We start from the raw sequence: 57,671 nt of genomic DNA, 5'->3' as shown, positions 1-57,671 counted from the left end.
ATGACATCGCTTTCCCGTAAAGACTGGCTGTTGCTGGTTCTCCTGACCCTGTGCTGGGGCATCAACTGGCCCATCATGAAAATCGGTGTACAGTTTTTCCCGCCTATCGCCTTCCGTTCACTCTGCATGCTGGGCTCGATTCCGATCTTATGGCTGGCGGTACGCTCGCAAGGCATTTCCCTGAAAATACCGCGCGGCGACCTGGGAACCATTTTCAAGCTGACCATCCCTAATGTAGTCATGTGGAATGTCTGCATCATCGTCGGCGTCAAAATGCTGTCGTCCGGTCGTGCCGCCATCCTCGGCTATACGATGCCGATCTGGGCGGTGCTGTGCGGCCTGATCTTTTTCCGCGACAACATCACCCGTGCCGGCTGGTGCGGCATCGCACTGGCACTGAGCGGCGCGTTATTATTACTTTCCAGTGAATTTGTGAATATCGCCGGACAACCTTTGGGCAGCATACTGGCGCTGATCGCCGCTGCATCCTGGGGTTTTGGCACCGTATTGATGAAGCGTACGCGACTGGGGATTGCGTCCATCGCGCTGACCTTCTGGATGATTTTGCTGGGGGCGCTGTGTCTGGCCGTGATTTCCGCCTTGCTCGAATACGATGCATGGCGCATGCCCGATCTGCGCGAATTGCTGGCGATTGCGTATAACGCAGTGCTGGTATTCGGCTTTGGACAAGTGGTCTGGTTTTCTCTGGCGCGCAGCTTGCCGCCGATAGCATCCAGCCTGTCAGTCATGCTGATCCCGGTACTCGGCGTATTTTCCGGCATGTGGGTATTGCAGGAAACACCGCACTGGCAGGATTATGCCGCCATGTTGCTGATACTCTCCGCCATGAGCACGGTACTATTGAAACCACGCAGCAAAGTCATCACATAAGTAAGCACCAGATATTGCACACCAAACGCTATTCACGGAGGAATGAAATGACCAAATTATTCAAATGGATCTCGATTGCACTGCTGGCCTCGACCCTGAGCGCCTGCGGCTATAACGACTTCCAGAGCAAGGACGAATCCGTCAAGGCGGCCTGGGGTGAAGTTGTCAATCAATACCAACGCCGTGCCGACCTGATTCCCAACCTGGTGAATACCGTCAAAGGCTACGCGACACATGAACGCGAAACCTTTGAAGCCGTCACCAAGGCACGTGCTGCCGCAACCAGCTTCCAGATTACACCGGAAGTCCTGAACAATCCGGAAGCCTTCAGCAAATTCCAGCAGGTACAGGGAGAGCTGTCGTCCGCGCTGTCACGTCTGATGGCTGTATCGGAAAACTATCCGCAACTGAAAGCCGATACTGCCTTCCGTGACTTGCAATCGCAATTGGAAGGCACCGAAAACCGCATCACCGTGGCACGTCAGCGCTACATCGTCGCAGTACAGGATTACAACATCCTGGCGCGTAGCTTCCCGACCAATATCACAGCCAAAGTATTCGGCTATCCGGTCAAGCCGTCATTCACCGTAGAGAATGAAAAAGCGATCTCTGCACCGCCGGCTGTGAATTTCGACAAGAAGTAAGACCTGACCGTCCATGAAAATCCTGCGCACTCTGCTGGCCTGTACGCTCGCATTCTTTTGCGTACTGGCCGGTGCCCAGAACCTGGTACCGGTACCACCGCTCAAGGAGCGCGTGACCGACCTGGCCGGCATGCTGAATGCCCAACAGCGCTCGACGCTGGAAAATGTATTGGCCGAGTATGAAACGCGTACCGGCAACCAGATCGCTATCCTGCTGTTGAAAAGCACTGAGCCGGAAGGCATAGAGCAGTACAGCATACGCGTCGCCGACGCCTGGAAGCTGGGACGCAAAGGCGTGGATGACGGCGTGCTCTTGCTGGTCGCCAAAGATAACTCAGCGGCTTCCGGCCGCCTGCGCATAGAAACCGGGCGCGGCGTACAAGGCGTGCTGACTGATGCGCAATCGAAGCGCGTCTTGCAGGATGTGATTGCACCGCACTTCCGTCAGGGGGATTTTTACGGCGGTCTGGCATCCGGCGTTTCCGTCATTACCAGCCTGCTGGATAAGGAAGCCTTTCCCGAACCAGCAAAACGCGGCCAGCAAGCAGCGCAGGATGAGGCCTTCACCTGGGGACCGTTCATCTTCTTTGCGATCCTGATCATCATCATGATGATGCGCAGCCGCGGCGGTCGCGGCCCCGGCGCACATAGCAGCAACGGCGACTGGGGCAACTCGGCTGGTGTGATCCTCGGCACCGCCATCGGCAATGAGCTGGGTCGTCGCTCCGGTGGCGGCTTCGGTGGCTTTGGCGGAGGTGGAGGCGGTGGTTTCGGCGGCGGTGGCGGCTTCTCTGGTGGTGGTGGCGGTTTTGATGGCGGCGGCGCCTCGGGGAATTGGTAATGAATAAATTTACACGCGCACTGCGGCACCTGTGCACGACGCGTTACAGCGGCAAAAAAGCCTTTCCATGCGCGACGCTGACAGCGATCCAGAAAGCCATTACCGCAGGTGAAGCCGTACATCGTGCCGAAATACGCCTGATCGTCGAACCTGCACTGGAACTCTCTGCCATCGTCGCAGGCATCAGTTCCAGGCAACGCGCTCATGAATTGTTTTCGCATTACCGCATCTGGGATACCGAAGAAAATTCAGGCATCCTGATTTACATCGAGCTGGCCGATCATCAGGTGGAGATCGTGGCGGACCGCGGCATTTCACGCGTGATCCCGCAACATCACTGGCATGCAGTCTGCAAAACGATGACCAGCGGTTTCGCTAAAGGCGAATATCATGACAGCGTTATCGCCGGAATAGAGCAACTGAACGCCGCCTTGCAAGAGTACTTCCCGGAAAACGGCACTCAGCCGAATCAGTTGTCGAACAAACCCATACTGCTTTGATTTTTTCGCAGGCATAAAAAAACCGACCGCTTGTAAGCGGTCGGTTTTTTATTGCATCAGTACTCTATCAATAACCTGCTGCTACACCATCGCCGCGTGGGTCAGTCGCACCGTAGCGTACTTTGGTAGCAGGATCGATCCAGATCGCACCGGCATGTCCCATGGTGTCGGTATAGTCTTCCACCACATTGATAGGATGACCGCGTTTCTTCAGTTCATCGCTCACGGCCAGTGGCGTACGGCCTTCTATCTTCAGGTCATTCGACGCAGCACCCCAGGTACGGCCATGCAGCCAGCGCGGGCCGTTGATCGCATCTTGCGGTGTCATACCGAAGTCAACAATACGTGTGACGATCGCTGCCTGTGTTTGTGGCTGGCCTTCACCGCCCATCGTGCCGTACACCAGCAATGGCTTGCCATCCTTCAACAACATTGCAGGATTGAGGGTATGGAACGTACGCTTGCCTGGTTGCAGGTGATTGATGTTTTGCTTATCCAGCGAGAAGAAGCTGCCACGGTTTTGCAACAACACACCGGTGCCTTCAGGCACGATGCCCGAACCAAAGTCGTGATACACACTTTGGATCAGCGACACTGCATTGCCATCCTTGTCGACTACGCCGAGCCAGATCGTATCGCCCTTAGGATCGAGTGGCTTGACTGCAGTCGCAGCTGTATTCATCTGTATACGTTTGGCCTGGTCGATGCCGTGCTGTTTGGACAGAAGGAAATCGACAGGAATTTTTACGAATTCAGGATCGGACAAATATCGATCACGATCAGCAAACGCTTCCTTGGTCGCTTCGATGATCAGGTGATAGTAATCGGCGCTACCTTCACCGAGCTTCTTGACATCAAAGTTATTCAGGACGTTCAGGATTTCCAGCGATGCCATGCCTTGTGTATTCGGCGGCAGGTTATAGGCCATTGTGTCGCGGTACGGCACTTTCAACGGTGTGACCCAGTTCGCCTTGTGGTTAGCGAAGTCCTTCAGCGTCAGCAAGCCATCATTGCGCTGCAGTTCATCCACGATCTTTTTGGCGATAGGACCTTGGTAAAAGGCTTTCGCACCGTCCTTCGCAATCATACGCAAGGTAGCTGCCAGCTCCGGCTGCTTGAGCACTTCGCCGACCTGATACACACTGCCATCCGCTTTCAGATAGGTTTTCTTGAAACCGGTGAAGCGTTGCAGGTTGCGGAATTCCTGGTCAGCAGGATTGACGTTGATCTGCGCCCACTTGGTCAGCGACGGCGTGACTGCAAAGCCATCTTGCGCATAGCCGATGGCGCTATCCATCAGTTGCGACCAGTTCAGTTTGCTACCCATGCTTTGCTTGCCGTAACGGTAAGCCTCATCCCAACCCGAGATCACGCCAGGGACGGTATTCGCCGCCAGGTAACCACGCGCCGGAATCTTGCTCAGGCCTTTTTGTTTATAGAAATCGATGGTGGCTTTTTCACCAGCGCGACCGCTTGCATTCAATGCGCGCATTTCGCCGGTCTTTGCGTTATGTATCAGCCAGAAGTTATCACCGCCTATGGTGGTCATCTGCGGATAGACCACAGCCAGTGTCGCAGCGGCGGCAATCGCCGCATCGATGGCATTACCGCCATCGCGCAGCACCTTGAGGCCTGCTTGTGTCGCCAGGTAATTGGACGTGGTGACCATGCCCTGGGTAGTGGCAGGATTCACGCAACGTGAAGGTGTGTCGCAATACTTGCCAGTGATATCGAATGCACCTGCACTGGCAGTAGCCAGCCCCAGCATGATGGCACCGGCCAGGCGTGCAGAACGGAACGGCAATCGGATTTTGCTCATAGTGTCTTCTCCTTAGCATAGGCTTTTACAGCCAGAAATTATATTTTTATTATCAAAACAAAATCTGGCACATTTGTGACATGTCAGATTTGATTCAGACGATATCATCAAAATATAAAAATTGGGTAGGGATTTTTGACAACTGTTAAATATTTTCTGATGATTGCCGAGCGGCAATTATCCGAGAGTGAAGCGCTGCTGAAGACAACGCTGTTCCTGCGACAGAAAAATAAAAAGGGCACCTGATGAGGTGCCCTTGATTGACCACTGTAGTGATCGTAGTGGCGATGCGTATCAACCGTTTTCGTAGATCCACTGCAGCAAAGCGTCATGCGCCGCCTGTCCGTTCGCCGCATTCGGATGGTTGATGATGCATACCACTGCATAGCGTTTGCCGGATGCCGCCAGCACATAGCCAGCGATCGCACGCACATCGTTCAGTGTACCGGTCTTGATATGTGCACGCCCCGCCACGGTCTGCTTGGTCAGGCGTCTGCGCATGGTGCCGTCATAGCCGACCAGCGGTAGTGACGACATGAATTCAGGCATGGTCGGCGACTGGAAGGTGCTGACCAGCATGCGCCCCATCACACCGACAGGAATACGCTCGGTACGCGACAAACCCGAACCGTTTTCGATCACAACTTGCGAGGTATCCAGGCCCTTGTTCGCCAGCCAGGTCTTGACCACACGCGCACCGCGCTCCGGCGATGCCGGTACTTTCAATACGTCAGCCGCTACCGTCAACAACAGTTGGCGCGCCATCACGTTATTGCTGTACTTGTTAATGTCGCGTATCACTTCCGGCAAGCTGGTGGACTGCCACTCGGTAACAAGACGCGCCGTCGGTGTTAACTGTCCATTATTTACCGCACCGTTGAACACACCACCGACATCAGCCCACAGCTGACGGAACACCACGCCGAAATATTCGCTGTGGCTCATCAGGTAAGGATGCAAATACCAGGTCTTTTCGCCACAGCTGGCAGAGTAGCTGCCAGCAAAATTTGTACTGACCCGGCCCATGGTCGGCATCAGCTTGCCCTGCCAGTCGGCACAGGGGCCGTTCGTCAGCGCAGGCACCATCACCGGATAAGTTGCCACCGGCGGATCGACGCTGATATCGACCTGGTTGCGCGCCGGATTCGGCAGGAAGTGGAAAGCGAATACTTTGTAATTCAGCAGCAGCGCATCCGGCCCGGCGTTATATGGCTTCAACGGATCGCCATCGAACTGCGCCGCGTCATACGGCATGTCTTCAAATATGCTGCGATCCAGAATCAGATTGCCGCGTATCTCGCGGATACCAGCTGCGCGTATCTTGCGCAGGAATTGCCAAAAGTTTTCTGTCACCAGCTTGGGGTCGCCGCTGCCCTTGATGATCAGGTCGCCGTCCAGCACATCGCCGTTCAGCGTGCCTGTCATATACGCCTGCGTCTTCCAGTTGAAAGTCGGCCCCAGCAATTCGAGCGCGGCATCGCTGGTCACCAGCTTCATGGTCGAGGCCGGATTAAAACCTGTCGTTTCGTTCACTGCGATCCACGGTGCCTGTCCGGATACTTCCTGCACGTAAGTACCCACTGCGCTTTGTGGTATCGCACTACGTTTGAGCGCATCACTCACGACAGGTGGCAGACCCTGTGCGGCATACGCGGCAAACGGAGCGACTAAGGAAAAAATCAGGCTGAGGGCAAGCGGCAGACGTGGTGGAATTCGCATAGTGTGAAGTGTGATGTGAGACCGTGATTATTACATGCCAGACGGATACCTACACACACAGTTCCGCTTGCAGGAAGCACTCCCAAACTTGTCGCACAAACATCAACTGTTGTGCAAAAGCGTCGAATCCGATGACGTCCATTCATCCCGTAGTTTGAATGCGGCCATGCTGCATGCAGCAGATGAAATCGGCATTACAATAATAAAATTCCCAAATGCAACACGAGGCCGACATGGATATCACGCCAGCTGTTACCCGCACAGTGCACGCACATGTCACACAAACCCAATGTCTGATCGCAGCTGCAGCGATCACCATACACAAAGCAGTCTGCTAGTGCCCGACCTTCTTTCCCATCCCCTGTTCGCTGCCTGGCTAGGCATAGGCGCGATCGCTTTAAGCCTGGTGCTGATTCTGTTGCTGGCTTACCTGCGCTACACGCTCAGGCGGCGCACGCAAGCGGAGCGTTCTTTCCTCGCGGTCTGGCGTCCTTTATTACTCAGTTCACTGCAATCGTCGGTGGCGACGGTATTGCCTATGGTCGCGCGGCATGAGCGCGTCTATTTCCTGAAGTTGTGGAATCAGCTGATGCGCAGCGCCAGCAGCAATGAAGCAGCAGAGAACCTGATCGCCATTGCCTACTCGGTCGGTGCTGATCGCTACTCGCGTCGCTTCCTGACGCGCGGCAAACGCGTCGAATGCCTGCTCGCCACATTGACGCTCGGACATCTGCGCGATCATGCATCGTGGGATGCGCTAGTACTGCAAACCATGGCCGCCGACAACGCGACCGCCATCCATGCCTTCCAGGCGCTGGTACAAATCGATGCTGCGGCGGCTGCGCAACAATTGACGCCGCTGATGCTGGCACGCAATGACTGGGCGATCACACATATCGCCGGCATACTGCAACCGGCACACGCGGCCTTTATGTTGCCTTTGCTGGAAGCAGCGGAGGAAATACGCGCCGCACATCTGGTACGCGCCCTGCGCCTGATCGAAGCACTGCAATTACCGCTATCCCACACCGCCATCCTGAAACTGCTGGATCAGGACAATGACACCGACATCATCATCGCCGCGCTGCGCATCGCCAGCGATGCCAGCCTGCTGCCGCATATACGCCCGCATCTGCAACATCCTGACTGGCGCGTGCGCGGACAGGCCGCCAAAGTCATAGGACGCATAGGTGAGCATCCGGACGTGAATCGTTTGATTCCACTACTGGCCGACGCCGAGTGGTGGGTGCGTTATCGCGCGGCACAATCGCTGGTCGGCATCCCCTTCCTCAGCATGACCGAAATCGAATTATTGAGAAACAACCTGTCGGATCGCTTTGCACGCGACATGCTGAGCCAGGCCATCGCAGAAAGACAAACCTTATGAGCCTGTCCGCACTGACTTATGGCATCGCATGGGCCATCTTCGCCTACGTCATCATCTACCATCTCGGCTACTTCCTCCTGCATATCCTGGCAGTAGTGCGCATGCACGATGCCGAACAAAGCAAGATACTGACCGACCTGCCCTATCTGCATTCAGAACTGGAACCACCGATCAGCGTCCTGCTACCGATACACGAGTACACCGCCAACATCCTGCAAGCGACGCAAGCCTTGTTACACCTCGACTACAGCAAGTTTGAAGTCATCGTCATTAACGACAGCGCACAAGATAGCAGCCTGCAAGCTCTGATTACCGCATACGACCTGCATCCATTCCCGGAAGCCTATCGTGTGCAATTAAAAACACAGGCGGTGAAATGCATCTATCGCTCCAGCCGCTATCCACACTTGCGTGTGATCGACAAGGAATACGGCGGGACTGCAGACGCCTTGAATGCCGGCATCAATGCTTCACGCTATCCATTGTTTTGCAGCATGGGTGTTGATACGCAAGTACGACGCGACAGCCTGCAATATCTGGCGACGCCCTTCCTCAATGATCATCGCGTGATTGCCAGCGTTGCCGCAGCACGCGCAGCATCACCAGAGACCGGTTTGCCGAAGCGCTGGTCCGCACTGTTGAAGATGGTTGATCAATTGCGTATCCAGCTGTATGCATCATTAGGATGGTCTATGCTAAATAGCATGCTAATCGCACCTGCCGGCATGATGTTGCTGCGCAAGGAAGCGGTGATTGCGGCCGGTGCGTTTAGCCGGGGCGCTCATATCGCAGGGATGGAATTGATTACACGCATGCACAGAGTCATGCGACAAAAGCAGCAGGCCTATCGCATACGTTTTATTGCCGACCCGATTTGCTGGCAACAGATGCCGGATAGTTTCTCTGCGTTGAAAACTGATTGCATGCGTAGCCAACAGGGTGTGGCAGACAGCCTGAGTCAGAATATGGGCTTGCTGTTTGGCAGAAACAGCGGCAGCGCAGGACGTCTCGCATTTCCATTTTTGCTGCTGTTTGAATTAGTCGGACCGCTAATGGAATGCCTGGCTTATATTTTTCTGCTGGCGGGTCTGGCCAGCGGAGTCATATCATGGCCGGCATGTTTTGCCTTCCTGTCCGTTATGATCGCGCTGGGCATCTTGCTATCGGCGTCCGGCTTGCTACTGGAAGAAAGGGCTTTTCACTTGTATCCAAAAACCAGCGATATCTGCACCTTGATACTGGTCGCCATCGTCAGCAACGTTGGTTACCGCCAGCTCAACAGCGTGTGGCGCAGCATCGCGCTCATCACCTGGTACGCAAACCGGAAACCAGGCGAGCTGCCTGAATACATCGCCCCCAAACGTATTAATTAATCTGACTGATCAGATCAGGGAGCCGTGTGTATCCACCTGCAAACGCCGGTCGTCTTTCAGCATGACTTCCAATGCATCGGCAGTGATAGGCCGGCTGAAGAAGTAACCCTGGATCTGATCGCAGCCGTGCTGTTGCAAATACGCCAGTTGCTCTTCGGTTTCCACGCCTTCCGCAATCACTGTCAGACGCAAGCTGTGGGCCAGTGAGATGATCGAGGCCACAATCGCAGCGTCATCCGGATCTGTCGTAATATCGTTGACGAAGGAGCGATCAATCTTCAGCACATCAATAGGGAAACGCTTGAGATAGGACAGGCTGGAGTAACCGGTACCAAAGTCATCAATCGATAGTTGTACGCCCAGCGCCTTCAATTCGCGCAAGATACCGATCGCATGATCAACGTCAGCCATAACCAGGCTTTCGGTCAATTCGATTTCCAGGCATTGCGGCGGCAACTGCGTTTCGGCCAGCGCCTGTGCGATCGATTCCAGCAAATCCTGCTGCGCAAACTGACGTGCCGACAAATTAACCGACATACGCAAGGAACCTAATCCATGCTCTTGCCAGACCTTATTCTGGCGACATGCTTCACGTATCACCCAGGCACCGATAGGCACGATCAAACCAGTCTCTTCCGCCAGACCAATAAAGCGCATCGGCGGGATCATGCCCAGTTCCGGATGCTGCCAGCGTATCAGCGCTTCGACGCCGACAATTTTCCCGTTATGTAAATCAAGTTGTGGCTGGTAATGCAGAATGAATTCGCCGCGCTCCAATGCATTGCGTAAATCGCCTTCCAGACGCAAGCGCTCCAGGGCGCGCTCGTTCATGGCCGAGGTATAGAACTGGAAATTGTTACGCCCGGTTTCCTTGGCGCGATACATCGCGATGTCGGCATGCTTGATCAGCTCTTCCGGTGTTACGCCATCGTTCGGATAAACCGCGACGCCTATACTGCCGCTGATAAAGAACTCATGTCCTTCGATCGTCAGCGGCTGCGCAATACCATCCATGATGCGTTGCACGATACCGGTCGACAAACCGGCATCCGCGCGCTCCGGCAGGATCAGTACGAATTCATCACCACCCATGCGTGACACCGTATCGGTATCGCGCACCGCACCTTGCAGACGTTCGGCAATCGCTTTCAGCAAAATATCACCGGCCTGATGGCCTAGTGTGTCATTGACGAACTTGAAGCGATCCAGATCAACGAAGGCAATCCAGATCGGATGATTGTAGCGATGCGCGTAGGAGATGGCCTGGCTCAGGCGGTCACGCAACAGGCTGCGATTGGCGAGCCCCGTCAGTGCATCGCGATTGGTCTGGAACTCCAGCTCCGATTCATAACGCTTGGTCGCAGTAATATCGTACAAGGCAACCACAAAGTGACTGACTACACCGGTATCGTCCTTGACCGGGGCAATGTATAAATCGCTCCAGAACAAGGCACCATCCTTGCGGTAATTGCGCAGCACCGCATGTCCTTCGCGCTTCTCCAGTGCAATCGAACGCAGCTCCTCGATCCCGGGCTGCTCCCAGTCACGGCCCCACAGGAAACCGATATTCCGGCCGAGTGCTTCTTCCGGCGAATAACCGGTAATTCGTGTAAAAGCCGGATTGACGTATTCAAGCGGGTAATCCGGTGCCGATGCGCGTGCAATGATGATGGCGTTCGCGCTGGCTTCAATCGCCCGTTCGCGCAATTGCAATTCATGTTCCGCATGCTTGCGTGCTGCAATATCAGCGATCAGGTCATCATTCACGGTGCGTAACTGCGCAGTCCGGTCATCCACCAGCAATTGGATACGACGCGACCTGTCAACGATCAGTTGCAGGTATATCGCCGACACCACACTCAACAACAAGCCGACCAGGAACGCCCATAAGGCGCTGCTACTGTTTTTCAGGAAAAGAATGGGGGGTGTGGATACCACCATGCTCCAGGTTTTACCGGCTACATCAAAGGCATGCTGATAGGCTTCCGGCTGGTCGTAAAACAACCAGGCAGGCAAACCAAATGTCCCGTGACGCGGAGTCGGTTCCACGCCCTTGCCAAACACCAGACTCACCTCAGTGTGCTCGGCGCTGGCATAGACGCTGACGTCTACCGCCATATCTATATGCGAAGTCAGCAGCAAATCATCGGTATCCAGTGCGCGCGCGATCAGGTCAGTACTGCGAAACACCGCCGCCGTATCACCGATCACAGCCGCGCGACGCGACGCGATATCCGACAACGCCGCACCTTGCTTATAGACCGGCATCAGAACGATGAAGCCGCGCTGCGTTGAGCGCTCCTGTATCAGGTGCAGCAGACCGGTAGCCGATGGCTGTCCGGTCTCCACCGCACGCTGCATCGCCGCTGTCTGGAAGTGATAGGAGTCGGCATCGAACCCGAGAGCAGCTTCATTACCTGCCATCGGCACGATGTAATCGACCACACGGTAACGTGCGCGCTCGGGTGCCAGTACGCGCTTGCCATCCATCATTTCGCTAATCATGAAATCCGGGATGTACTTGCGCATCTCCGCTTCATAAGCGGCACGATCCTGATGCGACAGGTAGCGATGGTAGGCAAAGGCCTGGATGTAGGGATTGCGTGCCAGCAAAGGCTGGACAAAGGTTTTGAATTCTTCGCGGCCAACGGTGCCAAAGGTCTTGAACAACTGATTGATATCAGTCAGCACGCGCATGGAACTATCCAGTCCATCCTGCACCGCTGCTACCCGCACCTTTGCTTGCTGCTGGAAATCGATATCTACCTTGTCATGCTCCAGACGACGCACCGAAGCAAACAACAACGCACTAATCAACAGACCGATGGCAAGCGTCAACAACGCGGAAAAAGACACAGAAAAAGCTGCGCGATGACGCATCAATAAAAATTCCCTATGCAGTATTTGTTAAAGCCAGTATCAAGATCAACAATCAACTGATACTGAAAAATGTGTTCATTCATAAAAAAACGCGCTGCATAGCGCGCTTTTTATCTTTGTGGCGCTTGTTAACCCAACCACTTTGCAATGGACAACAACAAGACCAGCAACATCCACAACAGCAATGCACGCCATACCAGGCCCACAGTACTTTGCAGTGCGCGGCTGGAGGCCTCTTCACCCACCGGTGCTTCGGTTTCGATATTGATCGAATCCACCATCGCCGCATCAGCCGGGATCACTTCTGCCACGGTTTCTACCGGTGCACCCAGGCGTATGCCCATCGCGCCGCCGCCTGCGGACAAGATGATGCCGATGGCTTCGTCCTGCCAGCGACCGGCAAAATTACGCCATGCGTAAATCGCATCCTCGAAGTTGCCAACTACGGCAAAGGCTGCTGCTGTCAGACGAGCCGGAATCCAGTCTATCCAGTAAAACGCTTTCGATGCGAAACGACCGAACTCCTCGCGTTCAGCCATCTTCGGCTCGTTCCAGATGCGCGCCAGGTACTCTGCAACGCGATACATCACGGCACCGACCGGGCCCAGCGGGGTCAAAATCCAGAAGAACACACCGAACACATTGCGGTGCGTGGTCACCAGTGCGGTCTCGACCGCAATACGTGAGATTTCGCTGACATCCATACCAGCGGTGTCGCGCTTGGTCCATTCAGCCAGCAGCGAACGGGCGGTTGCTTCATCGCCATTGTTAAGCGCCAGCTGGATAGAAGTGAAGTAATGGCTGTAATGACGGAAACCCAGTGTCAGATAAACTACACCTACATTCACGATCAATGCCGCCAGCGGACCGAGTTTGACACTGATCCAATATAACAACGCCACCGGTATGCAGAACGCACCTATCATCAAAGCCCAGGCAAGACGTCCATGATGTGCCTGACCAGCGTTAAACGACCCTTCCAGCTTGGCAGCCAGTGCTCGCGCCCCGGCGTAGACCGGATTATCGGCCCGCAACGGTTTTAATTGCTCGATCAATAGCGCAAAGAAGATGGAGAAAAATGTCATTAAAGCGCCTTAATAGTCAGTCAACCCATACGATAACGCAGCAATTCGCGAGAATCAAATAAAGCGAAACATAATAATCCGCGTTACAGTCAAAGTCGGTAATGGCCGAGCGTAAACGACTTACGCTCGGAGGAAATGAAATAGATTGCGTAACATGCCGGCGGTAGCGCCCCAGATGAAGAAGCGCTCATACGGCATCACATAAAAGGTGCGATTCCCGGTCACGAATTCTGCGGTACGACGCTGATGGTGCATGCCATCCATCAGGAACGCCAGCGGCACCTCGAACACCTCGGCCACCTCAAACGGATCTGCCTTTACTTCGAACGGCGGCTTGACGATGCCGACCACCGGAGTGACGCGGAAGCCAGTACCGGTATGGTATTCGGGCAAAGTGCCGATGACGTCGATGTGGCTGCGGCTAATACCAACTTCCTCTTCGGTTTCACGCAAAGCTGTCGCTATCGGTGACTCGTCATAGCTTTCCATACGACCGCCGGGAAAGCTGATCTGTCCGGCGTGGTCATTCAGGTGCGCGGCACGCTGGGTGAACAGGATGGTTGGGCCGTTCTCTTCGCGCAGCACGATAGGCAACAAGACTGCGGCCTCGGTCAGGGGACCGCTCATCGGGCGCACCAGCCGCTCTACCGTAATTTCCGGCGACCACGGCGGCGGATTGGAAAACCGCGCGCGTAATGCCTCATCCCGCAAACGGTCAGGAGCGACGGCCTCTTCGCCGCCGAGCGAATCTACTGGCAATAATTCGGGATCAAAATGCAGTCTGGCCAATTCAACTTCCTAGTACAAAGTAATCTATATGTTGCTTCGCGCGAAGCGCGTGCTGCTGACAGCGATAAGCAAACGGCCTGTGCCTGAAGCAAGACGCAAGTCTGGACTTGCATCGGATTAACTGATGTTAAACCTGTCATCGCTTCAGCACCAGATTTAACAATCAAAAAATGCTCCCGGAAAACAAAAAAGACACCCGAAGGTGTCTTTTTTGTTGCTACCGCAAGTATTGCCCGGACGTATCCGATATTGGCAATTACTCCGCCGCTTTTGCTGCAGCGCGACGTTGTGGCAGTTTTTCTTTGATACGTGCCGATTTGCCCGAACGTTCGCGCAAGTAGTACAGTTTTGCACGACGAACATCACCGCGACGTTTGACTTCGATCGATGCGATCAGCGGGGAATACAGCTGGAACGTACGTTCGACGCCTTCACCGGACGAGATTTTACGAACGATGAAGTTCGAGTTCAGGCCACGGTTACGACGGGAGATAACAACACCTTCGTAAGCCTGAGCACGTTTACGTGTGCCTTCAACTACGTTGACGTTGACGACCACTGTATCGCCAGGAGCGAAATCAGGGATGTTTTTTGCCAGGCGAGCAATTTCTTCTTGCTCTAATGTTTGGATCAGATCCATTTTTATTACTCCAAAAACCATCGTGCCGGCGCCACGTATATATTTGCCCGGTAGAGGATGGGGTTACACATTGCAGGGCTGTTACCGCACCCCGCTCGATACAACATACTGCTTTACAACAAACTGCTCAAAAACTTTTCATCGACGCGGGTCAGCAATCCTGCTTCACGTGCCTTGACGATCAGGTCCGGTCGCTTCCTTGCGGTCGCTTCCAGCGCACGTTCGCGGCGCCATTTTTCGATCTCGACATGATGGCCACCCATCAATACTGCCGGTACCGCGGCGCCTTCGTAGACTTCCGGTCGCGTGTAATGCGGACAATCGAGCAAGCCATTCACAAAGCTGTCTTCAACTGCCGATGCATCATCGTGCAAAACCCCGGGCAACTGCCGGATCACCGCATCCATCAATGCCATCGCCGGAATTTCACCGCCTGACAGGACGAAATCGCCGAGGCTGATTTCTTCATCGACGCAGCTATCCAGAAAGCGCTGGTCTACTGCTTCATAACGTCCGCACAACAAAACCAGACCCGGCTCTGTCGTCAGTTGCATCACGCGTTCATGAGTCAATGCCTTGCCTTGCGGCGACAAATACACAACGCGTGGTGCAACCAAACCTTGTTCTGTCTGCCTTGCCTTGGCTGCCTGTACGGCCGCCTCCAGCGGCTTAACCATCATCACCATGCCCGGACCGCCACCATAGGGACGATCATCGACGGTACGATGCTTATCGCTGGTGAAATCGCGCGGATTCCACAAAGACAATGCACATTTCTTTTGCTCAAACGCGCGTCGCGTAATACCCGACTGCGTTATTGCTGTGAACATTTCAGGGAACAGTGTGACGACATCAAATTGCATCTCGCACACTCCTTAGTACGGACTAGTAATCCAGTCCCCAGTCCACTGTAATTTTCTTTGCTGTTCGATCGACCGTGATGACGAACTGCTCAACGAACGGGATCAGCAACTCTTGCGACGCAGCCTTGGAATCAGCGGCTTCAGCCGACTGTGGCACAGCAACGCGCAAAATAGGATGCGCACCGTTGTCCATCATGTCACTGACCTGACCCAAGTGTTCGCCCTGCAGATTTTCGACTTCCAGGCCGATCAGATCGACCCAATAGAACTCATTATCCGACAGCGCGGGGAAATGACTACGCGGAATCTGCACGGTTGCGCCTTTCAGCGCCTCCGCAGCATCTCGCCCTGCCACACCCATCAACTTTGCGACCACATCACCGGTATGAATCTTGGACTGCATCATTTCCACGTCATGGAATTCTGGCTTATCCAGCCACCATGTCTTGGCAGTCAACAATGCATCCGCATCGGCCGAATAGGGTCGAACCCTTACCCAGCCATTCAATCCATACGCACCGGAGATGTAACCAACCAGCACCAAATCCTCAGGAACTTTCATTCCCGATGCCGTTTGATTCGACAAAACTTAAGCGGCTTTTTTGCCAACTTGGCTAACCAGGCGAGCAACGGTAGGCGACAATTGTGCGCCAACGCCTTGCCAGTAGGCCAGACGGTCTTGCACAATGCGGACGCTTTCTTCAGCGCCTGAAGCTACCGGATTGTAAAAACCGATGCGTTCGATGAAGCGACCATCGCGGCGATTGCGCGAATCTGTAGCAACAATGTTAAAGAATGGGCGCTTTTTTGCACCACCACGAGCTAAACGAATGACGACCATAATATTTCCAAAAAGTGTCTGAACACGGAAAAAGCCGCAAATTATAGCCCAGGTAGCACAGCACCTGCAACCTCATTCATTGAGATCAGCAATATCGGTGTGGCAAATCGGGCAATCAGACTATTCCACTATGGAAAAGCTTTTGCGGCGCGTTGTCCATCTGCCCGTACAATAGGTAAAAACCGGGCCAGACAGATGGTATTTGATTTAATTTTGATTAAAAACCGGAGTTTGCACGCATTTTCACACGTTTTTTAATCAAAAAAGCGGTTTTTTATATAAAAACCAGCTTTTCCACCGAAAAAATAGCAGGAATATGCCAAATTCTCACAAAAACAAAACCCTCAGCACCCTGTTGGCCGCATTATTCGGCTGGCTCGGCCTGCATCGCTTTTATTTGTACGGCAAGAAGGATTTCTGGGCCTGGGCGCATCTCGCCTTCCCGCCGCTATCAATATTTGCCGGTTTTATCGGCGCACTGGTCATCGGCCTGACCCCCGATGAGAAATGGGATGCGCAACACAATGTGCATTCCGGTCAGACTTCCAACTCCGGCTGGGGCGTCATCGTACTGGTGGTACTGACCTTTGCACTCGGCTCCACTGCCCTGATCGCGACCATCGCCCGCGGTTTCGATCTGTACCTGACCGGCGGCGCTTTCGGCTGAACTTCATCCCGCCTGTTTGCAAGCGCCCCAGCGCAGTGCAAACCACTCTCGGCATGACCTGCGTCAGTGCGCATAGCGGCTATCAGCCGCACTGACTGCCCGCTTTTCCCTCCCCCCAAACTGAAAATTCGCATGGCACACATAGTGCTTTTGTGAAACTTGCCGTGGCATCGCCACATGGCTCAATCAGTCCTCAGGGAGTTTCATGATTATGCGTACTGCGTCCTTCGCATCCGCCACATCCATCAAGATGGCTTTGACCATCCTCTTTTCTGCCTGCTTATTTACAAGCGTATACGCACAAGCTCCGGCATCGGAAAGTCCAACGCCTGCCGCAGAAACCCAGGCCGCGCCACTGACGATGCCGATGATTAATGAGCCGACCGAAGCAGCAACGCCGGAACCGGCCACTGAAGCGCCACTGACCAAACCTACGGTAGTCGATGCCAGCAAGATCAGCGCAGGCGATACCGCCTGGTTACTGGCGTCAACAGCGCTGGTGTTATTCATGACCATCCCCGGCCTGGCCTTGTTCTATGCCGGCATGGTGCGCAAGAAGAATGTACTGGCGACGATGGCGCACAGCTTCGCCGTCACCTGCCTGGTCACCGTGATCTGGGTCGTCATCGGCTACAGCCTCGCCTTTACGCCGGGCTCACCCTATATAGGAGGACTGGACCGGGTACTGCTCAGCGGTATGGAATTCGTCAAGGAGACTGGCAAGCTCAGCGTCAGTGAAATCGCGCCGACGATACCTGAAAGCGTCTTCATCATGTTTCAGATGACCTTTGCCATCATCACACCGGCGCTGATTACCGGCGCATTCGCTGAACGCATGAAATTCTCCGCATTGCTGATCTTCATCACGCTATGGTCCATCTTTGTCTATGCACCAGTCGCACACTGGGTATGGGAACCGGGCGGCTGGCTGGCGACACGCGGCGTACTCGATTTCGCTGGCGGTACCGTGGTTCACATCAATGCCGGCATCTCCGGCCTGGTCGCCGCCATCATCATCGGACCGCGCCTGGGCTTCGGCAAGGAACCGATGCCGCCGCACAATCTGGTACTGACCGTAATCGGCGCCTGCATGCTGTGGGTCGGCTGGTTCGGTTTCAATGCAGGCTCTGCGGTTGCAGCCGACGGCCGCGCCGGTATGGCGATGCTGGCGACACAAATCGCGACAGCAGTCGGTGCGCTGTCGTGGATGATTATTGAATGGCTGCGTCGCGGCAAACCCTCGGTCCTGGGCCTGGTCTCCGGCGCTGTGTCCGGCCTGGTGGCGATCACACCAGCCTCCGGCTTTGTCGGCGTCAGCGGTGCTCTGGTCATCGGCGCAGCCGCCGGCCTCGCCTGCTACTGGGGCGCGACCACACTCAAATCCAGACTTGGTTACGACGACTCGCTGGATGTGTTCGGCGTCCACGCCGTCGGCGGCATAGTCGGCGCGTTGTTGACGGGTGTGTTCGCAGTCGAAAGCATAGGCGGCGCAAGCAGCAGCTTCGGCAATCAAGCCTTCGGTGTGATTGTCACTGTCGTCTACTCGGCCGTCATGACCGCCATCATCCTCGGTATCGTCAGTGCGCTGGTCGGCTTGCGCGTCACACCGGAAGCGGAGATCGAAGGACTGGATCTGGAACAACACGGCGAGCACGTACTATGACGGAAGAACACCACTCACGTGCCGCACTGGAAACCCACGCCTTTGCGTTGATGGGCAGGCTGCACGTGAATTTGCGACGGCAAAGCGGCCGCATAATCGATATTGAATACATGCGTATCGATCCGGCTTACTGCCGCTATCTTCTGAAAATGGCTTCGCTCTCCACCAGTGAAGAAGTGCAGGAACTGGGACAGAAATTGCAGGAAGTATTCTTCGGCGCAGAAGGCTTGTTCGTACGCACCGAACCGCGCCAACCCTTGTTGACGCGCCTGCAGGAACCCGCCGCGGCACCGGTAGCGGCTGCGGCGGCACCTGGCCCGGCGCCCGCCGCGCCAGAAACCGGTGATCCGGTTGATCGCGGCTATATAGGACGCTTGCGCTGAACCGGACTACATAAACTCAGAACTGCGCTTCATCCAGCGCCAGCACACCGGCACTGCCGCTGACGATGGCACTGCGATAGGCACCCGCCTGCGACAGGAAGTAATCAGCAAAGAAGCGTGCAGTCGCCACCTTGGCCTGATAAAACTTCACATCGCCACTAGCTGCATCCAGCTTCGCCTGCGCGATCAGGGCGGCACGTCCCATCTGCCAGCCGCAGAGCACGATGCCTGCTAGCTTGAGGTAAGGCACGCTACCAGCGAACACACCTTTGATATCAGATTGAATATTCGCTACGACATACACCACGACTTCTTCCAGCGCCGTCGATGCCTCGGCCAGATGTGCACCTATCGCTTTCAAATCCGGCGCTGCGGCCCTGGCCAATTCTGCTTCGGTCGCACGCACGGCAGCAATGATGCCGCGCGCTACTGCACCGCCGTCACGTACGGTTTTGCGGCCGACCAGATCGTTTGCCTGGATCGCCGTCGTTCCTTCGTAAATCGTCAGGATGCGTGCATCGCGATAGTATTGTGCCGCACCGGTTTCTTCGATGAAGCCCATGCCGCCATGGATCTGTAATCCGGTGGACGCCACGTCGATAGACATCTCGGTGGACCAGCCTTTGATCACCGGCACCAGGAATTCATAGAAGGCCTGCTGTGCGCTGCGTACTGTTTCATCCGGATGATGGTGCGCGATATCGAAGGCAGCCGCACCGACATAAGCCAATGCACGCGCTCCTTCTATCTGCGCCCGCATCGACATCAGCATGCGCCGCACATCCGGCTGATGGATGATGGACACGGCGGTCGCTGAACCTTCCAGGTCTTTCGACTGCACACGGTCTTTCGCATAGGCGACGGCTTTTTGATACGCCCGCTCCGCCACGCTGATGCCTTGTATGCCGACCGCAAAGCGCGCCGCATTCATCATGATGAACATGGTTTCCAGCCCGCGATTCTCTTGCCCGATCAGCGTACCAATCGCGCCGCCGTGATCACCGAATTGCAATACCGCAGTCGGACTCGCCTTGATGCCGAGCTTGTGTTCGATGGATACGCAAAACGCATCATTGCGGTCACCGAGCGACCCGTCTTCCTTCACCAGGAACTTGGGCACCAGGAACAGCGAGATACCCCTCACCCCTTCCGGTGCATCCGGCGTACGTGCCAGCACCAGGTGGATGATGTTCTCCGCCATATCGTGTTCACCATAGGTGATGAATATCTTGGTGCCGGAAATTTTATAAGTGCCATCGCCTTGCGGCACTGCACGTGAACGTACCAGTGCCAGATCGGAACCAGCCTGCGGCTCGGTCAGATTCATGGTGCCGGTCCACTTGCCAGCGATGAAATTAGGGAGGAATTTTTCTTTTTGCTGATCCGAGCCTGCGGTCATCAATGCTTCGATCGCACCGTCGGTCAGCAAGGGACAAAGCGCAAACGAGAGGCTGGCCGAGTTCAGCATTTCCATGCATGGTGTGGCCACCAGCTTGGGCAAACCCTGGCCGCCGAATTCAGCCGGATGCTGGACGCCCTGCCAACCGGCAGCAGCATACGACTTGAACGCTTCCTTGAAGCCAGGCGTGGTCGTCACCTTGCCGTCTTTCCATTCACTCGGATGCCGGTCACCAGCCTGGTTCAACGGCGCAATCACTTCACCGCAAAAGCGTGCATTTTCTTCCAGCACCGCTTCCACCGTTTCCGGCGTCGCATCTTCACAACCGGGCAAGGCATTGATCGCGGCCAGGTCAGCCAGTTCGTTCATCACGAACAACATGTCTTTCAAGGGGGCAACGTAACTCATGCAAGACTCCTAAAAGGAAATGGGCAAGAAGTTCAGCTTTCCCTCGATAGTACATAACGACGCGACATAAAGGAAACACAGATAGCAAAACTGACGAGGACAATCAGTGGCTGTGCAAGGTAAGGCACACCTTGCTGCCAAGGGAAAGGGTCCCCGAAGTACAGTGGTAAAGCGATGGCGTTGACGAGGAAATAGTAAATGCCCCCAACTGCGGCACCAAGCAAGACCGGGCTATCCGCGCGCATCTTGCGAAGAAATGCTATGAGCAGCAGGGCAGCCACCCAAGACCACAATAAGTGCACGGCAAACAAGAGGCCGAAACTTGGATTCTCGACAAAGATTTCTGCGCTCTTTTTTCCATACTGCCAGACATGCCAGCTAAATATGGGCTTGGAAATCATGCCCGCGATAGGCATTACAAATGCCCCTGCGATACCTGCCTTGAGGGCTTCGAGGAGAAGGCGCTTAAATGACATAGTGTGTAGTGGCGAATATAAATAGGTAGGAAAGTCGGGGATGAAATCCTCCCCAAAAAATTACCGATATTGCCACCCACACCATATACCGTACGCGAGAAAAACCCCAAACGTACAGGAACTGCTGCAGGTTTTGCTTAACCCAGCTCAGTCACCAGTTGCGGCACGATTTCAAACAAATCGCCAACAATGCCGTAATCCGCTACCGAGAAAATCGGTGCTTCCGGATCTTTGTTGATGGCGACGATGGTTTTGGAGTCCTTCATACCCGCCAGATGCTGGATCGCGCCCGAGATACCGACCGCGATGTACAGTTCTGGCGCCACGATCTTGCCGGTCTGGCCGACTTGCCAGTCATTAGGCACGTAGCCAGCGTCAACTGCTGCGCGCGATGCGCCCATCGCTGCGCCCAGCTTGTCTGCCAATGGCTCGAGGATTTTGAAGCTTTCTTCCGAACCCAGGCCACGGCCACCGGAAACGACGATCTTGGCAGCGGTCAGTTCTGGACGCGCCGAGGTTGCCAGTTCGCGCGAGACGAACGACGATTTGCCGGAATCAGCAACAGCCGTAACGTTTTCCACTGTCGCTGAGCCGCCTTCTGCTGCGGAGTCGAAAGCCGTACCACGTACAGTGATGACTTTGACTGCATCTGCCGACTGCACAGTAGCAATCGCGTTACCGGCGTAGAACGGACGCTCGAAAGTATCAGCCGAAACGACTTTAGTGATTTCCGAAATTTGCGCAACGTCCAGCTTGGCTGCCACGCGTGGCAGGATGTTTTTACCGTAGGCGGTAGCCGGTGCCAGAATGTGCGAGTAGTTCGCAGCCAGTGCCAGTGCTTGCGCAGCGACGTTTTCGGCCAGACCGTCGGCGAATTGTGCGCCGTCCGCTACCAGTACCTTGGTGACGCCTGCAATTTTTGCGGCGGCCTGTACTGCTGCATCAGCCTGATGACCTGCGATCAGGACGTGGACTTCGCCACCACATTGCGAGGCGGCGGTAATGGTATGCAGGGTGCTGCCTTTCAGGGAGGCATTATCGTGTTCGGCAATGACGAGTGCTGTCATGGTGAATTCCTGTGATGTATTCAATATAGCGAGGGTGCCGTGCACACATCGCTACAGATGATTAAATGACTTTGGCGTCGTTCTTGAGTTTTTCGACCAGCGTTTTCACGTCCGGCACGATGATGCCGGCCGAGCGCTTCGCAGGCTCTTCGACTTTCAAGGTTTTCAGGCGCGGGGTGACATCAACGCCGAGATCGGCTGGCTTGATGTTTTCCAGCGTCTTTTTCTTCGCCTTCATGATGTTAGGCAAAGTCACATAACGCGGTTCGTTCAGGCGCAAGTCGGTGGTCACGATCGCTGGCAGCGTCAGCGCTACCACTTCCAGGCCGCCATCCACTTCGCGGGTGACTTTAACTTTATCGCCGTCGATTTCGATCTTCGACGCATAGGTCGCTTGCGGCCAATCCAGCAAGGCGGCCAGCATCTGGCCGGTCTGGTTCGCATCATCATCGATGGCTTGCTTGCCGAGGATGATCAGTTGCGGTTGTTCTTTATCAGCAATTGCCTTGAGCAATTTGGCGACTGCCAACGGCTGTAACTCAACATCGGTTTCCACCAGGATGGCGCGATCGGCACCGATGGCCATTGCGGTGCGCAAGGTTTCCTGCGATTGCAGGATGCCGCAGGAGACGGCAATGATTTCGGTTGCTTTACCGGCTTCTTTCAAGCGGGTCGCTTCTTCCACAGCGATTTCATCGAAGGGGTTCATCGACATTTTGACGTTGGCGATATCGACGCCGGACTGATCCGATTTGACGCGGACCTTGACGTTGAAATCGACCACACGTTTGACTGGAACCAACACTTTCATAGCTATGCCTTTGAAAAAGTCACAAGGACGTAAATGTAAACTAGGAAAGATTATAAACGGAAGTGGCGCAGATGCTCAGTTCTGGACGTTATGACCAGTCTGGCGGTAGGGATAAGACGGGAAATCGGGGAGACTGAAACGGGCGCGTTGCCAGCCTGCGCCGTGGCCTGGCCACAGCACATGCGGCCGTTTTATTTGCGTTGCATGAAGAAGGTGAAGACTTCATCTTGCTGGCTTTGCTCCAGCAATTGATTACCAGTCTGTTTGGCGAAGGCCTGGAAATCGCGTACCGAACCTGGATCAGTTGCTTGCACACGCAGCACATCACCACTCACCATTTCGGCCAAAGCTTTCTTGGTCTTCAAAATTGGCAGAGGGCAATTCAAACCTCGTGCATCGAGGTCTTTGGTAAATTCCATGGTCATACTCTCACATCAATACATGCGTTTGATTCTACTCTCAAACGCAACAGGGGAATGGCCGGGGGCCGGGTATACAACTTATTTAACAATTGCTTGCAACTCCGCACCTGCTTTTAATGCCCTGCGGAAAAAGCAAACGGCGCAAGCAGGTCACACACCCCTGCTTGCGCCGTCAGGTATGAATTAAGCGCGTTCGCCGACCCAGGCTGCGACGCCTTGCAAGGCGTTCGGCAAACCGCTGGCATCCGTACCGCCAGCTTGCGCCATGTCCGGCTTGCCGCCGCCCTTGCCGCCGACTTGCTGCGCGACAAAATTGACCAGTTCACCAGCTTTGACCTTACCCGTGGAATCAGCCGTCACACCTGCAATCAGACTGACTTTGCCGTCGTTGACAGCCGCCAATACGATGGCCGCTGTTTTCAGTTTGTCTTTCAGCTTGTCCATGGTGTTGCGCAGGGTCGCGACATCGGCGCCTTCCAGCACCGCTGCCAGTACCTTGATGCCATTGACATCAACCGCCTGCTCGACCAGCTCATCACCTTGCGACGACGCCAGCTTGCCTTTCAGCGCACCGACTTCACGTTCCAGCGCCTTCATCTGATCCAGCACTTGCGCCAGACGTGGCTCCAGTTCGGCCGGCTGAGTTTTCATCATCGCTGCTGCGCTATGGATCACTGCTTCCAGTTCCTGCACATACGCCAGCGCTTTAGCGCCAGTAATCGCTTCGATACGACGCACACCAGCAGCCACACCGCTTTCGCTCATGACTTTGAACAAACCGATATCACCGGTACGGCTGACGTGGGTACCACCGCACAGTTCACGGCTGGAACCGATATCCAGTACACGTACTGTTTCGCCATACTTTTCACCGAACAACATCAGTGCGCCAGTTTTTTGCGCCGATTCGATATCCATGACACGTGCCTGCGTATCCGAATTCAGCAGGATTTCTGCATTGACGCGTTTTTCGATTTCCAGGATTTGTTCGCGGGTAACCGGCGCATTGTGCGCAAAGTCGAAACGGGTTTTATCCGGATCAACCAGCGAACCTTTTTGCTGCACGTGTGCACCCAGTACTTCACGCAAAGCCTTGTGCATGATGTGGGTGACCGAGTGGTTGCGCATGGTGGCGGCACGACGTGCACCATCTACTGCTGCCTTGACCTTGTCGCCAACTGTCAACGCGCCCTGGGTCTGCACACCGTGGTGGCCGTAGACATCGGCTTTGATTTTCTGTGTATCTTCAACGCCGAACTGCACGCCTTCAGCACTGATGAAACCCTGGTCACCAACCTGACCACCGCTTTCCGAGTAGAACGGCGTGGTGTCCAGTACGACGATACCAGCCTGGCCTTCTTTCAGCGTCTGTACAGCTGTGCCTTCGAAGTACAAGCCGACGACTGTGGCCTGCTCTTCCAAGTGTTCGTACCCAGTGAAGGTATTGCCCGCGCCGGTGTATTCAACCGCACGTTCCATTTTGAATTTACCTGCGGCACGACCTGCTGCTTTTTGTTTTTCCATCGCAGCAGCAAAACCGGCTTCATCGACGCTCAGACCACGTTCACGGCATACGTCCGCCGACAGATCGAGCGGGAAGCCGAAGGTGTCGTGCAGTTTGAATGCAACTTCACCCGGCAATACTTTGGCATCGCCAGCCAGTGCTGCATCGAGGATTTCCATACCGTTGGCCAGCGTTTCGAAGAAGCGTTCTTCTTCCGCTTTTAATACTTCGGTAATACGTTGTGCATCCGCTTTCAGTTTTGGATAGGCGTCGCCCATCTGCACTACCAGGTCTTGCACCAGCTTGTGGAAGAAAGGTTTCTTCTGGCCGAGTTTGTAGCCGTGACGGATCGCGCGGCGGATGATGCGGCGCTGTACATAGCCACGCCCTTCATTGCTCGGGATCACGCCGTCTGCCACCAGGAATGCGGTCGCGCGGATGTGGTCGGCGATAACTTTCAGCGAGTTATTGCTCAGGTCTTGCGTATGGGTTTCACGTCCTGCAGCCTTGATCAGCGCATCGAAGGTATCGATTTCGTAGTTGCTGTGTACGTGTTGCAGAATCGCAGCCAGGCGTTCCAGGCCCATGCCGGTATCGACGCAAGGCGCAGGCAGCGGTTTGACCGAGCCATCTTCCGCCATGTCGAATTGCATGAAAACGTTGTTCCAGATTTCGATGAAGCGATCACCGTCTTCATCCGGGCTGCCCGGAGGACCGCCGGCGATGTGCGGGCCGTGGTCATAGAAGATTTCCGAGCAAGGACCGCATGGGCCGGTATCGGCCATCATCCAGAAGTTATCCGATTTATAGCGACCACCCTTGTTGTCGCCGATGCGGATCACGCGTTCTGGCGGCAGGCCGATTTCCTTGGTCCAGATATCGTAGGCTTCCTGATCTTCGATATACACCGTCGCCAGCAACTTCTCGCCTGGCAAACCGTAAACCTGTGTCAACAGTTCCCACGACCATTTCAGCGCATCGCGCTTGAAGTAGTCGCCGAAGCTCCAGTTACCCAGCATTTCAAAGAAAGTATGGTGACGCGCGGTGTAACCGACGTTTTCCAGATCGTTGTGCTTACCGCCAGCGCGCAGGCAGGCTTGTACCGAGGTAGCGCGTACATACGGGCGCTTGTCGCTGCCGAGGAACACATCCTTGAACTGCACCATCCCCGAGTTGGTGAACATCAGCGTAGGATCGTTGCCCGGCACCAGCGGACTGGACGGCACGATCGTGTGGCCTTTGGATTCAAAGAACTTCAGGAATTTTTCGCGGATTTCGGACGAGTTCATGTTCTGGCTAAAAGTAAGGAAATGGGTGGTGCAAACGGTAGATTATACGTGATATGGGCGCGATAACCCTCCCCTTCTCATGGTTGAAACCACAAGGCCACGCTCAGCGTGACGACGGGGAAATATGCGCAGGCTCCTCACCGAAGCGCGGGCCGATCAGGTCTATACGGTCGGTACAAAAGCCATCCACGCCCCAGGACAGGATTTCCTGCGCCCGTGCCGGTTCGTTGACGGTATAGCAAAAGAGGCCAAATCCGGCTTCTTTTACCGCCCGCGCCAGCTGCGGCGTCAGGTGTTTGTGGTTGGTATTGAGCGAAATGGCGCCCAGCGCCAGCAGGCGTTCGTGCCAGTCCGGCGTCACTTCATCCAGCAAAAAGGCACGCGGGATGTCAGGTGCGGCCAGTTGTGCCGCCCGCAAAGCATCAAAGGAAAAGGAAGACAACAAAGGCAAAGCGCCCGGCGAGCGATCCGCTGACTGCTCGAACAGGCGCCTGGTCGTCTGCGCCACTACCCAGCCAGTCTGGTCTTCAAACCCCGGTACCGGCTTGATCTCGATATTCATCCAGATATTGTGATGTATGCAGAAATGCGTGACTTGTTCGAAGCTGGGAATCGGCTCACCGATGAAATTCACGCCAAACCAGGCACCGGCATCCAGCGCCATCAACTCCTGCGCGGTGTAATCGGCCACACTACCCACACCCTGCACGGTGCGCCCCAGATCCGGGTCATGCATGACCATGGGCACGCCGTCTTTAGACAGCATCACATCGAACTCGACCGCATAAAAGCCATGCGTCAAACCGCAACGCATCGCGGCTATCGTGTTCTCCGGTGCCAGCACGCCGCCACCGCGATGCGCAACAATCCTGGGATAGGGCCACATGGTGTTATTCCAATCGACTCAAGAGCGCACAGTGTATATCAGCGTGCTGCTCTAAATATAGCCGGACTTCTTGCATTTTCAACACGAGACCTGAAACACAACAACAGATAAAATGTCTGCCGCTATCGTGACTACCGGACTGCAGCGCCATCCGGCTTAGTTACTCATTTACCCGTACCGATCACTTCAGGATTACACATGCCAACTTTTGACTGGGCCAACCCTTACCCATCAATCCGCGCCCCGCTGTTTGCGCGCAACGTCGTTTCGACCTCCCAGCCGCTGGCGGCACAAGCAGGTCTGCGCATGTTGCTCAAAGGCGGCAATGCGGTCGACGCCGCGATTGCTGCGGCAGCCGCCATCACCATCGTCGAACCGGTTTCCTGCGGCCTCGGCAGTGACGCCTTCGCCCTGGTATGGGACGGCAATCAATTGCATGGCCTGAACAGCTCCGGCACCTCGCCTGCAGCGTGGACACCTGAATACTTCAGGCAAAAACACAACAACCTGATCCCGGAACGCGGCTGGGACTCGGTTACCGTGCCGGGCGCTATCGCAGGCTGGGTCGCTCTCTCGCAAAAATTTGGCAAACTGCCTTTCGCCGACCTGATGGAACCAGCGATCGAACTGGCCGCACGCGGCCACATGGTCGCGCCTGTGGTACAGAAAAAATGGAATAACGCGATTCCTATCCTGAAGAACCAGCCCGGCTTTGCCCAGGCCTTCATGCCGCATGGTCGTGCGCCGCACGTCGGTGAGCAATTCGTCTTCAGCGATGCCGCCAAAACCCTGACCAAAATTGCTGAAAGCAATGGCGAATCCTTCTACAGAGGTGAGCTGGCCGAATCCATCGTCAACTACGCGAAGGAAAACGGCGCAGCCATGACGCTGGCCGACCTCGCCGGTTTCCAGCCGGAATGGGTCACGCCTATCCAGAAAAACTACGCCGGACACACCGTGCACGAAATCCCGCCGAACGGCCAGGGTATCGCGGCACTGATCGCACTCGGCATCCTCGACAAGCTGGACATCACACGCTACCCGGTTGATTCGGTCGAAGCGCAACACATGCAAATCGAAGCGATGAAACTGGCGTTTGCCGATACCTATAAATGGGTCGCCGACGAGAAATACATGACCGAAGTCACGGTCCAGGATTTGCTGAGCGACGGCTACCTGAGCGAACGTGCCAAGCTGATCAATATGGACCAGGCCACACGCGCCAGCCACGGCACGCCACCGAAAGGCGGCACCATCTACCTGACCGCAGCAGATGAAAGCGGCATGATGGTCAGCTTCATCCAGTCCAACTACATGGGCTTCGGCTCCGGCGTCGTGGTACCGGGCACCGGAATCAGCCTGCAAAATCGCGGCTTCGGCTTCAACACCATCGCGCGCCATGCGAACTGCGTCGCGCCGAACAAACGTCCGTTCCACACCATCATCCCTGGCTTCCTCAGCAAGGACGGCAAACCGGAAATGAGCTTCGGCGTCATGGGCGGCAACATGCAACCGCAAGGCCATGTGCAAACCCTGATCCGCATGCTGTCCTATAACCAGCAACCGCAAGCTGCATGCGATGCACCGCGCTGGAAGGTCAATGTCGGCATGTCGGTAGACGTCGAAGAAACCATGCCGCCGGATGTGCGCGCTGCCCTGCTGGCACGCGGCCACAAGGTGGAAAACATCGCCGACAGCTATATGGATTTCGGCGCCGGTCAGTTCATCTGGAAAACCGAACACGGCTATATCGCTGCCAGCGATCCACGCCGTGACGGACAGGCAGTCGGTTATTGATGATCATCAGGCGCATGCACCGCATGCGCCTGAGCTTATCTTTCCTGGATACGCTCGCATCCGGGACGTCGCCGCAACACACCCAATTCGATACTTGCCCAGGCCGACAGGCAAGCAGCAGGAATCAGCAAGCACACATACACACGCCACATGCTGATGCTCGCGATATCTTCCGCTGAGACATAGGCAGGCATAACGTACATCTCTCTCATCGCCTGCTCATACACATCGTAGAAGCGGCCTCCGCTCAACTCCAGCAGATTCCACACCGGCAGGAGCGCACGCGGAAACAAATATTCAGGTGCGTATGCCCAACTTCCATCCTGTATAGACATATTGATACCGCTGGCTATCGTGAACGGATACAACAGATTCACCATCCAGTACGCCAGATGCAGCACTAGCGGCAACACCACCAACGGCACCACCAGCCAGATAGCACGTCCGCGCTCACGCAAGCGTCTGACGGCGATAGAGAACAAAGACCAGGATAGTAAAAAACCCAGCGGCAACGCCACCAGCACATACATCCATGAGCGCCGTATCGTTGTTCTGCCGATCTGAACAGTCGGTGCAAACTCTTGCAATGGATTAGCAAGACCGGACAGGTGTAACAACAGATTCAACAGCAAAGGGATACCCTTCATCGCCACGATAAAAACAAGGATGATGGTCAGACTGCGCTGCCAGTAAGCAGCCCTGTCGACTTGCCCCGAAAAACTGAAAAACAATTCCCTGAAAGCCGCAAACATTTCCTCTCCCAAATCACCCGCCGAATCGCGCTTTATACGTCGCGCCTAAAGAAACGGAATCAAGACAGCTCTCGATTTGGTCAGAAAGCAACAGACAAGCACGTAAACAGTAGCGTTCCCGCATTTATGGGATGTCAGCGCGGCCGCTTTCGGGTCTAATGTGCGCTGATTTTTTCCCACGAGAATGACATGTCCGAAGTTGCACCCGCTCCAGCAATCGCCAAACCTGAACCATCCGGCATAGGCGGCTGGCTGCTGCTGCCCGCCATCGCCCTCATCATTAGCCCGTTGCGGATGATCTATGAATTCCATCAGACATTCTTTGACCTGCTGCGCCCGTCGGTTTGGATATCGCTATTGAGTTCGAAATCACCGAACTACAGCCCGATCCTGGCCACAGTGCTAGGCTGGGAAATCCTGGCCAACGTTGCCCTGTTTTCTCTCACCATCTGGCTGGCCTACCTCTTCTTCAGAAAGCGCAAACTCGCACCAGCCATATTCATACTCTGGATAGTGGTCAGCGCAGTCCTGCAGCTGGCGGATCTCATGCTGACTTCGCTGCTGGGCCTGGACGCGCAGCAAAGCAATACACGCTCGGTGGTCGAACTGGTTAAAAGCGGCATAGGCGCGGCGATCTGGGTGCCCTACTTCCTGCGTTCGATACGCGTTAAAAACACCTTTGTGCACGACGCCCCGAAATCTGATTACTAAGCACCGCACATAGCCAGGAACGGCACACACATCATTCTTCACATTCTCGTAACGACACTGTCATCGCTTTATGAGAATATTGCTTCAGGTATCTGAAGCAAGCCGCTCCTGCCCACGATTCCTATAGCTATCGTGCGCCGTCTCGCTTGCATCATATACCGTGCCTGAACAATGTTTTTGCATGGAGTGAGGAATCGATGAAGCGTAGTGAAATGCGTCACAAGATTCAAAATAGCAGCCTTGGCTTCCTGGCTGGCTATGTGGACACATTAGGTTTCGTTGCACTGTTTGGTTTATTTACTGCACACGTCACCGGCAACTTTGTGCTGATCGGCGCAGAGATGGCGCACCCGCAAGGCGGGCCGCTGCTCCTCAAAATCCTGGCCTTCCCGGCCTTCATCTTCGGCGTCGTCTTCGCCCGCCTGTTCATCGCGTCCCTGCTCAAACGCGGCCTGCACGCGCTGTGGTACGCCTACATCCTGCAACTCATCCTGCTGATCGCCTTTATGGTGCTCGGCTATCTCGCCAGCCCGATCGGTACTGAACCCACGCTGATGGCAGAGCTGGCCGGCATCATCGGTGCGATGGCGATGGGCACGCACAGCGCCTGTGGCCGCCTGCTGCTGTCCCACCTGGCACCTACCGCCATGATGACCGGCAACGTGACCCAGCTCGTGATCGATTCGGTAGACGTCATCTTCGGTTCGGCCAGCGAAGCGGTCAAACAGCGCTGCATCAAATTCCTGTGGCCGGTGGTCGCCTTCGGCGTCGGTGCGGTCGGCGCTGCGTTCGCCTACCAGTACGCCGGCTTCCTGGCGCTGCTGCTGCCCATCTTCATCCTGCTCTACCTGATGTACATCGAGCGCGGTGTCATCAAACGCCTGCAAAAGGAAAAAGAGCGCGAAAAAGCCCAACTGGCAGCCAAAGCGGAAAGCGGCAAACCCGTCTCTGCCTCCTGAACCTTATCCGGCAAGGCTGGCAGCCCACAGCTGCCAGCCTTTGCGTCTAATCTTTACACCTGACGACAGCCGCCACGCACAGCGAAAAACCGCTCTGAGACGGCGCGTAGCCATTTATGGCTCAACACCCGCCCGCCTCGGGTAAAATGCCCTTTACTTCTTAATATTGCGCACTCACCCTGCGCCTAGCCCAGAACACGTATCCATGAGCAACGATTCAAAAAACGGCAGCACCAATCCAACCCCGGCACCTTCCAACTTCCTGCGCGGCATCATCGAAGCCGATCTCGCCGCCGGTAAACACGAAAAACGTGTGGGCAAGGACGGCCAGCCGCTGCCGACGGTCATCACCCGCTTCCCGCCGGAACCTAATGGCTACCTGCACATCGGTCACGCCAAATCGATCTGCCTCAACTTCGGCCTGGCGCGCGACTACGCCGGCCGCTGCAACCTGCGCTTCGACGACACCAATCCGACCAAGGAAGAACAGGAATACGTAGACACCATCATAGACAGCGTCAAATGGCTGGGCTTTGACTGGAAAGACGACGACAAGGAACACCTCTACTTCGCCAGCGACTACTTCGACCAGTTGTATGAAATGGCCGAATACCTGATCAACCAAGGTCTTGCCTACGTCGACAGCCAGTCCGCAGAAGACATGGCGAAAAACCGCGGCAACTTCGGTGAACCAGGCAAAAACTCGCCTTTCCGTGACCGCCCGGCAGCCGAATCGCTGGACCTGTTCCGTCGCATGAAAGCTGGCGAATTCGAAGACGGTGCGCACATCCTACGCGCCAAGATCGACATGGCCTCGCCGAACATGAACCTGCGCGACCCGGCCATCTACCGCATCCGTCACGCACATCACCATCGCACCGGCGACAAATGGTGTGTCTATCCGATGTACGACTACGCGCATCCGATCGAAGACGCGATCGAAAACATCACGCACTCGGTCTGCACACTGGAATTCCAGGATCACCGTCCGTTCTACGACTGGGTGCTCGAGCACCTGGCAGAAGGCGGCTTCTTCGCCAAGCCCCTGCCGCATCAATACGAATTCTCGCGCCTCAACCTGACCTACATCGTCACCAGCAAACGTAAACTGCGCCAGCTGGTAGAGGAAAACATCGTCGAAGGCTGGGACGATCCGCGCATGCCTACCATCGTCGGCATGCGTCGTCGCGGTTACACACCGGAAGCGATCCAACTGATGTGCGAGCGTACAGGCGTCACCAAATCCGACGGCTGGATAGACTACAGCGTGCTCGAAGGTGCACTGCGTGAAGACCTCGATGAAAAAGCGCCACGCGCCATCGCGGTACTGCGTCCGCTCAAACTCATCATCGACAACTTCCCTGAAGGCGAAACCGTCGAATGCTCTGCACCAGTACATCCGCATCACCCTGAGCGCGGCAACCGTAGCTTCCCTATCAGCAAAGAACTGTGGATAGAACAAGAGGACTATATGGAAGTGCCGAGCAAAGGCTACTTCCGGCTCTTCCCGGGCAACAAGGTACGCCTGCGTTACGGCTACGTGGTTGAATGCACAGGCGCGGACAAAGATACAGACGGCAACATCATCGCCGTCCACTGCACCTACTTCCCGGACAGCAAATCAGGCACCGAAGGTTCGGCCAACTACAAAGTCAAAGGCAACCTGCACTGGGTCAGCGCAGCGCATGCACTGCAAGCCGAAGTACGCCTGTACGACCGCCTATTCAGCGACCCGCATCCAGACGCTGGCGGCAAGGACTTCAAACTGGCACTGAATCCGAATTCAAAAGAAGTGGTGCAAGCGTTTGTAGAACCTGGCGTCGCGGCAGTACAGCCGGATGAGAAATTGCAGTTTGAACGTCACGGCTACTTCGTTGCTGATCGCGTGGATAGCAAGGCTGGGAAGCCTGTGTTTAATCGGGCGGTGACTTTGAAAGATGGTTGGGGAAAGTAAATTTTACTGATTTCAAAAAATTAGAAACTTATATTGTTTGAGAGGCCGCTTGTGGTCGATAGTTAGATCTATTGGCCACATCTATAAATTCCAATTGATTGAAATGATATTCAAGCAACTCAAAAAATTCGTGTGCAATCAAAATAACCGCATTAAGGTTAATTTCTAAGTTATTAGAACGTCCGGAGGAGCCAACACTCGCTGGAGTATTACGCCCATGTGCGACTTGGTTTCTTTTCTCGACGACTTCAGTTAAATAAAGCAAGTTTGCCTGAGTAGATTGAATTGGCCCTTGAACACCGAGACACGCTGCAATATCAGATAGAACCTCGGGTCTCACATTTTGAAGTTGCGCCGAAAAAATCGTATTACTGATGGCACAACTTGTATTTGCCTCCAATTGACGAACAAATTCTAATCGTTTGCCCCATCGCTTCCCTTCCCCGGCCTCCAGCGATTGAAAATTTGAATGCATAGCGGTAGGAAGAAATTTTACCGTTGCATGAGAATAGCAAATACTTAAAGTACCAACTTCCTGCAAAAAATATTCAATTGCCTCGCTGATAGTCTTTTCGAAGGCACCATACAAATGGACAAAAAAAAGCCCTCTTAAGGTTTTAACGAGCTCACTATCAAGTGGAGGAGTTGTATCCGACTCCTGAGTCTTAATAAAACTTAATAACGCTCGTACTTCTTGAAACCGAGCGTCACCACTTGAGCGCTGAATACTAAAAGTCATATTAGAAGATCACGAACAAAATGAAGTCTTTTCAAAACCATTGTTTTGCTGTTCGTCGCACCCGTGGTGATTTTTCTTAACTCTAGGTTCCCTGCTATCTTGCTCAGTTTAGCAACTGATACCTTCGCTCCAGCCTGAACCGCCATTGCTGTTCCAACTGCCAAAGCCTCATATAAATTAGCCGAAGTAGTACTAGCTTGCCCACGTGTTATCCCCTTCGGATAAGCTGCCGCTAACAAATCAAAAGTTTTATTAAACAACCCAATTTTTGCTGGTGACAAACGCTTATCAGCATTTACCTTCATGTAATCGTTTAGAAAGCCTTTTACACTATGACCAAATTGATTATGATTTTCTAGATATGCAAAGTAGCGCAACACATACTCTTCTGACATTCCATTTTTTTGTGCAGATTCTTTTAATCGCACAGCAGTAGAAAAATTTGCGCTTTTCGATAATTTTTTTAAAGACTCGTTGAACGGCCCCCTAAAAATGCAATTACGTATTTCTTGATTGGTAAGCAGAACACCGCCTGTATTCAGCCGTTCAAACAAATCAAAACGTACGTTTAAATCACTTTTATCATTTAATACAGTGACCCGAATAGGTCGATTTAAAAACATTAATTGAACTGATTTCGGAAGATCTTCATACGTAAGATCATTTAGTGCATTTAATTTTTCTAGACCAACAATCTTCAGCGCGCTATCACGATTAATCGTTTTTAAGAGCGAGTCCTTCAATCCCACGAAATGTGCAATTGTCGAAAGTCGTTGAACACCATCCACAATCTCCCAAGTCGAGTCTGCATTGGTTGCCATAAAAAGACTTGGCACCGGGATCCCCAATAAAATCGATTCAATTAAATCCGACTCGCGCTCTGGCCCCCAAACAAATTGACGTTGGTATTCGGGCGGAATTGAAATTGCCTTTTCAACAAACATTTCATATATTTGTCGAACACTCATGTCGTAACTATCGAAAGACACTAAGCGTCGCTCTAAATCGAGCTGTGTTTGAAGATGAGAAAGTTGGCTAGCTATCGACATAATTTAAGCAGTCATTGTTTGATTGTGGTGAAATTTATCATAGTCCTGTCATTCATTAAGAAAATTTGAATGAATTAAAACTTTTTATCAGAACAAAAAGATATGAATGCATTCGTCGCCTTCCTCCACCACATAGCCTTCCTGGCCATCATGCTCACGCTGGCCTTCGAAATGCTATTACTGAAGCAACCGTTAACACTTGCCACCGCAAAGAAAATCCAGCGCTACGACGCCATCTACGGCGTCGCTGCTGGCCTGATCCTGATCATTGGTGGTTTGCGTGTGATGTATTTTGAAAAAGGCGCCGACTATTACATGCATAGCGCGCCTTTCATTATCAAGATGGTGCTCTTTATCATCGTCGGTCTGATCTCCATCCATCCGACCATGACTTTCCTGAAGTGGAATCAAACACTGAAGCAAGGCGTGGTGCCTGAACTGAGTGATGTGCAGAGCCGCAAACTGCGCGGCATTATCCATGCGGAACTGATGCTGCTGGGAGCGATGATCCTGTGTGCAGCGATGGCTGCCAAGGGCATAGGTTACTTCGGCAACTAAGCGTACACTGCCGCTTCCGACCAACACACTTCATCGAACTAAAACATAGCTATGGATTTAATCCTGCTGCAACCCGGCGATCCTGACTTTATACCTGCCACCAGTGACACAACAGGCGGCTCACTCATAGACCCGCAATGGCAGGATGCAAGCCTGAAGCTGGGCAGATGTTTAGAACTCGTTTCGGTACATCAGGGGATGCGGCTCAGAACTGCGATTACCGGTGAGCAGGCGCACGATAACACTGCGGCTGATCGCCCTATCATTACCGAACTGACGTGCGTGAAGTATGTCGACAACACATCGGTGAAGCTATATGACTACTGCCTGCGCGCGCAGCCGCTGGGCAAAGGCAAGGATCAGCCTACCGTGCTTTATATCGCACGCAATTCCGGCGACAAGACCAGCAATATCATCACGCTGTCCCTGCGTGATGCCATCGTGAGCGAGATCCAGTTCCAGTCACATCCGGACGATATGCCGACCGAACAGTTCAAGCTGAACTTCACCGAGATACTCTGGACTTACACAGTGCAGTCGACGAACGCCGAGACCGCCGGCAACATGGTTGCGGGCTGGAGCATCGCGCAGAATCGCCCGATTACGCAGTTCAGCTAATACGCCATCACTGCTCATTTGATAGCCGCATGAAAATCGATCACGCCACCATCGTCACACCGCAACTGGAAGCGGTACGCCAGTTCTTTTGCGATATCGTCGGACTCACGGCAGGCGAGCGCCCGCCTTTTGGTTTTGAAGGTTACTGGCTGTACCACGACGGCAAAGCCGTGATTCACCTGATCAAGACCCATTCCGAACGACCCATCACGAAGTCGCCTGCACGCATTGATCACATTGCGTTCCGGGTAGATAGTGCAGACGAGTGGAACAAGCTGATTACGAAATTGCAGGCCGCCACTTATGAATACGAGTCGTCGCAAGTACCCGCTACCGGTGAGCGACAGTTGTTTGTCGTACCGACGCCGGGCGTGATGATAGAGTTTGTGACGGCAGCGGCTTAAGCCTACTTTTTGGATTTACCTTTTCCGGCATTAGGTACACCCAGCTCCTGCCCCAGCGGTTGTATCGCTCGTATGGTGTCGAGGAAGAGACGCAAACGCGCCGGATAGTAACGCGCATGTGGATACACCAGGTACACCGGCAATGACGGCGCGCGCCAGTCAGGCACGAGATGCAGCAAGCGTCCTTGTGCAATGTCATCCGCCACCAGCCAGCCTGAAATAATCCCGGCACCCAGACCCGACGCCACTGCGGTACGCAAGGCATACAGGCTGTCGGTACTCATGCGCGGCTGGATTTCGAATGCATGCTCTGCGCCATCGGCTTGCCGTGTCAGCATGACTTCTTCCCGATAGAAAGTACGGAACGCCAGCCACGGCAATGTGTGCAAATCATCAACCGTCAACGATGAAGAAATACCCGACACCAGTTGCGGTGAAGCCACCACGATACGCGGTACATCAAACAATTTGATCGCCACCACCGACGGATTATCGACCACCCCAACCTGGATCGCGCAATCGATACCTTCCGCGATAAAGTCGGGACGACGGTCATGCAGCATCCACTCCACAGATACGCGTGGATAACGCCCGAGGTAATCCGCCAGCGGCGTTATTAAATGTTCCTGCCCGAAAGCATGCGGCACCAGTACCCGTAAGGTGCCTTCCGGCTCATCCTGCGTGCCACGCAAGTCTGCTTCCATCGCTTTCCAGTTATCCAGCAAATCCTTCGCATGCGCATAGCAACGCTCGCCGTCTTCGGTCAGCTTCATCACATGCGTCGAACGTTGTAACAGCCGCAAACCCAGGCTGCGCTCCAGTGCCTGCAAGCGACGGCTAACCGTGGGCTGGCTGGTTTTAAGTTGCTCTGCAGCGGCCGACAGGCTGCCCGTCTCGACGATACGGACAAAGGTTTGCATCAGTTCGATGCGGTCTACGCCTGGATTCCCTGATTCTTTCATACGTTAAGCGTATAACAAATCTACGTTTAGAGCTACTACCAAACCTTAAACGCATAGATGAAAATCCGTTCTGTCGTTAATAACAAGGAATTCCCATGCTGCTTATTCAATCCACACATGCACAGACCGAAAAAGCCGCGCTGCCGGCACCACTGGTTCTGCTGCTGGCCACCGGCGCCGGCCTGAGCGTCGCATCGCTCTACTACAGCCAGCCCATGCTCGGCGTACTCGGCGCAGACATCCACGCCAGCGATCGCATGATAGGTCTGGTACCGACACTGACCCAGCTCGGTTATGCACTCGGCATTTTGCTGCTGGCGCCGCTGGGTGATCGCTACGACAGACGCACCATCATCCTGATCAAGGCTGGTTTGCTGGCACTGGCCTTGCTGTCCAGCGGCCTGGCTCCCGGCATCATGTGGTTGCTGGCCAGCAGCCTGGTGATCGGCCTGACAGCGACGATGGCACAAGACATCGTCCCTGCTGCCGCCACACTCGCACCTGAATCGCATCGCGGCAAAATAGTCGGCACGGTAATGACGGGCTTATTGCTCGGTATCTTGTTGTCACGCGTTATCAGCGGCTTTGGCGCAGAAGAGTTCGGCTGGCGCTCGGTCTACATCGCCGCTTCGGTAGGCGTTGCAATGATTGCGGTTGCCACATGGCGCGGCTTGCCACGCTTCCAGCCAACTACGCAATTGGCGTACGGTCAATTGCTCGGTTCGATGGTGCAGTTGTGGCGTCGTCACCCTGCGCTGCGTCAGGCCGCTTTGGCACAAGGCTTACTGGCACTCGGCTTCAGCGCGTTCTGGTCGACGCTGGCAGTGATGTTACATGGCGCACCTTTTCATCTGGGTAGCGCTGCGGCCGGCTCCTTCGGTCTGGCAGGCGCAGCGGGTGCATTGGCCGCTCCTTTGGCTGGCAAGCTGGCAGATAAACGCGGCCCTGAATTGGTAACACGTCTGGGTGCTGGTCTTGGCGCGGTTTCGTTTGCAGTCATGTTGCTCGCACCCAGCCTGCCTACCCATATGCAACTGACTTTGCTGGTGATTGCGACGATAGGTTTTGATCTGGGTGTGCAAGCGACCCTGGTTGCCCATCAGACTATCGTCTACAGCATAGAACCAGGTGCGCGCAGCCGTTTGAATGCATTGCTGTTCACCGGTATGTTCATCGGCATGTCCAGCGGTGCGGCACTCGGTAGCCTGCTGTTGTCGCAATTTGGCTGGGCCGGTGTTGTGGTGCTGGCGACTTTGTCTTCACTGGCTGCATTAGCAGTACGCATGCTGGGTAGCAATAAAAGCTAAAACCTGAAGTCCGGCATCAGATCAGTTAGGATATCGCATCCATGTCCGCTATCGCGTTTAAACGGGTAGCGGACATTTTTGCATATGCCCAACTGAAACATAACCATGACTACATTCAATAATATCGTTCTCTATACCGACACTGACGGCTACGCCAAATTCCGGGTAGCGGAAATTGCGCTACCAGGCGGCTCACCCAAAGCACTTCTGTCGGATCTGATTCCTTCCGGCGGCTTTCAGGTACGTCATAGCCCGCCTGGTGTGAGCAGCGATTTCCATTGCACGACGACGGCGCAATGGCTGGTGGTCCTCAGCGGTGAAATGGAAATTGGTTTGCGCGATGGCAGCAAGCGCGTCTTCAAAGCTGGCGATCACTTCTTTTCGAATGACCTGGTGCCTGCAGGCGCGGAGTTTAATGACAAGGTACACGGCCATAGCAGCCGCGTGCTGGGCGATACACCGCTGACGACTTTGTTCGTGCGTACCGCCTGAAGCTTATAGTGGTTGGCAATAAAAAACGGCCCCGTTCAGGAGGCCGTTTTTGTTTGTACCTATATTTGAATACTTGCGAGACTTAGAATTTGTAGCCGGCAGTAACCCATCCCATAGGCTGACGATCTGCCGTATCTGACTCAGGACGACCGCCATAGCTGCGCCATGCGACTGCCGTATCGACGCTCCATTGGTTTTTCGCAAAGCGTACGCCTGCACCGTAACCACCGATGCTGCGTTTGTTGTCGGCATTGGTCCATGGTTTGGAGTTGGTTTTAATCCAGCCGGCATCGTAGAACGCGTAAGGCACGAATGCGCCGACTGCGTAACGCACTTCCAGTTGCGCCAGCCAGCCCTGATCACCATACGACTCACCAACCGGATAAGCACGTATACCAGTCGGGCCGCCGAGGCCGAATTTTTCGGAGGAGTCGAGGTTTTGGTCAGCCCACTGTGCCGACATGCGTCCAAACAAGTTCAGCTTATCGGTCACAGCCTGTATGCGTGCAAGATCAAGATTCACTTTGTTGAAGCTACCTGCGCTGCGTGCACTTGCTGCATCGACGGTACTCAGGGAGTGATCAAGCTTGAGCTTACCCGGCGTCCAGGTAACAGCACCATAAGTAACCGCGCCGCCGCCAAGCTGGTCACGCGTATCGAAACTCAGTGCGACCGGCAAGGTATCGCTGGATTTGTCATTGCTGGTACCGACTGCACCGCGCCTGTCGTTGAGCTTCTTATATTGATACGTTGCGCTCAGTGTCAGGTTGGTTTTTTGCGAGCGCAGGATCGGATAGCTCAGGCCAGCGCTATACACATCCGCCGTACCGTTGGCATCCAGTGCCGAGAAGGATTTACCCAATTGGTAATAAGTGTGGGTATAGGAAACCTGCCCGCGCAAACCGGAAATGCCCAGCGGCATGCTGTAAGCGAGATTGCCAAACCACATGCCTTCTTCGGTGTACAAGCTACGGATGTTGATCTGGTCGCCCAACAGGAAAGGGCTGTTGATATCCAGATTGGCACGCGCACGCGCACGACCGGTATAGCGGTTGCCGTGATTGTCGATGCCGACGTCACCCGTGTATTTCGCTGTACGTTCGATCTCGACCGCGAGGTCACCGGTACCGACTTCCTGGCCAGGGCGGATGATAGGTGCGACACGCACACCCGGCAGATCATCCATCAACAGAGAAATACGTTCCAGTTGCGTGCTCTGGATCACACTACCCGGACGCAAAGGTGCGAGGAAGCGTTGCGCTGCATCGGCCAGTTTGGCATCGCCATGCGCCTGCACTTTGCCATAACGACCTTCCACTACATCGATACGCAAAACACCATCCTGCATGCCTTGCGGCGGCAGGTAGGCGCGTGCAAACGGATAACCAGCCTGGTGATAGTAAGCGGAAACGCGATTAGCCAGCTCGCGCAAACCCGCTGCATCATATGACTTGCCGCTGACTTCACCAATTGCCGCCAGCAATTTGGCTTCCGGGAACAAAGTATTGCCCTGGATGGTGACGGACTGGATCGTCACTTGCACACCACCGGCCGGAACCGATGTTGGCTTTGGTGTTTCTATCTTGATGCCAGGCGCTGCCTTCGGCGCTTCGATGACGGGTGCCTGTTGCTGCAAAACCCGACCTGCATCAGGCGCGATCTGCGCTGATGCAGGGAAAGCGGCGACTACGGCACAGGCTGCAACTATGGCTGATAAAGGTTTACGCGACAAAGGTGTAGCAACTACTGTATTTCTGTTCATGAACGATCTCGAATAATCAAATTTAATAAAGATGGTGAATAAGTAAGCCGGGCATCAAACCAACGCTTAACGCGATCCGCCCTTCTGTGTCTTATTCAGATCTTCTATCTGTACACCTTGATTATTCATCGCGACATCCGGCAAGGACACGCCGCCACCGACGACAAAGACTTTCATGAAACCGGACGGGTCGAGACCAGCCTGGTTAGCGCCACCAGCATTCGGCAAGGACGAACCGTCCGCCGCGCCCGAACCACCATTCGCATTCACATTGGAATTGGAATTGCCGCTACCAGCCGATCCTGACGTCCCTGCATCCAGCGAAACCAGACGCAAGCCACCGCTGGTATCAACGTTCATCGTTTTACCCGCGACTTCCGGTGCCACGAATGCCGGCGGCAAGATATTGCTGTTCACGGTGGCAGGGGTCGCGGTGTTTGTATTGACCGTATTCTGCGCACTCGAAATTGCAGTGACGACAGGTGTAGTCGTAGTTGGCACGACCACAGGTCGCGGCGTTCCGGCAGAAGCGGAAACCTGTCCTACTATGCCGTCCAGCATGGCAGCCGGACCTGCCGCGTAGTACCAGGTCATGCCGTCACTTTGGCCTGCGGCCAGATTTGCCAGGCGTAAAAACAATGCGTATGAACCATCTCTGGCAGCCTCTGTAATTGGCGAGTTGCGCGGATCAGTATCTGTCGCATTTGAAAAACTACAGCAGTAATTTACCGACGTATCCGCACCAGGCGAAGTCGAATAGAAAAGGATAGCAGCACCCTGCCCGTCGTTACGTTCAGTAATTTTCAGCGCTTTCGATTGCTCATTCTGGCTAGTCAATTGCTCAAAGCCATTAGACGTCAGATTTCCTTTGTATTTAAAAGGCTGGTCAGTTTGCGCAACATAATCGTCACGTGTACCTACCCACAAACGCACATTGGATGCGGCGACACTGCCCACATTGGTGATGGTGGTATCAGTCTTGAGGTAAGACTGCCCCGCATTCAAGGTATAGGTATTCGATACTTGCAGTGCTTCACCGCCGGTGAAAGCTATGTTCATGTTCGAGGTAATCGAACCCACGCCTTCCTTGTAACCAGAAATCTCCAGGGAGCTGGTCGTCCCCGAGGGGAAACCAGTCTGGGTGTTCACTTTCTCACCGTTTGCATTCCAGCTCGAAGTACCATCGCCACCCGTCGCTAATTGCAAATCCAATGGGTAACTGCTGAATGTAAGCTTGTACCAGGTATTACGCTGCTGACCGTTTACGACCGAAACATTATCGAAGTAAAACGGCTGTTCCAGTTGACCGTATTGATTGAGCGAGGTTTGCGTACCATTACCGAAACGCAGCAAGCCGTTATCCAGCACCAGGTTCTTCACCGTTCCGGCAGAACCCTTTAACCACGTGAATGCACCACCAGACGGAATGAAAATCTTCGCGCCATTGTTCACGTTATAGCTACTACCTGCACCATCTGTCGTCGCCTGGCCATAGCCAAAAGCCAGGCTGCCGGTACCGGTCGCTGTCAACGTGCCGTTGATATTAATGTTGTTGTGCGCGATCAGGCTGAATTTGTTCTTGTTCCAGCTGATAGGCGCTTCAACATTAATGTCGCCTGCTTCACTGCCGGCTGCCGCCGTTGCAATGGCAACGTCGGTACCGCCATTAAGTGTGCTTTCTATGGTGCCTGTGCTCAGGCAGTTAGTGCCAGTGCAGCTGCCTGCCTGGATGGTAATGTTGGTCGGATCGATCAACCATGCGCCGCCCTTACCTTGTGCCGATGCTGCAGTCACATGTGCGTTGTCCGCTACCGCGACGTCTGCCGCGCTGGTTTCGATGAAGCCGCCGTCACCGCCGACAGGTGCACTTGCATCGAGCTTGCCACTCACCGCGATGCGATCATTTTGCATGTCACCGATCAGGTAAATCTGACCTTTTTCACCAGTCGCCAGGGTATGTGCTTCGATCACGCCGGTATTGTTGATAACAGTCGTTGCCAGCTCGCCGGCTGCATGCGCACGCAGATACACCAGACCGCCGTCCGCCTTGATCGCGCCACCGTTCTCTATCAGCGCGTCAATGGCGGCTTGCTTGACTTCGAGTTTGACCGGGCCGCCAAGGTCCAGCGTGACGACGCTGCCTGCGCCCATCAGCACATTGCCGCTATTGGCGGTGACATTACCGGTATTGCTGATCTTGGCGGCGACAAATGCAGCCGTGCCACCGTTCGCCACCGTAATATTGCCCTGATTAACAATCGCGTTGCTGCTTGTACCAGCCAGCTTGTACTCGCCATTCATGAATTCAGGCAGCGAAAACTTCAGGGTCGAAGCGATCAGGCCGCCGGTGTTGACCTGCGCTGTTTGCGTGAAGAGGATGCCGTTCGGGTTTTCAATCGCGACGATACCGTTCGCGGATATGCGTCCCTGGATCAACGAAACGTCCGAGCCCAGAACCCGATTCAGTGCGACCGATGTTGCAGTCGGCTGGATGAAGGTGACGCTATTGTTTTGACCTACTGAAAAACTTTGCCAGTCGATGACTGCTTTATTCGTGCTTTGATTAATTGTCATGGCGCTGCCAGACTGGCTGATTGCAGCGTTGCCGGCAACCACGGTACCGCCAGCCGGCAGCACATCCGCTGCCATGACCGACACGGAAGCCAATCCCAGCGTTACTGCTGCTGCACGGCGCAAGGCGCGCATACTTTTGGTTTTTCCCTGCCCTTTGCTCAATTCGGTTACCGCTTGCCAGGCACCTGTGCTGGCATTCCAGATGACGCGGTAAAAGCGATTCATAGATCCATTACTTTTCATATTTCCCCTAAATTGAACAGCCGGAAAAAACTATCCCGCACTTAAAATGTTTTCATACGTCAATTTTATGGGCAAAAAAGGAGAGCAATATTGCCGAGTGGCAATCGAGCTGCAAAAAAAAATAATTTGCGGCGCATTTGCCACGATTTGTAAAATCTCAGATAGGCTCAGGAAATAGTTTCGCGCTCATTGAGAGCACCCGATATTTTTTGGAAAAGACCATGCTTGTATCTACCCGCCGCCGCTCCCTGCTACTCGCCGCAGTTGCCACACCGCTTTCAGGCCTGCACTTGTCCACCTATGCAAACAATCAAAAAATCTCGCGCCAGACCGCGCAGGAAGAACTGAAGAAAATAGAAGTACGCTCCGGTGGCAGGCTCGGCGTTTCGGCAATCAATATGGCAAGCGATCAGCGTGTCGAATATCGCGCGGAAGAACGTTTCCCTTTCTGTAGTACCTTCAAGGTCATGGTTGCCGCCGCCGTCCTGCAAAGAAGCACGAGCGATACGTCGTTACTGCAAAAACGTATTCGCTATAAAAAGGAAGACACAGAAAAATCAGGCTACGCACCGATCACGCAAAAGTATCTGGCGGATGGGATGACGGTAAGCGAGCTATGTGCGGCCACCTTGCAGTACAGCGATAACGCAGCGGCAAATTTCCTGATGAAGGAACTGGGCGGACCTGCGGCCGTCACCGCTTATATGCGTTCCATCGGCGACAACGTATTCCGCCTGGATCGCTGGGAACCTGAGCTGAATTCGGCGTTACCCGGCGATGAACGCGACACGTCTACTCCGGCAGCCATGGAAAATAGTCTGGAGAAGCTCGCTCTGGGCCGCGCCTTGCCGCAGCCACAACGCGAACAACTGATGAACTGGCTGAAAGGCAATACGACCGGAGGCAAACGCATGCTGGCCGGTGTACCGGGAGGCTGGCAGGTCGCCGATAAAACCGGCACAGGCTCTTACGGCACGACCAATGACATCGGCATACTTTTGCCGCCCGGCGGCTCAGCCTTGGTGACGGCCATCTACTTTACGCAAAACGGTAAAGATGCCGCACCACGTGAAGACGTCATCGCATCTGCCACGCGCATAGTCGTCGCAGCGTTAAGCTAGGGAAATAAGAATCAGGAGCAAGCCGTCCAGGCATCACCTGGTCGGGGTGAGAGGATTCGAACCTCCGGCTCCTGCGTCCCGAACGCAGTACTCTACCAGGCTGAGCTACACCCCGACATGAACTGGAACTTTGACAGTGATTTTAGTTTAGCCAATTTGCTGAAATTTGGCGATATACACCAGGCGTTTTATCAGTCGGCAGCAAAAACCGAACGTGCAAAGCACGCTCCGCGCACAAGCATTATCATATGAGCCTGACCGCACATCTGCTTCCATCATGACGCTCTCCCTCTGGCTTACTTTCCTGATCGCCGCCATCCTGATCGCCATTACGCCTGGCTCTGGCGCTATCCTGTCGATGTCGCATGGACTGTCGTATGGCGTACGCAAAACCACAGCATCCATACTCGGTTTGCAACTCGGTTTGATTTTCCTGCTGACGGTAGCCGGTGCGGGTGTCGGCTCCCTGTTGCTGGCTTCAGAGATGGCTTTCAATATCGTCAAGACGATAGGTGCGTTTTATCTGATTTACCTCGGCCTTAGCCAATGGCGCGCCAAAGTCGTCATCGCACCAGAGATGCAGGCACAAACCGCCGCGAGCATGGTACCGAGCTTTCGCAAACGCTTTTTGCATGGCTTGCTGACGAACGTCACCAATCCGAAAGGCGTAATTTTCATGGTGGCGGTACTACCGCAATTCATCGTCAAGGATGCGCCACTGCTACCGCAATTACTGATCCTCGGCCTCACCATCTGTGTGATCGATATCATCGTGATGCATGGCTATGCATTGGCCGCTTCGTCGATGCAGCGTTTTTTCCGCAATACCCATGCAGTGAAAAAACAAAACCGCTTCTTTGGCGGCCTCTTCATTGCCATCGGCACCGGCCTGTTTTTTGTTAAACGTGGGCCCGTGACGTAATGACCACGTCAGGCTTCTTCATTACAATGTCGTCTTGATGTAGCCGCACAAGCAACTACAGTACAAGCAACGATAACGCTTACTTCAGCGCCTGCCCTTACCAAGTCAGGCGCAGTTCTTGCGTTACGGTTGGTAGTGCCGAACAACGGCACGACTGACCTCCCCTACTCCATTACCGTTGGAAAGATACATGGACCTGACTACGCCAGCCCTGCTGTTCCCCGCCATTTCACTGCTGCTATTGGCATACACCAATCGCTTCCTGGTCATCGCGCAATTAATCCGCCAGCTCCACGTCAAGTATCAGGAGCGCGCCCACGATGTCGTGCTGCGCCAGATCGCCAACCTGCGCGTGCGCGTGATGCTGATACGCCGCATGCAGGAAATGGGCGTCGGCGCATTCATCCTGTGCGCGCTGTCGATGTTCCTGGTCTTCATCAAATTGATTTTTATCGCACAGATCATCTTTGGCTTCAGCATTTTCATGCTGGTGCTGTCGCTGCTGGTATCACTCTATGAAATCGTGATCAGTACCAAGGCAATCGAGATCGAGATGGAAGATATGGAGCAAACCCTGAAGGATCAGGAATAAGGACAGGCTTCGCGGCGCACGTGGTAAAGTTTGCGCCGTACTGATTGTCACTCATCTCCATAAACGACTTACATGCCGCCTACCCTGCCCATCGCAAAAAACGTCTTTGGCGAACCCCTGGTTCCTTGTTCCTTCCAGCCACTCACCGGCTACTTCCGTGACGGTTGCTGCAAGACCAATGAAGAAGATGTCGGCACACACATCATTTGCACGGTGATGACGGCCACCTTTCTGGTTTTCAGCAAAGCTTGCGGCAATGATTTGTCCACCCCGCGCCCGGAATGGAACTTCCCCGGACTCAAACCGGGCGATCAATGGTGTTTATGTGCCAGTCGCTGGGTGGAGGCATGGCGCGCCGGCGTTGCGCCAAAAGTTGTATTGGAAAGCACCAACCAAAAAGTGCTCGAAATGGTGAGCCTCGATGATTTGCGTAAACACGCGTTTGTAATACGCGAAGAAGAGTAAATCCTCTCCTTAAACCCGGTCACCCGGCAGCTTGCGGCAAAGATACGACGTTACTTTGGCAATTAGGCAACGAAATTAACGATTGTCATCGTATTTGACAATAGTTCCCATTGTTTCGATTGGGAATCCGTTAAAATCCTTACCAAGCTGCAATCTTATTCAAGACACGACTTATCTTCGCGGATCGTCAGGCAAAGTATGGATGCGTTAACCGCTGGCATCGCGTTAATCCTTGTGCAATTCTGTATTGCACTGGTGATGGCCGGGGTTTTTTATACCACTCCCTCAGAAAAATGCACCAAGTACTGGGCTTTATCCGGTGCCTGGATCGCTTTCGGCATTCTCATCGCCATCGTCAATAATCGCCTGCATCGCCCCGCTTTTATCCTGAACGGCACCGGCGCCGTGATGATAGGCCTGATTTTCCAGTGGTATGGCATACGTGCGTTCTACAAAAGGCCGCCGCAAAAATGGGGCTGGCTTATCTGCGTCGCGTTTGTCGCCGTACTCGCGCTACTCTTCATGCTGGGTGCCAACTTCCAGCAACGCGCCATTCTGGTTTCATGCACCGTCCTGATCCTGCTCGGCCTCAGCCTGCATGCAATCTGGCGCGGACAAAAAGGATGGCCCAAGACTTTCGTACAAACCCTGGTATTCGGTGCCATCGTATTGCTGATGACAGGTAACGTGCTGCGCATCGCGATTGCCTCGCTACAGCTTGTTGGTACCTTGCCGATGGAGCGCTCCAGTTTCGAGATTGTCGTCGCGTATATGATCCCGACGGTCGGCACCGTGTTGTTTTCGATAGGACTCTTGCTACTCTACTTTGAACGCACCGTCGAAGAGAATCGCCACCTCGCGACCCATGATGAACTCAGCAAATTACTGAACCGCCGCGCCATCGTGTCAGCAGGTGAATACAGCCTGGCTTCGGCGACGCGCCTCGGCCATGAGCTGACGATCGCCTTTATCGATATAGATATGTTTAAGTATTTCAACGATAAATTCGGCCACGCGGCAGGCGATACCGTGATCCAGGAAGTCGCGGCCATCCTGCAGCAAACCTGCCGTACCATCGATCTGGTCGGTCGCTATGGCGGCGAAGAATTCCTCATCATCCTGCCCGGCGTCAGTCGTGATGACGCGGCTCTGGTCGGGCAGCGCCTGGTTGACGCAGTACGCCAATATCGCTTTCTCGGCACCCACCCGGTCACTATCAGCGCCGGCCTGACTACCTTGCCGAAAACCGAAGTATGCTCATGGGATAATCTGGTACGCCGGGCTGATGCCGCCCTGTATGAAGCCAAAGGTCTGGGGCGCAATCGCTACGCGGCCTGAACCACGCAATCAGCTTATAAATTTCTTGCCTTTATTCCATCACGGGCACACCCTTTAGCGCATGCATACAACACCTCCCATTTGCGCTGATTTTGACGATAAAACATCATCTTTATTTCCCCATGGATACATATCGCGCCCGATGGTAAGCTAATCAGCAGAAATCACACAAAAGAGGCAGACATAGTGGGCGTTATTCATCAACAGTTAGCATTGGACAAAGTCACACCCGGCATGGTGCTGGCAGATAATCTGCTGGATGCGCAGGGGCAGATCCTGTTGCCTAAAGGCGCGGAACTGAACGAACAGATGCTGGAGTCGCTACGCCGTCACGACATCTCGTCACTACGAATTTTCATGGGCGAATTAAGTGAGGAAGAAGCTGCCGCACAACGTGCTTACCTGCAGACACGCCTGACGCGCCTGTTCCGCAATTCGGACGGTGAAGATGCAAACGGTTTGCTACAACGCTATATCTACAAGTTTCGTCTGGGAGAACAGCCATGACGAACGCCATGCGTGACGCCCATATCGAAAAGCTGCATTTCAACCAGGTCATTAACCAAATTCGCGATTTGCCTGCGCTGCCTGCCATCGTGCAGGATTTGATGAAAAATATCGGCCCCGATGAGACCGACATCAATGTCATCACACGCAAGGTTTCCATGGATCAGGGGCTGTCGGCAAAAACGCTGCAGTTTGCCAACTCGTCATTCTATGGTTTGCAGTCCAAGGTAACGACCATACAGCAAGCCATTACCCTGATCGGCATTAACGCAGTGCGCCACGTCGTCACCGCCAGTGCCCTGACAGGTTACTTCCCGCCCAATAATTGGGCGGGCTTCGATTTCTTCGCGCTCTGGCGCCATTCAGTAGCGACTGCGGTGTGCTCACGCGTACTGGCACGTCATTTGCACGTCAATCAGGATTACGCATTCACCGCCGGTTTGCTGCACGATATAGGTCGCCTGGTATTGGTCACTTATTTCCGCAACGAGTATGAAGCCGTCATCGCGTATCGCGCAGAACATGATTGCCATTGGCTGGTAGCGGAACAGGAAGTACTGGGCGTTGATCATGTGATGGCGGGAGAAGCACTGGCCGCACACTGGAATTTTTCCGATACGATACGCCATGCGATCGCCGGACATCACAATCCGGAGCAACAGAAAGTACGCTCGCTGGCATCCATCGTGCATATCGCTGATGCGATCGCACATGCACTCGATTTATCGCATCTGGAAAATGATTTGGTGCCGCCGGTGTCGCACGTTGCCTGGGTCGGACTGGATTTGAGTGAAGAAGTTTATCTGCAGGTCTTCCACGAAACAGAATTGCTGTTCGATGAAGTAAGCCGCGTATTGTTGACAGAAAAATAGAAGGATACTTTGGAGCAGATTACGACTTTTGGTGCATCCGCTTACGCCACAGGCAGCATCCACCTCTTTGATGGCGTTACCGATCCTGTCGTTGCCACACTGCTCGATACCTGCGCGATAGTCCGTCTGCAAAAAGACGAAACCATTTCCCCTTTACGCAGCAATGAAGCATGTGTCTATGCGGTCCTGCGCGGTGCTCTCGGCAATACCCTGATCGATGAAACGCAGGGCATACGCACCGAGAAAATTCTGCCTGGCGAAAGTGTGGGAGAACTCTCGGTACTGGACGATATTGCCCACTCCAGTACGCTGCTGGCCTTGCAGGAAACCGAATTGCTCGTCATAGAATCCGGCACTCTGTGGCGCCTGATTGATGAAGCGAACGGCGTCGCGCGCAATCTCTTGCGCCAGCTATCGTTCCGCCTGCGCGCGGCCAATGCCCAGTTGCGCCGCCGCGAGAAAGTCGGCGAATTCTATCGTCAGCTCTCTATGGTTGACGGCCTGACCGGGCTACACAACCGGGCATGGCTGAACGACAAACTATCTCACCTGATCGAAGAGGCGCATGCGGCCAAGCATCCGCTGTCCCTGATCATGATCGATCTCGATCATTTCAAGCGCTTCAATGATGAATACGGCCACCTGGTCGGCGATACCGCACTGCGTACCGCCGCCAGCGTCCTGAGTGCGGCTTTGCGTCCCAGTGATTTTGCCGTACGCTACGGCGGTGAAGAGTTGATCGTCATACTGCCGGATAGCAATATCGCTGCTGGTACCATGGTGGCGCAACGTCTGTGTGAACGCATGCGCCTGGCGGTAGTATTTGCCGATATGCATATGCCCTTGCCGCACATCACGGCTTCATTTGGTGTTGCCGTGCTGGCACCACAGCAAGATGCCGATGGCTTGCTGGCGGCAGCCGATGCAGCGCTCTATCGCTCCAAGCAAGCCGGACGCAATCAGGTCGCGATTTAAACCTGCGTCCGCAAACTTCGAACTATTTCATTTTTATATTTCACGATGGCTACGCACACCTTTCTTTGGCACGATTACGAAACCTTCGGCATCCAGACACGTCGTGATCGCCCGGCACAATTTGCCGCGATCCGGACCGATGCGGAACTCAACGAAATCGGCGACCCCATCATGTTGTACTGCCAGCCGGCAAATGACTTCCTGCCCGATCCGCAATCCTGCCTGATTACCGGCATTACCCCACAGGTCTGCCTGGAACGCGGCATACCCGAGCACCAGTTCGCAGCAGAGATAGAAAAAGCGCTGTCGCAAACCGGCACCATAGGCGTCGGCTACAACACCATACGTTTTGATGATGAAGTCACGCGCTTTATGTTCTGGCGCAACCTGATCGATCCGTATGCGCGCGAATGGCAAAACAGTTGCGGTCGCTGGGATATCCTCGACGTGGTGCGTACCGCTTATGCATTACGCCCTGAAGGCATTAACTGGCCGAAGCATCCGGATGGTCGCCCCAGCTTCCGCCTCGAACAATTGACGGCTGAAAATGGCATCGCGCATGAAGCAGCGCATGATGCACTATCCGACGTACGCGCCACCATCGCGCTGGCACGCCTGATACGTGATCGCCAACCCAAGCTGTTCGACTTCTGCCTGGGCTTGCACAAGAAAGACAAAGTCGCCGCCGAAATCGGCTTGCCGCTGCGTCGCCCCTTCCTGCATATCACCGGCATGATCCCTGCCGAGCTCGGCTGCATCGCTGTAGTCTGGCCTTTGGCCGTGCACCCGACCAATAAGAATGAAGTCATCGTCTGGGATCTCGCAGCTGATCCAAGTGAGCTCGCCGGACTGGATGCCGAGACCATACGCATGCGCATGTTCAGCAAAGCGGATGCCTTGCCGGAAGGCGTAGGCCGCCTGCCTATCAAAACCATACATTTGAATAAATCACCCATCGTCATTAGCAACCTCAAGACTTTGTCGCCAGCGATGACAGAACAATGGGGCATAGACATACCGACTGCCTTGCAGCACGCAGAAGCGGCAGCCACAACCCCGGACATGAGCGCGATCTGGCAAGAAGTGTTTTACCGTCCGCAAGAAGCGGCAGCCGATGTGGACGAGGATCTGTACGGCGGCTTTATCGGCAATAATGACCGGCGCACGCTGCAGGAGCTGCGCGCACTATCACCGGAAGCACTGGCGCAGGCACGGCCAGCCTTTAGCGATCCGCGTCTGGAGGAAATCGTCTGGCGCTACCGCGCCCGTAACTTCCCGCATACGCTGAATGAAGAAGAACAGCAGCGCTGGGAAGAACATCGTATAGCGCGCCTGTTTGACGGTGAAGCCGGAGCACGCACTATAGAGACCCTGTTTGCCGAAATCGACCAATTGTCTGAGGACGTAGACGAACGTGGCGAGGAAATCCTCGGCGCGCTGTATGACTACGCCGAAGCCATCGCACCCAGCCGTAACTAAATACCCGTCTGACACCAAATACGCTGCCCTTACCACGCAGCGTGCTAATCTGTGCGCTGGTCAACTGCCGTAAATTAACTATTCAGCGGAGACAGACATGAATCTTTCTTACTGGTGCGTTCTGATTGCCGGCATCCTGCCCGTTGCCACCATCGCTATCGCTAAATGGGGACGCCGCGATTTCGATAATTCGGAGCCGCGCCGCTGGCTGGAAAAACAGGAAGGGCTGCGTCGCCGCGCCGACAGTGCGCATCGCAATCACTTCGAAGCCTTTCCTTTCTTTGCGGCAGGTGTTTTAGTTGCACAACAACTGAATGCCGATCAGGATTCGATTAATATGCTGGCTGTCGTATTTATTGCGGCACGCCTCGTATACACGCTGCTCTATCTGACGGACCGGCCTACCTTGCGTTCACTCACATGGGTGATCGGCTACCTGGCTGTAATCGGATTATTTTTATTACCTGCTTTTGACGGCATCTGATGCCTGCTCAGGCGCTTTTATTTTTTTACTTCTATGTCGCACACCCAAACACTGCAGTTACTGCAAGACTCTGTTGAAGCCCTCCGGCAAAGTCGCATCAGCGTCGCTGAATTTTGCCAGACCTGGCGCGCACAAACGGCACTGCTGGCAAGCCTGCCTGGTCCATACAGTACCGTCATGGAAGACTTGCTGAGCCGCCTGGAAGCCGGCAGCCTGTTTACGGAAGAAAGCTGCTCCTTCAGCCAGATCGATTTACTGACGACACTGGATATGTGGCTGGACAACGCCCGCCAGACCCTGGGCTAATATCCACAGCGACCTTTTAAAAGCAGACTACGATGCAACAATTTGAATTTGAACTGAACGACGAATTCGTCGAACTGAACCAGCTGCTGAAGCTGATCGGACTCTGCGACAGCGGCGGCGCCGGAAAAATGCTGGTCGCCAGCGGCAAAGTAAAAGTAGACGGCAAGACCGAGTTACGCAAAACCTGCAAGATCCGTGCAGGTCAGGTCGTCACTCTCGGCGATGTCCGCATCAAGGTACACGCCGCTGCCTGAGACGAAGATAGCCTTGCGCCGTGAAAACCAGCGGCGCTGCAGCAGGCATGGGACAATGCTGTCATGAGCCCACACGAAAAACTGATATTTGTTGACCTGGAAACAACAGGTGCCAATCTGATCAATGACCGCATTACCGAAATCGGGATAGTCGCGGTCGATCCGGATGGTTGCATAGAGCGCTGGTCTACCTTCGTCAATCCCGGCCGCCCTATCCCTGAATTCATCCAGGGCCTGACCGGCATCAGCGATGAGATGGTCGAAACCGCACCAGCATTTGAAACACTGGCAGATACAGTGCGTGCACGTTTGCAGGATGGCTTGTTCATCGCACACAATGCACGTTTCGATTACGGTTTTCTGCACCACGCTTTCGCCCGTGCCGGCCATGCACTGAATTCCGAAATGCTGTGCACAGTCAAATTGTCACGCGCGCTGTTTCCTGCAGAAAAGAAGCACAATCTGGATAGCCTGATTGCGCGCCATGATTTAATTCCCGAAGCACGTCACCGCGCGCTGGCCGATGCAGATTTGCTGTGGCAACTATGGCGCAAGCTGAATGCTGTGGTTCCGTACGAAGTCTTCAGCAAAACCGTACAGACCTTGCGCCAGCAACCAAAATTATCGTTGCCGGCAACTGCGGAAAACTAAACTCCAGTGCTATGCTGCTGGCTGGTAAATCTGTAGCTATCTTGAACGACTCATAACAAGGAAACTGATTCATGGCCAAACTCATCTACATTGCCGATCCTATGTGTTCGTGGTGCTACGGCTTCGGGCCTGAACTCAACACACTGTTGAGCGGCTTGCCGGATACGCAGCTGGAGCTGATCGTCGGCGGCTTGCGTGCCTACAACAATGAAGTGATGGATGAGAAACTGAAAGCCACCTTGCTTGAACACTGGAAAAAAGTGGAACAAGTCAGTGGCCTGCCATTCGCAAAAAATGGCTTGTCGCATGAAGGCTTTATCTATGACACCGAACCTGCCTGCCGTGCCGTCGTTGCTGCGGGCATGCTGGCACCGGATACCGCGCTGGATGTATTCCACGCGATCCAGCACGGTTTTTATGCAGAAAACCTGGATACGACCAAGGGTGAAGTATTGGCAGATATCGCTGCTGCGGTATTTGCGAAGGCTGACATCCAGATCGATGCAGCCGAGTTCCTGCGCACCTGGGCATCGGAAGAAGCACGAAATGCAACAGAAGCCGACTTTACGCAAACCAAATTATGGGGCGTGTCCGGCTTCCCTACTTTGGTATTGGAGAAATCTGGTGAGCTATATCTGGTGACGTCCGGCTATACAAAAACGGAAACGCTGGTTGAACGTCTGCAGGAGTTGATAGATCAACCAGCCTGATGCGCTTAGCGTATTGGCTAGGAACAAAACAGCGCCGGGTTGATCCCGGCGCTTTGTTTTTAAGACATGTGTTGGCCGCCGTTAATGGCGATGTTTGCACCGGTAACAAATGCAGCTTCATCCGATGCCAGGTAAGCCACCAGACCGGCTACTTCTTCCGGCTTGCCGAGGCGCCCCATAGGAATTTGCGGCACGATTTTCGTATCCAGCACATCCTGCGGAATCGCGGTCACCATCTTGGTACCGATATAGCCCGGTGAAATCGTGTTCACGGTAACGGCTTTGCGCGCAACTTCCAGAGCCAATGCTTTGGTGAAACCATGCATGCCTGCTTTCGCTGCTGAATAATTGGTTTGACCGAAAGCACCCTTCTGTCCATTCACCGAAGAAATATTAATAATACGTCCCCAGCCGCGCTCCACCATGCCGTCACACACCGGCTTGGTCATGTTGAAAACGGAATCCAGATTGGTTCCGATCACCGCATCCCAGTTCGGCTTATCCATGCGTTTGAAAGTCATGTCACGTGTGATCCCGGCATTGTTCACCAGCACATCAACAGGTCCCATTTCTTTCTCGATTTGCGCGACACATTTTTGCGCTGAGTCAAAGTCGGACACATCGCATGGATAAGCGTGAAAATCGTAGCCGCTTTCTTTCATGAGCTTCAGCCACTCATCTACTTTGGTATTTCCCGGTGAGTAGGTCGTCACCACCTGATATCCAAGTGCTGCCAGTTTGATGCAAATCGCTTCACCCAAACCACCCATACCACCGGTCACCAATGCAAGGCGTGTCATAACTGTCTCCTCTTATTATTCGTAAAAATGGCTGACTGTTCTATCAAGCATGTGCGCGCTGCTCAAGCTTAGCCGAAACTTATCGTTCAATCGCAAGCGCCACCCCCATCCCGCCACCGATGCACAAGCTGGCCAAACCTTTGTGCGCATCGCGTCGTATCATTTCATGCAGCAAGGTCACCAGGATGCGGCAACCAGAGGCGCCGATAGGATGACCGATCGCAATCGCGCCGCCATTCACATTGATCTTTTTGGTATCCCAGCCCATCTCGCGATTCACGGCAATCGCCTGTGCAGCGAAGGCTTCATTGATTTCCATCAGATCGACATCCTGATGTTTCCATCCCGCTTTTTTCAGACACAGCTGCGCAGCCGGAACTGGCCCCATGCCCATGATGCTCGGGTCTACCCCTGCGGATGAATAAGCTTTAATTTTTGCCAGCGGTTTGAGCCCCAGCTCTTTAGCTTTCTGCGCCGTCATCATAATCACTGCCGCTGCGCCATCGTTGATACCGGATGCATTGCCAGCTGTCACTGTGCCGTCTTTGGAAAACGCCGGACGCAGAGCTGTCAATGATTCCAGTGTCGTGCCGTGTTTGATGTATTCGTCGCTGTCGAAGACGATATTTCCCTTTTTACTTTGTATTTCAAAAGGAATAATTTCATCTTTAAACTTGCCGGCTTTCTGTGCAGCCTCAGCTTTGTTCTGCGACTCCAGTGCAAACTCGTCTTGCTCCTGGCGTGAGATACCGAATTTCTTCGCGATGTTTTCTGCTGTCGTACCCATGTGGTACTGATTGTAGACATCCCACAAACCGTCATGAATCATGGTGTCGATCAGCTTCGCATCACCCATGCGAAAACCATCGCGTGAATTATTCAGCACGTGTGGCGATGCACTCATATTTTCCTGGCCACCGGCTATGATGATTTGTGCATCACCACATCTGATCGCCTGCGTTGCGAGATGTGTCGCTTTCAAACCGCTACCGCATACTTTATTAATCGTGAAAGCCGGCACCATGTCCGGAATACCGCTGCGTATCAAGGCTTGACGCGCGGGGTTCTGTCCGCAACCTGCAGTCAGAACTTGTCCTAATATAACTTCGCTGATCTGGTCAGCCTGTATGCCGCTACGCGCCAATAAGTTTTTAATGACGTGAGCACCGAGATCAGAGGCTGCGGTCTTTGCGAGCGCGCCGCCAAATTTTCCAACACCAGTACGTCCAGCAGAAACAATGACTACATCATCCATTTCAACTCTCCAATAGCACTGCGAGGGAACTACGATAACCATCAATTGACGAAGACATGCCGGGTAAGCGGCAAGAAAAATTCACACAATTCAAGGCGTCCGTTACAACCGTATCTAAAAATTGTTTGGAACGCAATAACTAGATATCAAATCTTGCGAATGACTTACAGCGCGATCATTGAACAACTTAAGAGCGATCTCTAATCCACGCGTCATATGTCAGTTGAACAAATCAACAGACTGATTTCCAAGCGCAATCGAGCGAGTTTTCATCGTCTATAAACATGTTAAAGAACGACTTGAATTAGTCATGAGTTAGTCATCTGCAGCATCGCCTGCAACTTTGATGCTCGCCAGGAGCATATGTGAAATCCATCGATGTATTCAGGGACTTATCTGAATGAGTATTAAAGGATGGAGTCTGATCGAACACTATTCATTTCATCTGCTTGTAGCAGTCGGTCACGCACCAGGATGGCGCGGTCGAGATGGTATGTGCGTATATAGATTCACCCAGGTAATCGATCACGCAAAAATCCGGTGTGAAGTTGAAGGCCTCGCGCTAGCGACGGGTAATGGAATGAGGACGAAGAAGAGGTATTGAATTGGCGGCAATCATCAACGTGCGAATTTCCGGGATGAAGCGGAACACATTGAAGGAAGCAACGTGGCTTGAAGCTGAAGCGAAATTTTTGGTACGGAAGCGAGAGTCTTTGCTGCGGTATTACAGTTCAAGCGCTGTTTTTGCAGGGCGCATCCGTCGAGAATAGAGACGTGAATCGCAGAATTACAAATCCGTCGCGCAAAGCAAA

Annotated in this window: 56 protein-coding genes and 1 tRNA gene; 32 read left to right on the top strand and 25 right to left on the bottom strand. The window is 54.1% G+C overall.

Annotated elements, in window-relative coordinates; translation table 11 throughout:
• The 4 genes from DBR37_RS12295 to DBR37_RS12280 are packed head-to-tail and all read left to right on the top strand — an operon-like array spanning position 1 to position 2,876.
• On the top strand, positions 1-891 hold the full coding sequence (locus DBR37_RS12295) for a DMT family transporter (protein ID WP_124574785.1): 891 nt from the start codon (positions 1-3) through the stop codon (positions 889-891).
• Positions 892-938: 47 nt separating this feature from the next.
• Positions 939-1,535 carry a LemA family protein gene (locus tag DBR37_RS12290; protein WP_124574784.1) on the top strand — a complete coding sequence of 199 codons (597 nt, stop codon included), beginning with the start codon at positions 939-941 and terminating at the stop codon, positions 1,533-1,535.
• 13 nt (positions 1,536-1,548) lie between these two features.
• Positions 1,549-2,376: a YgcG family protein gene (locus tag DBR37_RS12285; protein WP_124574783.1), complete on the top strand. Its 828-nt coding sequence runs from the start codon at positions 1,549-1,551 to the stop codon at positions 2,374-2,376.
• Complete coding sequence (locus tag DBR37_RS12280) at positions 2,376-2,876, top strand: TPM domain-containing protein (RefSeq protein WP_124574782.1); 501 nt, start codon at positions 2,376-2,378, stop codon at positions 2,874-2,876. The genes DBR37_RS12285 and DBR37_RS12280 overlap by 1 nt, the downstream gene beginning before the upstream one ends.
• Before the next feature lie 67 nt (positions 2,877-2,943).
• Here DBR37_RS12280 and ggt read toward each other — a convergent pair whose 3' ends face one another.
• Positions 2,944-4,545 carry a gamma-glutamyltransferase gene (gene ggt, locus DBR37_RS12275; protein ID WP_199739115.1) on the bottom strand — a complete coding sequence of 534 codons (1,602 nt, stop codon included), beginning with the start codon at positions 4,543-4,545 and terminating at the stop codon, positions 2,944-2,946.
• 444 nt (positions 4,546-4,989) lie between these two features.
• A complete protein-coding gene (gene dacB / locus DBR37_RS12270; RefSeq protein WP_124574780.1) occupies positions 4,990-6,414 on the bottom strand; it encodes a D-alanyl-D-alanine carboxypeptidase/D-alanyl-D-alanine-endopeptidase in 1,425 nt (474 codons plus the stop codon).
• Positions 6,415-6,751: 337 nt separating this feature from the next.
• Here dacB and DBR37_RS12265 point away from each other — a divergent pair, with 337 nt between their 5' ends.
• Together DBR37_RS12265 and DBR37_RS12260 are read left to right on the top strand one after the other, a co-directional pair.
• Positions 6,752-7,801, top strand: a complete 1,050-nt coding sequence (locus DBR37_RS12265; protein WP_233588364.1) for a HEAT repeat domain-containing protein — start codon at positions 6,752-6,754, stop codon at positions 7,799-7,801.
• A complete protein-coding gene (locus tag DBR37_RS12260) occupies positions 7,798-9,174 on the top strand; it encodes a glycosyltransferase family 2 protein (RefSeq protein WP_124574779.1) in 1,377 nt (458 codons plus the stop codon). Before DBR37_RS12265 ends, DBR37_RS12260 begins: the two co-directional genes overlap by 4 nt.
• Positions 9,175-9,183: 9 nt before the next feature.
• On the opposite strand, the gene DBR37_RS12255 is transcribed toward DBR37_RS12260, so the two are convergent.
• The 7 genes from DBR37_RS12255 to rpsP all read right to left on the bottom strand — a co-directional run bounded on the left by DBR37_RS12255 (position 9,184) and on the right by rpsP (position 16,272).
• Positions 9,184-12,054 carry an EAL domain-containing protein gene (locus tag DBR37_RS12255; protein WP_124574778.1) on the bottom strand — a complete coding sequence of 957 codons (2,871 nt, stop codon included), beginning with the start codon at positions 12,052-12,054 and terminating at the stop codon, positions 9,184-9,186.
• A gap of 128 nt (positions 12,055-12,182) precedes the next feature.
• Positions 12,183-13,139 (bottom strand): CobD/CbiB family protein, encoded by a 957-nt coding sequence (locus DBR37_RS12250; RefSeq protein WP_124574777.1) that lies wholly within the window; start codon positions 13,137-13,139, stop codon positions 12,183-12,185.
• Positions 13,140-13,259: 120 nt separating this feature from the next.
• Positions 13,260-13,928: a CoA pyrophosphatase gene (locus DBR37_RS12245; protein ID WP_124574776.1), complete on the bottom strand. Its 669-nt coding sequence runs from the start codon at positions 13,926-13,928 to the stop codon at positions 13,260-13,262.
• A gap of 256 nt (positions 13,929-14,184) precedes the next feature.
• On the bottom strand, positions 14,185-14,568 hold the full coding sequence (gene rplS / locus DBR37_RS12240; RefSeq protein ID WP_124574775.1) for a 50S ribosomal protein L19: 384 nt from the start codon (positions 14,566-14,568) through the stop codon (positions 14,185-14,187).
• A gap of 113 nt (positions 14,569-14,681) precedes the next feature.
• Positions 14,682-15,431: a tRNA (guanosine(37)-N1)-methyltransferase TrmD gene (gene trmD, locus DBR37_RS12235; RefSeq protein WP_124574774.1), complete on the bottom strand. Its 750-nt coding sequence runs from the start codon at positions 15,429-15,431 to the stop codon at positions 14,682-14,684.
• Between the two features lie 22 nt (positions 15,432-15,453).
• Positions 15,454-15,993 (bottom strand): ribosome maturation factor RimM, encoded by a 540-nt coding sequence (gene rimM / locus DBR37_RS12230; RefSeq protein ID WP_199739108.1) that lies wholly within the window; start codon positions 15,991-15,993, stop codon positions 15,454-15,456.
• Between the two features lie 27 nt (positions 15,994-16,020).
• Positions 16,021-16,272: a 30S ribosomal protein S16 gene (gene rpsP, locus DBR37_RS12225; protein ID WP_124574772.1), complete on the bottom strand. Its 252-nt coding sequence runs from the start codon at positions 16,270-16,272 to the stop codon at positions 16,021-16,023.
• Positions 16,273-16,588: 316 nt separating this feature from the next.
• Between rpsP and DBR37_RS12220 the strand changes: the two genes are divergently transcribed.
• The 3 genes from DBR37_RS12220 (at position 16,589) to DBR37_RS12210 (ending at position 18,985) form a co-directional block, all read left to right on the top strand.
• Positions 16,589-16,939 (top strand): NINE protein, encoded by a 351-nt coding sequence (locus tag DBR37_RS12220; RefSeq protein WP_124574771.1) that lies wholly within the window; start codon positions 16,589-16,591, stop codon positions 16,937-16,939.
• A 211-nt stretch (positions 16,940-17,150) separates the two neighbouring features.
• A complete protein-coding gene (amt, locus tag DBR37_RS12215; protein WP_370454255.1) occupies positions 17,151-18,602 on the top strand; it encodes an ammonium transporter in 1,452 nt (483 codons plus the stop codon).
• Positions 18,599-18,985, top strand: a complete 387-nt coding sequence (locus tag DBR37_RS12210) for a hypothetical protein (protein ID WP_124574769.1) — start codon at positions 18,599-18,601, stop codon at positions 18,983-18,985. Before amt ends, DBR37_RS12210 begins: the two co-directional genes overlap by 4 nt.
• Positions 18,986-19,001: 16 nt before the next feature.
• Here DBR37_RS12210 and DBR37_RS12205 read toward each other — a convergent pair whose 3' ends face one another.
• The 7 genes from DBR37_RS12205 to ugpQ form a co-directional block, all read right to left on the bottom strand.
• The gene (locus tag DBR37_RS12205; protein ID WP_124574768.1) at positions 19,002-20,792 is read right to left on the bottom strand and encodes an acyl-CoA dehydrogenase; all 1,791 of its coding nucleotides are present in this window, start codon (positions 20,790-20,792) and stop codon (positions 19,002-19,004) included.
• 32 nt (positions 20,793-20,824) lie between these two features.
• The gene (locus DBR37_RS12200; RefSeq protein ID WP_124574767.1) at positions 20,825-21,268 is read right to left on the bottom strand and encodes a hypothetical protein; all 444 of its coding nucleotides are present in this window, start codon (positions 21,266-21,268) and stop codon (positions 20,825-20,827) included.
• A gap of 137 nt (positions 21,269-21,405) precedes the next feature.
• Entirely contained in the window at positions 21,406-22,335 is a 930-nt protein-coding gene (locus tag DBR37_RS12195; RefSeq protein ID WP_124574766.1) for an electron transfer flavoprotein subunit alpha/FixB family protein, read from the bottom strand.
• Positions 22,336-22,396: 61 nt separating this feature from the next.
• On the bottom strand, positions 22,397-23,146 hold the full coding sequence (locus tag DBR37_RS12190; protein ID WP_124574765.1) for an electron transfer flavoprotein subunit beta/FixA family protein: 750 nt from the start codon (positions 23,144-23,146) through the stop codon (positions 22,397-22,399).
• A gap of 191 nt (positions 23,147-23,337) precedes the next feature.
• A complete protein-coding gene (locus DBR37_RS12185; protein ID WP_124574764.1) occupies positions 23,338-23,565 on the bottom strand; it encodes a sulfurtransferase TusA family protein in 228 nt (75 codons plus the stop codon).
• Positions 23,566-23,751: 186 nt separating this feature from the next.
• The gene (gene alaS / locus DBR37_RS12180; RefSeq protein ID WP_124574763.1) at positions 23,752-26,361 is read right to left on the bottom strand and encodes an alanine--tRNA ligase; all 2,610 of its coding nucleotides are present in this window, start codon (positions 26,359-26,361) and stop codon (positions 23,752-23,754) included.
• Positions 26,362-26,464: 103 nt separating this feature from the next.
• A complete protein-coding gene (gene ugpQ / locus DBR37_RS12175; RefSeq protein WP_124574762.1) occupies positions 26,465-27,247 on the bottom strand; it encodes a glycerophosphodiester phosphodiesterase in 783 nt (260 codons plus the stop codon).
• A 198-nt stretch (positions 27,248-27,445) separates the two neighbouring features.
• On the opposite strand from ugpQ, the gene DBR37_RS12170 reads away from it, so the two are divergent.
• Entirely contained in the window at positions 27,446-29,044 is a 1,599-nt protein-coding gene (locus DBR37_RS12170; protein ID WP_124574761.1) for a gamma-glutamyltransferase family protein, read from the top strand.
• A gap of 35 nt (positions 29,045-29,079) precedes the next feature.
• Here DBR37_RS12170 and DBR37_RS12165 read toward each other — a convergent pair whose 3' ends face one another.
• Positions 29,080-29,796, bottom strand: coding sequence for a DUF805 domain-containing protein (locus tag DBR37_RS12165; protein WP_124574760.1), 717 nt, complete (start codon positions 29,794-29,796; stop codon positions 29,080-29,082).
• Between the two features lie 189 nt (positions 29,797-29,985).
• Between DBR37_RS12165 and DBR37_RS12160 the strand changes: the two genes are divergently transcribed.
• The 3 genes from DBR37_RS12160 (at position 29,986) to DBR37_RS12150 (ending at position 33,420) form a co-directional block, all read left to right on the top strand.
• A complete protein-coding gene (locus DBR37_RS12160) occupies positions 29,986-30,507 on the top strand; it encodes a DUF2569 domain-containing protein (protein WP_124574759.1) in 522 nt (173 codons plus the stop codon).
• Between the two features lie 197 nt (positions 30,508-30,704).
• On the top strand, positions 30,705-31,466 hold the full coding sequence (locus tag DBR37_RS12155) for a YoaK family protein (RefSeq protein WP_124574758.1): 762 nt from the start codon (positions 30,705-30,707) through the stop codon (positions 31,464-31,466).
• 205 nt (positions 31,467-31,671) lie between these two features.
• Positions 31,672-33,420 carry a glutamine--tRNA ligase/YqeY domain fusion protein gene (locus DBR37_RS12150; protein WP_124574757.1) on the top strand — a complete coding sequence of 583 codons (1,749 nt, stop codon included), beginning with the start codon at positions 31,672-31,674 and terminating at the stop codon, positions 33,418-33,420.
• Positions 33,421-33,448: 28 nt separating this feature from the next.
• Here DBR37_RS12150 and DBR37_RS12145 read toward each other — a convergent pair whose 3' ends face one another.
• Positions 33,449-34,159, bottom strand: coding sequence for an MAE_28990/MAE_18760 family HEPN-like nuclease (locus DBR37_RS12145; protein WP_124574756.1), 711 nt, complete (start codon positions 34,157-34,159; stop codon positions 33,449-33,451).
• A complete protein-coding gene (locus tag DBR37_RS12140; protein ID WP_124574755.1) occupies positions 34,156-35,208 on the bottom strand; it encodes a DUF262 domain-containing protein in 1,053 nt (350 codons plus the stop codon). Before DBR37_RS12140 ends, DBR37_RS12145 begins: the two co-directional genes overlap by 4 nt.
• A gap of 102 nt (positions 35,209-35,310) precedes the next feature.
• Between DBR37_RS12140 and DBR37_RS12135 the strand changes: the two genes are divergently transcribed.
• The 3 genes from DBR37_RS12135 to DBR37_RS12125 are packed head-to-tail and all read left to right on the top strand — an operon-like array spanning position 35,311 to position 36,788.
• Positions 35,311-35,766, top strand: coding sequence for a DUF2214 family protein (locus DBR37_RS12135; RefSeq protein ID WP_124574754.1), 456 nt, complete (start codon positions 35,311-35,313; stop codon positions 35,764-35,766).
• A 51-nt stretch (positions 35,767-35,817) separates the two neighbouring features.
• On the top strand, positions 35,818-36,384 hold the full coding sequence (locus tag DBR37_RS12130; protein WP_124574753.1) for a type VI secretion system tube protein Hcp: 567 nt from the start codon (positions 35,818-35,820) through the stop codon (positions 36,382-36,384).
• Positions 36,385-36,413: 29 nt separating this feature from the next.
• Positions 36,414-36,788, top strand: coding sequence for a VOC family protein (locus DBR37_RS12125; protein WP_124574752.1), 375 nt, complete (start codon positions 36,414-36,416; stop codon positions 36,786-36,788).
• Between the two features lie 2 nt (positions 36,789-36,790).
• Here the strand turns inward: DBR37_RS12125 and DBR37_RS12120 are convergent, their stop codons facing one another.
• A complete protein-coding gene (locus DBR37_RS12120) occupies positions 36,791-37,750 on the bottom strand; it encodes a LysR family transcriptional regulator (RefSeq protein WP_124574751.1) in 960 nt (319 codons plus the stop codon).
• A gap of 95 nt (positions 37,751-37,845) precedes the next feature.
• Between DBR37_RS12120 and DBR37_RS12115 the strand changes: the two genes are divergently transcribed.
• Both DBR37_RS12115 and DBR37_RS12110 read left to right on the top strand, forming a co-directional pair.
• Complete coding sequence (locus DBR37_RS12115; protein ID WP_124574750.1) at positions 37,846-39,057, top strand: MFS transporter; 1,212 nt, start codon at positions 37,846-37,848, stop codon at positions 39,055-39,057.
• A gap of 105 nt (positions 39,058-39,162) precedes the next feature.
• The gene (locus DBR37_RS12110; RefSeq protein ID WP_124574749.1) at positions 39,163-39,549 is read left to right on the top strand and encodes a cupin domain-containing protein; all 387 of its coding nucleotides are present in this window, start codon (positions 39,163-39,165) and stop codon (positions 39,547-39,549) included.
• Positions 39,550-39,631: 82 nt separating this feature from the next.
• Here the strand turns inward: DBR37_RS12110 and DBR37_RS12105 are convergent, their stop codons facing one another.
• Both DBR37_RS12105 and DBR37_RS12100 read right to left on the bottom strand, forming a co-directional pair.
• Positions 39,632-41,311 carry a ShlB/FhaC/HecB family hemolysin secretion/activation protein gene (locus tag DBR37_RS12105; protein WP_124574748.1) on the bottom strand — a complete coding sequence of 560 codons (1,680 nt, stop codon included), beginning with the start codon at positions 41,309-41,311 and terminating at the stop codon, positions 39,632-39,634.
• Between the two features lie 66 nt (positions 41,312-41,377).
• The gene (locus DBR37_RS12100) at positions 41,378-44,110 is read right to left on the bottom strand and encodes a filamentous hemagglutinin N-terminal domain-containing protein (protein WP_124574747.1); all 2,733 of its coding nucleotides are present in this window, start codon (positions 44,108-44,110) and stop codon (positions 41,378-41,380) included.
• Between the two features lie 239 nt (positions 44,111-44,349).
• Here DBR37_RS12100 and bla point away from each other — a divergent pair, with 239 nt between their 5' ends.
• Entirely contained in the window at positions 44,350-45,249 is a 900-nt protein-coding gene (gene bla, locus DBR37_RS12095) for a class A beta-lactamase (protein WP_124574746.1), read from the top strand.
• 38 nt (positions 45,250-45,287) lie between these two features.
• On the opposite strand, the gene DBR37_RS12090 is transcribed toward bla, so the two are convergent.
• Positions 45,288-45,364, bottom strand: a tRNA-Pro gene (locus DBR37_RS12090).
• A 162-nt stretch (positions 45,365-45,526) separates the two neighbouring features.
• Between DBR37_RS12090 and DBR37_RS12085 the strand changes: the two genes are divergently transcribed.
• From DBR37_RS12085 to DBR37_RS12025, 13 genes are all read left to right on the top strand, one after another.
• Positions 45,527-46,171 carry a LysE family transporter gene (locus DBR37_RS12085; protein WP_124574745.1) on the top strand — a complete coding sequence of 215 codons (645 nt, stop codon included), beginning with the start codon at positions 45,527-45,529 and terminating at the stop codon, positions 46,169-46,171.
• A gap of 190 nt (positions 46,172-46,361) precedes the next feature.
• The gene (locus DBR37_RS12080) at positions 46,362-46,763 is read left to right on the top strand and encodes a DUF2721 domain-containing protein (protein WP_124574744.1); all 402 of its coding nucleotides are present in this window, start codon (positions 46,362-46,364) and stop codon (positions 46,761-46,763) included.
• Positions 46,764-46,835: 72 nt separating this feature from the next.
• Positions 46,836-47,228 (top strand): DUF2237 family protein, encoded by a 393-nt coding sequence (locus tag DBR37_RS12075; RefSeq protein ID WP_124574743.1) that lies wholly within the window; start codon positions 46,836-46,838, stop codon positions 47,226-47,228.
• Between the two features lie 198 nt (positions 47,229-47,426).
• A complete protein-coding gene (locus DBR37_RS12070; RefSeq protein WP_233588363.1) occupies positions 47,427-48,566 on the top strand; it encodes a GGDEF domain-containing protein in 1,140 nt (379 codons plus the stop codon).
• Between the two features lie 213 nt (positions 48,567-48,779).
• Positions 48,780-49,073 (top strand): hypothetical protein, encoded by a 294-nt coding sequence (locus DBR37_RS12065; RefSeq protein WP_233588362.1) that lies wholly within the window; start codon positions 48,780-48,782, stop codon positions 49,071-49,073.
• Positions 49,070-49,945, top strand: a complete 876-nt coding sequence (locus DBR37_RS12060) for an HDOD domain-containing protein (protein WP_124574741.1) — start codon at positions 49,070-49,072, stop codon at positions 49,943-49,945. Before DBR37_RS12065 ends, DBR37_RS12060 begins: the two co-directional genes overlap by 4 nt.
• 9 nt (positions 49,946-49,954) lie before the next feature.
• Positions 49,955-50,920, top strand: a complete 966-nt coding sequence (locus tag DBR37_RS12055) for a GGDEF domain-containing protein (protein WP_124574740.1) — start codon at positions 49,955-49,957, stop codon at positions 50,918-50,920.
• 45 nt (positions 50,921-50,965) lie between these two features.
• Positions 50,966-52,399 carry an exodeoxyribonuclease I gene (gene sbcB / locus DBR37_RS12050; RefSeq protein WP_124574739.1) on the top strand — a complete coding sequence of 478 codons (1,434 nt, stop codon included), beginning with the start codon at positions 50,966-50,968 and terminating at the stop codon, positions 52,397-52,399.
• Between the two features lie 97 nt (positions 52,400-52,496).
• Positions 52,497-52,883 (top strand): MAPEG family protein, encoded by a 387-nt coding sequence (locus tag DBR37_RS12045; RefSeq protein WP_124574738.1) that lies wholly within the window; start codon positions 52,497-52,499, stop codon positions 52,881-52,883.
• A gap of 33 nt (positions 52,884-52,916) precedes the next feature.
• Entirely contained in the window at positions 52,917-53,189 is a 273-nt protein-coding gene (locus DBR37_RS12040) for a hypothetical protein (RefSeq protein WP_124574737.1), read from the top strand.
• A 32-nt stretch (positions 53,190-53,221) separates the two neighbouring features.
• The gene (locus DBR37_RS12035; RefSeq protein WP_124574736.1) at positions 53,222-53,443 is read left to right on the top strand and encodes an RNA-binding S4 domain-containing protein; all 222 of its coding nucleotides are present in this window, start codon (positions 53,222-53,224) and stop codon (positions 53,441-53,443) included.
• A gap of 63 nt (positions 53,444-53,506) precedes the next feature.
• On the top strand, positions 53,507-54,094 hold the full coding sequence (locus tag DBR37_RS12030) for a PolC-type DNA polymerase III (RefSeq protein WP_124574735.1): 588 nt from the start codon (positions 53,507-53,509) through the stop codon (positions 54,092-54,094).
• Positions 54,095-54,165: 71 nt separating this feature from the next.
• Entirely contained in the window at positions 54,166-54,804 is a 639-nt protein-coding gene (locus DBR37_RS12025) for a DsbA family protein (protein WP_124574734.1), read from the top strand.
• 59 nt (positions 54,805-54,863) lie between these two features.
• On the opposite strand, the gene DBR37_RS12020 is transcribed toward DBR37_RS12025, so the two are convergent.
• Positions 54,864-55,604: a beta-ketoacyl-ACP reductase gene (locus DBR37_RS12020; protein ID WP_124574733.1), complete on the bottom strand. Its 741-nt coding sequence runs from the start codon at positions 55,602-55,604 to the stop codon at positions 54,864-54,866.
• A gap of 79 nt (positions 55,605-55,683) precedes the next feature.
• Entirely contained in the window at positions 55,684-56,859 is a 1,176-nt protein-coding gene (locus DBR37_RS12015; protein ID WP_124574732.1) for an acetyl-CoA C-acetyltransferase, read from the bottom strand.
• Between the last annotated feature and the right edge of the window lie 812 nt (positions 56,860-57,671).

The organism is Herminiimonas sp. KBW02, from assembly GCF_003852535.1.
Classification (GTDB): domain Bacteria; phylum Pseudomonadota; class Gammaproteobacteria; order Burkholderiales; family Burkholderiaceae_D; genus Oxalicibacterium.
The sequence above is the reverse complement of the archived record's forward strand: the minus strand, read 5'-3'. Positions and strand labels throughout refer to the sequence as shown.

Excerpts from the sequence above, each read along its gene's own strand:
- DBR37_RS12195 (WP_124574766.1), bottom strand. The coding sequence starts at position 22,335 with ATGACAGCACTCGTCATTGCCGAACACGATAATGCCTCCCTGAAAGGC.
- DBR37_RS12120 (WP_124574751.1), bottom strand. The coding sequence starts at position 37,750 with ATGAAAGAATCAGGGAATCCAGGCGTAGACCGCATCGAACTGATGCAA.
- DBR37_RS12015 (WP_124574732.1), bottom strand. The coding sequence starts at position 56,859 with ATGGATGATGTAGTCATTGTTTCTGCTGGACGTACTGGTGTTGGAAAA.
- DBR37_RS12145 (WP_124574756.1), bottom strand. The coding sequence starts at position 34,159 with ATGACTTTTAGTATTCAGCGCTCAAGTGGTGACGCTCGGTTTCAAGAA.
- DBR37_RS12290 (WP_124574784.1), top strand. The coding sequence starts at position 939 with ATGACCAAATTATTCAAATGGATCTCGATTGCACTGCTGGCCTCGACC.
- DBR37_RS12285 (WP_124574783.1), top strand. The coding sequence starts at position 1,549 with ATGAAAATCCTGCGCACTCTGCTGGCCTGTACGCTCGCATTCTTTTGC.
- rplS (WP_124574775.1), bottom strand. The coding sequence starts at position 14,568 with ATGGATCTGATCCAAACATTAGAGCAAGAAGAAATTGCTCGCCTGGCA.
- DBR37_RS12160 (WP_124574759.1), top strand. The coding sequence starts at position 29,986 with ATGTCCGAAGTTGCACCCGCTCCAGCAATCGCCAAACCTGAACCATCC.
- sbcB (WP_124574739.1), top strand. The coding sequence starts at position 50,966 with ATGGCTACGCACACCTTTCTTTGGCACGATTACGAAACCTTCGGCATC.
- DBR37_RS12100 (WP_124574747.1), bottom strand. The coding sequence starts at position 44,110 with ATGAATCGCTTTTACCGCGTCATCTGGAATGCCAGCACAGGTGCCTGG.
- DBR37_RS12025 (WP_124574734.1), top strand. The coding sequence starts at position 54,166 with ATGGCCAAACTCATCTACATTGCCGATCCTATGTGTTCGTGGTGCTAC.
- DBR37_RS12115 (WP_124574750.1), top strand. The coding sequence starts at position 37,846 with ATGCTGCTTATTCAATCCACACATGCACAGACCGAAAAAGCCGCGCTG.
- DBR37_RS12110 (WP_124574749.1), top strand. The coding sequence starts at position 39,163 with ATGACTACATTCAATAATATCGTTCTCTATACCGACACTGACGGCTAC.
- DBR37_RS12035 (WP_124574736.1), top strand. The coding sequence starts at position 53,222 with ATGCAACAATTTGAATTTGAACTGAACGACGAATTCGTCGAACTGAAC.
- DBR37_RS12040 (WP_124574737.1), top strand. The coding sequence starts at position 52,917 with ATGTCGCACACCCAAACACTGCAGTTACTGCAAGACTCTGTTGAAGCC.
- rimM (WP_199739108.1), bottom strand. The coding sequence starts at position 15,993 with ATGAAAGTTCCTGAGGATTTGGTGCTGGTTGGTTACATCTCCGGTGCG.
- DBR37_RS12105 (WP_124574748.1), bottom strand. The coding sequence starts at position 41,311 with ATGAACAGAAATACAGTAGTTGCTACACCTTTGTCGCGTAAACCTTTA.
- DBR37_RS12185 (WP_124574764.1), bottom strand. The coding sequence starts at position 23,565 with ATGGAATTTACCAAAGACCTCGATGCACGAGGTTTGAATTGCCCTCTG.
- DBR37_RS12170 (WP_124574761.1), top strand. The coding sequence starts at position 27,446 with ATGCCAACTTTTGACTGGGCCAACCCTTACCCATCAATCCGCGCCCCG.
- DBR37_RS12220 (WP_124574771.1), top strand. The coding sequence starts at position 16,589 with ATGCCAAATTCTCACAAAAACAAAACCCTCAGCACCCTGTTGGCCGCA.
- DBR37_RS12260 (WP_124574779.1), top strand. The coding sequence starts at position 7,798 with ATGAGCCTGTCCGCACTGACTTATGGCATCGCATGGGCCATCTTCGCC.
- bla (WP_124574746.1), top strand. The coding sequence starts at position 44,350 with ATGCTTGTATCTACCCGCCGCCGCTCCCTGCTACTCGCCGCAGTTGCC.
- DBR37_RS12085 (WP_124574745.1), top strand. The coding sequence starts at position 45,527 with ATGACGCTCTCCCTCTGGCTTACTTTCCTGATCGCCGCCATCCTGATC.
- DBR37_RS12210 (WP_124574769.1), top strand. The coding sequence starts at position 18,599 with ATGACGGAAGAACACCACTCACGTGCCGCACTGGAAACCCACGCCTTT.
- DBR37_RS12045 (WP_124574738.1), top strand. The coding sequence starts at position 52,497 with ATGAATCTTTCTTACTGGTGCGTTCTGATTGCCGGCATCCTGCCCGTT.
- DBR37_RS12190 (WP_124574765.1), bottom strand. The coding sequence starts at position 23,146 with ATGAAAGTGTTGGTTCCAGTCAAACGTGTGGTCGATTTCAACGTCAAG.
- DBR37_RS12125 (WP_124574752.1), top strand. The coding sequence starts at position 36,414 with ATGAAAATCGATCACGCCACCATCGTCACACCGCAACTGGAAGCGGTA.
- DBR37_RS12080 (WP_124574744.1), top strand. The coding sequence starts at position 46,362 with ATGGACCTGACTACGCCAGCCCTGCTGTTCCCCGCCATTTCACTGCTG.
- DBR37_RS12030 (WP_124574735.1), top strand. The coding sequence starts at position 53,507 with ATGAGCCCACACGAAAAACTGATATTTGTTGACCTGGAAACAACAGGT.
- DBR37_RS12200 (WP_124574767.1), bottom strand. The coding sequence starts at position 21,268 with ATGTCATTTAAGCGCCTTCTCCTCGAAGCCCTCAAGGCAGGTATCGCA.
- DBR37_RS12140 (WP_124574755.1), bottom strand. The coding sequence starts at position 35,208 with ATGTCGATAGCTAGCCAACTTTCTCATCTTCAAACACAGCTCGATTTA.
- DBR37_RS12075 (WP_124574743.1), top strand. The coding sequence starts at position 46,836 with ATGCCGCCTACCCTGCCCATCGCAAAAAACGTCTTTGGCGAACCCCTG.
- DBR37_RS12250 (WP_124574777.1), bottom strand. The coding sequence starts at position 13,139 with ATGACATTTTTCTCCATCTTCTTTGCGCTATTGATCGAGCAATTAAAA.
- DBR37_RS12130 (WP_124574753.1), top strand. The coding sequence starts at position 35,818 with ATGGATTTAATCCTGCTGCAACCCGGCGATCCTGACTTTATACCTGCC.
- DBR37_RS12295 (WP_124574785.1), top strand. The coding sequence starts at position 1 with ATGACATCGCTTTCCCGTAAAGACTGGCTGTTGCTGGTTCTCCTGACC.
- dacB (WP_124574780.1), bottom strand. The coding sequence starts at position 6,414 with ATGCGAATTCCACCACGTCTGCCGCTTGCCCTCAGCCTGATTTTTTCC.
- DBR37_RS12070 (WP_233588363.1), top strand. The coding sequence starts at position 47,427 with ATGGATGCGTTAACCGCTGGCATCGCGTTAATCCTTGTGCAATTCTGT.
- rpsP (WP_124574772.1), bottom strand. The coding sequence starts at position 16,272 with ATGGTCGTCATTCGTTTAGCTCGTGGTGGTGCAAAAAAGCGCCCATTC.
- ugpQ (WP_124574762.1), bottom strand. The coding sequence starts at position 27,247 with ATGTGGCCCTATCCCAGGATTGTTGCGCATCGCGGTGGCGGCGTGCTG.
- DBR37_RS12280 (WP_124574782.1), top strand. The coding sequence starts at position 2,376 with ATGAATAAATTTACACGCGCACTGCGGCACCTGTGCACGACGCGTTAC.
- DBR37_RS12020 (WP_124574733.1), bottom strand. The coding sequence starts at position 55,604 with ATGACACGCCTTGCATTGGTGACCGGTGGTATGGGTGGTTTGGGTGAA.
- DBR37_RS12150 (WP_124574757.1), top strand. The coding sequence starts at position 31,672 with ATGAGCAACGATTCAAAAAACGGCAGCACCAATCCAACCCCGGCACCT.
- DBR37_RS12060 (WP_124574741.1), top strand. The coding sequence starts at position 49,070 with ATGACGAACGCCATGCGTGACGCCCATATCGAAAAGCTGCATTTCAAC.
- DBR37_RS12165 (WP_124574760.1), bottom strand. The coding sequence starts at position 29,796 with ATGTTTGCGGCTTTCAGGGAATTGTTTTTCAGTTTTTCGGGGCAAGTC.
- DBR37_RS12205 (WP_124574768.1), bottom strand. The coding sequence starts at position 20,792 with ATGAGTTACGTTGCCCCCTTGAAAGACATGTTGTTCGTGATGAACGAA.
- alaS (WP_124574763.1), bottom strand. The coding sequence starts at position 26,361 with ATGAACTCGTCCGAAATCCGCGAAAAATTCCTGAAGTTCTTTGAATCC.
- DBR37_RS12255 (WP_124574778.1), bottom strand. The coding sequence starts at position 12,054 with ATGCGTCATCGCGCAGCTTTTTCTGTGTCTTTTTCCGCGTTGTTGACG.
- DBR37_RS12135 (WP_124574754.1), top strand. The coding sequence starts at position 35,311 with ATGAATGCATTCGTCGCCTTCCTCCACCACATAGCCTTCCTGGCCATC.
- ggt (WP_199739115.1), bottom strand. The coding sequence starts at position 4,545 with ATGGTCACCACGTCCAATTACCTGGCGACACAAGCAGGCCTCAAGGTG.
- amt (WP_370454255.1), top strand. The coding sequence starts at position 17,151 with ATGCGTACTGCGTCCTTCGCATCCGCCACATCCATCAAGATGGCTTTG.
- trmD (WP_124574774.1), bottom strand. The coding sequence starts at position 15,431 with ATGCAATTTGATGTCGTCACACTGTTCCCTGAAATGTTCACAGCAATA.
- DBR37_RS12155 (WP_124574758.1), top strand. The coding sequence starts at position 30,705 with ATGAAGCGTAGTGAAATGCGTCACAAGATTCAAAATAGCAGCCTTGGC.